The organism is Streptomyces sp. NBC_00249 (assembly GCF_026342355.1).
GTDB lineage: Bacteria > Actinomycetota > Actinomycetes > Streptomycetales > Streptomycetaceae > Streptomyces.
Map to the genome: position 1 here is coordinate 1 of NZ_JAPEMV010000007.1, position 57,340 is coordinate 57,340.

Below are 57,340 nucleotides of genomic sequence, written 5' to 3' on the forward strand. Positions count from 1 at the left end.
GGCGTTCGGGTGAACTATGGTTAAGGAACTCGGCAAAATGCCCCCGTAACTTCGGGAGAAGGGGGGCCATCACTGGTGATCGGACTTGCTCCGTGAGCTGGGGGTGGCCGCAGAGACCAGCGAGAAGCGACTGTTTACTAAAAACACAGGTCCGTGCGAAGCCGTAAGGCGATGTATACGGACTGACGCCTGCCCGGTGCTGGAACGTTAAGGGGACCGGTTAGTGACCTTTCGGGGTTGCGAAGCTGAGAACTTAAGCGCCAGTAAACGGCGGTGGTAACTATAACCATCCTAAGGTAGCGAAATTCCTTGTCGGGTAAGTTCCGACCTGCACGAATGGCGTAACGACTTCTCGACTGTCTCAACCATAGGCCCGGTGAAATTGCACTACGAGTAAAGATGCTCGTTTCGCGCAGCAGGACGGAAAGACCCCGGGACCTTTACTACAGTTTGATATTGGTGTTCGGTTCGGCTTGTGTAGGATAGGTGGGAGACTTTGAAGCAGCCACGCCAGTGGTTGTGGAGTCGCCGTTGAAATACCACTCTGGTCGTGCTGGATGTCTAACCTCGGTCCGTGATCCGGATCAGGGACAGTGTCTGATGGGTAGTTTAACTGGGGCGGTTGCCTCCCAAAGGGTAACGGAGGCGCCCAAAGGTTCCCTCAGCCTGGTTGGCAATCAGGTGTTGAGTGTAAGTGCACAAGGGAGCTTGACTGTGAGACCGACGGGTCGAGCAGGGACGAAAGTCGGGACTAGTGATCCGGCGGTGGCTTGTGGAAGCGCCGTCGCTCAACGGATAAAAGGTACCCCGGGGATAACAGGCTGATCTTCCCCAAGAGTCCATATCGACGGGATGGTTTGGCACCTCGATGTCGGCTCGTCGCATCCTGGGGCTGGAGTCGGTCCCAAGGGTTGGGCTGTTCGCCCATTAAAGCGGTACGCGAGCTGGGTTTAGAACGTCGTGAGACAGTTCGGTCCCTATCCGCTGTGCGCGTAGGAATATTGAGAAGGGCTGTCCCTAGTACGAGAGGACCGGGACGGACGAACCTCTGGTGTGCCAGTTGTCCTGCCAAGGGCATGGCTGGTTGGCTACGTTCGGGAGGGATAACCGCTGAAAGCATCTAAGCGGGAAGCCTGCTTCAAGATGAGTATTCCCACCTCCTTGAGAGGGTAAGGCTCCCAGTAGACGACTGGGTTGATAGGCCAGATGTGGAAGCCCGGTAACGGGTGGAGCTGACTGGTACTAATAGGCCGAGGGCTTGTCCTCAGTTGCTCGCGTCCACTGTGTTAGTTCTGAAGCAACGAACGGTTGCTGGTTTCTAGAGCTAGAACATAACTACAAAGTGTGCTTGTTCGCTCGAAACCGATAGGGTTTCGGTGGTCATAGCGTTAGGGAAACGCCCGGTTACATTCCGAACCCGGAAGCTAAGCCTTTCAGCGCCGATGGTACTGCAGGGGGGACCCTGTGGGAGAGTAGGACGCCGCCGAACAATCTTTCAAAGGACCCTTGGTCCAGCGTTCAACGCTGGACCAAGGGTCCTTTTTTGTTTTGTACCTCTTTACGCCGAAGCGCGGCCATGGGTTGGTTGCGCGAGAATGACTAGCGGTACCCCGAAGACAGGAGTCACACCCATGTCCAACTCTCCCGACGATCGTCCGGAGCGCGAGCCTCGGCGCAACGACGGCGGTGACAGGGGCGGCTACCGCGGGGGCCGTGACGACCGTGGCGGTGACCGTGGTGGCTTCCGCCGCGACGACCGTGGCGGCCGGCCGGCCGGTGGCGGCGGCGGCTTCCGTCGTGACGACCGTGGTGGTCGTCCCGCCGGCGGTGGCGACCGTCCCGCCGGTGGTGGTTTCCGTCGCGATGACCGTGGTGGCGACCGTCCGTCCTTCCCGCGTCGCGATGACCGTGGTGGCGACCGTCCGTCGTACCCGCGTCGTGATGACGACCGTGGTGGGTTCCGTGGCGGTCGTGACGACCGTGGTGGCGACCGTCCCTCGTACCCCCGTCGCGACGACCGTGGTGGCGACCGTCCCACTGGTGGCGGCTTCCGCCGTGACGACCGTGGTGGCGACCGTCCCTCCGGTGGCGGCTTCCGTGGTGGGGACCGTCCGTCCTTCCCGCGTCGCGACGACCGTGGTGGCGACCGTCCCTCCGGTGGTGGCTTCCGCCGCGATGACCGTGGTGGCGACCGTCCGTCGTACCCGCGTCGTGATGACGACCGTGGTGGGTTCCGTGGCGGTCGTGACGACCGTGGTGGGGACCGTCCGTCCTTCCCGCGTCGCGATGACCGTGGTGGCGACCGTCCCTCCGGTGGTGGCTTCCGTGGTGGGGACCGTCCGTCCTTCCCGCGTCGCGACGACCGGGGTGGCGACCGTCCCACTGGTGGTGGCTTCCGCCGCGATGACCGTGGTGGCGACCGTCCGTCGTACCCCCGTCGTGACGATGACCGTGGTGGTTTCCGTGGCGGTCGTGACGACCGTGGCGGGGACCGTCCGTCCTTCCCGCGTCGCGATGACCGTGGTGGCGACCGTCCGTCGTACCCCCGTCGTGATGACGACCGTGGTGGCTTCCGCGGCGGCCGTGACGACCGTGGCGGGGACCGTCCCTCGTACCCCCGTCGTGATGACCGGGGTGGGGACCGTCCCTCCGGTGGCGGCTTCCGTGGTGGGGACCGTCCGTCCTTCCCGCGTCGTGACGACCGTGGTGGCGACCGTCCCGCCGGCGGCGGCTTCCGTCGCGATGACCGTGGTGGCGACCGTCCGTCGTACCCGCGTCGTGATGACGACCGTGGTGGGTTCCGCGGTGGTCGTGACGACCGTGGCGGGGACCGTCCCTCGTACCCGCGTCGCGATGACCGTGGTGGCGACCGTCCCTCCGGTGGCGGCTTCCGCCGTGACGACCGTGGTGGCGACCGTCCGTCGTACCCGCGTCGTGATGACGACCGTGGTGGCTTCCGTGGCGGCCGTGACGACCGTGGTGGGGACCGTCCGTCCTTCCCGCGTCGTGACGACCGGGGTGGCGACCGTGGTGGGTTCCGTGGCGGCCGTGATGACCGTGGTGGCTACCGTGGTCGCGATGACCGTGGCGGCGACCGCGACTTCCGCGCCGACCGTGACCGTGACCCGGTCAAGCGGCTCCCGATCGACGACGACGTCACCGGGCACGAGATCGACGCCGATGTGCGTCAGGAGCTCCTGAGCCTGCCCAAGGGCCTGGCCGAGGAGGTCTCGCGCAACCTGGTCATGGTGGCCCGGCTGATCGACGAGGACCCCGAGCAGGCGTACGCGTACGCCCGTATCGCCCTGCGTCTGGCCTCCCGCGTCGCCGCCGTCCGTGAGGCCGCCGGCTTCGCCGCGTACGCCACGCAGAAGTACAGCGAGGCGCTCGCGGAGTTCCGTGCCGCCAAGCGGATGACCGGTTCCGTCGAGCTGTGGCCCGTCATGGCCGACTGCGAGCGCGGCCTCGGCCGTCCGGAGCGGGCGCTGGCCATGGCCGGTGAGCCCGAGGTGCAGAAGCTGGACAAGGCCGGCCAGGTCGAGATGCGTCTGGTCGCCGCCGGTGCCCGCCGCGACATGGGCGAGCTCGACGCCGCCATCGTCACCCTGCAGAGCCCGGAGCTGGCCTCCAACTCCGTGCAGCCCTGGACCGCGCGCCTGCGGTACGCCTACGCCGACGCCCTGCTGGCCGCCGGTCGTGAGGACGAGGCGCGCGAGTGGTTCGCGAAGACCCTGGAAGCCGACAAGGACGGGGCGACCGACGCCTCCGACCGGCTCGCCGAGATCGACGGCGTGGAGTTCGTGGACGCCGCCGTCGAGGCCGACGTCGAGGATGACGTCGACGCCGACTTCGAGGACGACGAGGACGACGAGGACGACGAGGACGAGGACGACGCGGAGGTGGCCGCCGCCGAGCGCGCCTCCGACCAGGCCGAGTACTACGACGAGGACGACGACGAGTACGAGCCCGTCGACGAGCCCGAGGTCGACGTGACCGACGAGATCGTGGTCATCGAGGACGACGAGCGCGACAAGGCGTAAGCGTCCCGGCAGTGACGAAAGGGCGGTACCCCCTCGGGGGTGCCGCCCTTTCGCATGTCCGGGGGAGGAACTGTCAGTCCAGGCTGCGCAGGACCAGGCCCGTCGCCGGCTTCGGTCCGAACGAGGTGGACTTGCGGGGCATGGTGACGCCCTGGCGGGCCAGGTCCCGGACGACCTCCTCGCGTACGGGGTGCAGCAGGACGGCAGTGCCGCCGTGGCGCTCGGCCATGGCGACGGTGGCGGGGCCGTCGTGGATGTACGCGATGTGCTCCGGGGTGTCCGGGACCTGCCACACGGCGTCGAGCAGGGAGGCGTGCAGCACCGTCGCGTCCAGGCGGCGCCAGGCCTCGGGGCGGTCGTGGCGGACGGTGCGTTCGATGAGGGCCGGGTCCGGGTCGGTGACCAGGTGGAAGGTGCCGTCGCCGGTGAGGAGGAAGGCGTTGCCGCGTTCCGAGGCGTCCGCGAGGGCCTCCAGGGCCAGCGGCAGCGGGCCGGGGACCGGGCGGACCCGGAAGGAGCCCCGGGCGGCGGCCAGGGCGTCCGCGAGCGGCAGCTTGCGCAGCATGCGGTGGATGGCGCGGACCTGGAGCGGGTAGCGGACGGTGTCCACGAGGAGGACCAGGCCGAAGTCCCAGGCGGTGGGGGAGCCGTGCTCCTCCTGGAGGCGCAGGTACGTCGCCCAGCGGTGGTGGCCGTCGGCGATGAGGGCCTGGCGGTGGCCGAGGTCGGCGGTGACGGCTGCCAGCTCGTCGGGGTCGGTGATGGCCCACAGGCTGTGGCAGAAGCCGTCCTCGGTGACCGTAGACAGGAGGGGCCTGCGGGCTGCGGTGGCCTCGACGACCGCCGCCGCGCCCGTGCCCGGACCGTCGCCGCGGTAGGTGAGGAGGAGCGGTTCGAGATTGGCCGAAGTGGCACGCATCAGACCGGCCCGGTCGGTGACCACTTCCGGCATCACGTCCTCGTGGGGCAGCACGATGCCGGCCTCCGCGGTGGACAGGGCGAGGGCCCCGATGACGCCCCGCTGGAGGAGGCCCGCCCGGCGCTGCTCGTAGACGTAGAGCGCGGGCCGGGAGTCGGCGCTGAGGACGCCCTCGGCGAGCCAGTCGCGCAGGGTGCGGGCGGCCTGCTCGTTGCGCGCGGCGGGGGTCTCGGCCTGCGGCAGGATCAGGCGGACGATGTTGTGCGGGTCGGCGGACTCCAGGTAGTCGACACCGTCGGGACGCACGACCACGTCGTACGGCGGAGAGGTGACGGCGGCCAGGCTGCCGACGCGCTCCGGGACATAGCGCAGTCCGTGGAAGGGGATCAGGCGCAGCCCGTGCTCCGCGTTGCCAGGTGTGGTCATTGGTGCATCGTAAAACGCGTCTCGATATGCGGGATGAGCGGGGGAGTGACGGGGCAGTGCAAACTCGGACAAGATCGATCGTAAGAATCGTGGGCAGTGTAGGAACCGTATAGAGGAGTGGCCAGATGACCCGGCAGAGCAGGACCAGGCCCGCGGGCAGCGAGCGGAGTCTGCACCAGGCGTACGACACGGCCCTGCTGGACCTGGACGGGGTGGTGTACGCGGGCGGGCTGGCCATCGCGCACGCGGTGGAGTCCCTCGCCGTGGCCCGCGCCGAGGGGATGCACCTCGCGTACGTCACGAACAACGCCCTGCGGACTCCGGACGCGGTCGCGGAGCACTTGAGCGAGCTCGGGATCCCGGCGGAGGCCGGCGAGGTGATCACCTCCGCGCAGGCGGTGGCGCGGCTGATCGCGGACCAGGTGGAGCCGGGGTCGAAGGTGCTCGTGGTCGGCGGGGAGGGGCTGCGGGTCGCGCTGCGCGAGCGCGGGCTGGTGCCGGTGGACTCCGCCGACGAGGAGGGGCTCGCGGCGGTCGTGCAGGGCTACGGCGGCCCGAGCCTGGCGTGGGAGCGGTTCGCGGAGGCCTCGTACGCGATCAACCGGGGGGTGCCCTGGTACGCGTCCAACACCGACCTGACGATTCCGGGGGCGCGGGGCATCGCGCCCGGCAACGGGGCCGCCGTGGAGGTCGTACGGATCGCCACGGGCGCGGAGCCGCAGGTCGCGGGCAAGCCGCTGCCCCCGATGCACCGGGAGACGGTGCTGCGGACGGGGGCGGAGCGGCCGCTGGTGGTCGGGGACCGGCTGGACACGGACATCGAGGGCGCCTACAACGGCGACGTCGACTCGCTGCTGGTGCTGACCGGGGTGACGGACGGGGCGCAGCTGCTGCGGGCGGAGCCCAAGTACCGGCCGACGTACGTGGACCGGGACCTGCGCGGACTGCTGACCGGGCAGCCGCCGGTGGAGCCGGCGGGCGAGGGCTTCCGCTGCGGGGGCTGGACGGCGCTCGCGGGGGACGAGGAGCTGGAACTGCGCGGCGAGGGCGATCCGCTGGACGGGCTGCGGGCGCTGTGCGCGGCGGCGTGGACGCGGGCCGGGGAGGGTTCCTGCGCGCTGGACGGGGACAAGGCGCTGGCTCTGCTGGGGCTTTAGGGCGTCTTGAGCGTCTTGAGCGTTCTGGGCGTCCTGGCGGTGGGTGCCGGGGTGCGTGCGGGGGTCCGTCCGGGGATCCGGGCTGATCAGAAGGCCGGATCGGGGCCGGATCGGGGGGACCAAAGCGATCCGAGGGTAGGCTAACCTAACTTGGGTGTTGGTTGAGAGTCCTCCCGAACAGAGCGCGGCTTCGCCCGTCGCCCCCCGCACGCGCCACGGCGCCCGCGCGGCCGGTCTGCTGATCGCCCTCGCCGTCTTGGCGCTGGTCGCGGTGGCGAGCATCGCGGTCGGCGCCAAGCCGATGCCGCTCGACCACGTCTGGCACGGCCTTTTCCACTACTCCGGGACCCCCGACGACATCGTCGTACGGGACCTGCGGGTGCCACGGACCGTCCTCGGCGTACTGGTCGGGATCGGGCTCGGCCTCTCCGGCGCGGTGATGCAGGCGCTGACCCGCAACCCGCTGGCCGAGCCCGGCATCCTCGGGGTCAACGCGGGCGCCGCGGCGGCCGTGGTCTCGGCGATCAGCTTCTTCGGGGCCGCGTCCCTGAGCGAGTTCGTGTGGTGGGCCTTCCTGGGCGCCGCCCTCGTCTCCGTCCTCGTCTACGTCCTCGGCGGCAGCCGCAGCGCCACCCCGGTCCGCCTCGCGCTCGCCGGTACGGCCGCCAGCGCGGCCCTGGTCGGCTACATCAACGCCGTGCAGCTGATGGACAGCAAGGCGCTGGACAAGCTGCGCTTCTGGACGGTGGGTTCGCTGGCTTCGGCCAACATGGACACCGTCCGGCAGGTCGCCCCCTTCCTGGTGGTGGGCGCCGTGCTGGCACTGGCGCTGGGTCGGCCGCTCAACGCGATGGCCATGGGCGACGACACCGCGCGGGCGCTCGGCGCGCACCTGACGCGGACCCGGATCGGGGCCATGGCCGCGATCACCCTGCTGTGCGGGGCGGCGACCGCCGCCTGCGGGCCGATCGTCTTCATCGGGCTGATGATCCCGCACCTGGTGCGCGTCGTCACCGGGCCGGACATGCGCTGGGTGCTCGGGTACTCGGCCGTCCTGTCGCCCGTGCTGCTGCTCGGCGCCGACGTGGTCGGACGGGTCGTCACCCGGCCCGCCGAGCTCCAGGTCGGCATCGTCACCGCCCTGATCGGCGGCCCCGTCTTCATCTACCTGGTTCGGCGCAAGAGAATGGCCCAGCTGTGACCGTGACCGACAAGACCCCCGGGACCCCGGCGGCCGAGGCCCCGGCCGGGTCCGGGCTGCGGGCGCTGCGCGGACCCGCCGGCATCTCGCTGCGCGTGGAGCCCCGCGCGCAGCTCACCGGGCTGCTGCTGGCCGTCGCCACGCTGGCGCTGGCCGTGGTGCTGATCGGCACCGGCGACTTCGAGATCGCGCCCTGGGACGTCGTACAGACCCTGCTGGGCAACGGCACTCCCGCCGACGACTTCATCGTCAACGACCTGCGGCTGCCCCGGGTCCTCGTCGCGGTCCTGGTCGGTGCGGCCCTCGGGATGGCCGGGGCGGTCTTCCAGTCCGTCTCGCGCAACCCCCTCGGCTCTCCCGACCTGCTGGGCTTCGGCTACGGCTCGGCGGTGGGCGCGCTCGTCGTGATCACCGTGTTCAAGGGCGGCGCCACCGAGGTCGCGGTCGGCGCGGTGGTCGGCGGTGTGCTGGCCGGCGCCGCCGTCTACCTGCTGGCGTACAAGCAGGGCATCAACGGGTACCGGCTGGTGCTGGTCGGCATCGGGGCCTCGGCGGTCCTGGTCGCGCTGATCCAGTACCTGATCGCCAAGGCGCAGCTCGTCGAGGCCACCCGGGCGATGGTCTGGCTGACCGGTTCGCTGGCCGGGCGGGACTGGGCGCAGGTGTGGCCGCTGCTGGCGACCTGCGCGGTGCTGTTCCCGCTGGTCCTCGGGCAGAGCCGGGCCCTGCGGACGATCGAGATGGGCGACGACGCCGCGTACGCGCTGGGCGTGCGGGTCGAGCGGACCCGGATGCTGCTGATGCTGGCCGCGATCCTGCTGACCACGGCCGCCGCCGCGGCGGCCGGCCCGATCAGCTTCGTCGCCCTGGCCGCGCCCCAGCTGGCCCGCAGGCTGACCCGGTCGCCCGGGACGAACCTGCTGACCGGCGCGCTGATGGGCGCGGTCCTGCTGCTGGCCTCCGACCTGGCCTCGCAGCGCGCCTTCGGTTCGGACCAGCTCCCGGTGGGCGTGGTGACCGGGCTGGTCGGCGGTGTCTACCTGCTCTGGCTGCTCGTCACCGAGCGCAGGGCGGGACGCATATGAGCACGTTCGGCAACACGAGGAGTACGCAAGTGCAGCGGCTGTCCGCGGAGAACGTCACCCTCGGCTACGACCAGCGGGTCATCGCCGAGGGCCTGTCGGTGGAGATCCCCGACAACTCCTTCACGGTGATCGTCGGTCCCAACGCCTGTGGCAAGTCCACCCTGCTGCGGGCCCTGTCGCGGATGCTGAAGCCGTCCGCGGGGCGGGTGCTGCTGGACGGTCAGGCCATCGCGTCGATGCCCGCGAAGAAGGTGGCCAGGACCCTGGGGCTGCTCCCGCAGACCTCGATCGCGCCCGACGGGATCACGGTCGCCGACCTGGTCTCGCGCGGCCGGTACCCGCACCAGGGGCTGCTGCGGCAGTGGTCGCGGGAGGACGAGCGGATCGTCGTCGAGTCGATGACCTCCACCGGGGTCGCGGAACTCGCCGACCGGGCCGTGGACGAACTGTCGGGCGGTCAGCGCCAGCGCGTGTGGATCGCCATGGCGCTGGCCCAGCAGACCCCGCTGCTGCTGCTCGACGAGCCGACGACCTACCTGGACATCCAGCACCAGCTCGACGTGCTCGACCTGTGCGCGGAGCTCCACGAGGAGCAGGGCCGGACCCTGGTGGCGGTGCTGCACGACCTCAACCAGGCGGCCCGGTACGCCAGCCACCTGATCGCCATGCGCGACGGGGTGGTCGTCGCCGAGGGGCCGCCCGCCGAGGTGGTGACCGCCGAGCTGGTGGAGGAGGTGTTCCAGGTGCGCTGCCGGATCATCGACGACCCGGAGACCGGGACGCCGCTGGTGGTCCCGGCCGCCCGGCAGTCCCGTACGAAGGAAGCCGCGCGGGCCGCCGCAGCCGTCTAAAGGAGGCTCTTCAGGCGCAGCAGGTCGCGGAAGCCGGCCTCCAGCCGGACCCGGCCGGAGGCCCAGGCCTTGGCGAACTTCAGCTCGCCCGCGACCAGCGCGACCAGGTCGTCGCCGGTCATCGCGAGCCGGATCTCGGCCTTGGTCCGGGGCGGGCCGGGGGTGACGGAGTCGACGGTGATCCGGCCGCCGTCGAGGCGGCCGGTGAAGGTCTCGTCGAGGTCGGTGACGTGACAGCTCAAGGAGCGGTCGAGGGCGGTCGCGCCGCGCACCTCGCCGTTCGCCCGGGTCAGGTTGTCGGAGAGTCGGTCGAGTGCTTCGCGGCACTCCTGGGTCGTAGCCATGGTGATCACGACCGTACCGCAGAGCCGCGCGTGGCCGCGGCCGCGCTTCGGGGTAGCGTCGGGTCATGACCGACGAAGTGTCCGGGAGCGTTCCGGACGTCCCCGAGGAGCCCCCGGCGCCGCTGGAGCGGGCCCCGGGGGCGCAGCCGCCCGAGCCGGCCGCGGCCGCGCCGCTGGGCCTCGTACGGACCCCCACCGGGCACGCCGGGGTCGACGCGCACCTGGAGCGGCTCGCGGACGCGGACCACCTGGCGGCGGACGGGCACGTCGAGGTGTACGAGGATGTGCACAGGGGACTGCGCGAGGCGCTGAGCGCGCTGGACGCACCACCCGTCCCCGGACCTAACGAAAACAGGAGCTGAACCGAACGTGGCAGGAGTGGCACGCCGCCGCCTGGACGCCGAACTGGTACGCCGCAGCATGGCCCGCTCGCGCGAGCACGCGGCCCAGCTGATCGCCGCGGGCCGGGTGACCGTGGGCGGTGCTACCGCGACCAAGGCGGCCACCCAGGTCGAGACCAGCGCGGCCCTGGTTGTCCTCAAGGACGACAGCGACCCCGACTACGTCTCCCGGGGCGGCCACAAGCTGGCCGGCGCGCTCGCGGCCTTCCAGCCGCGGGGGCTGCGGGTCGAGGGCCGCCGGGCGCTGGACGCGGGCGCCTCGACCGGCGGGTTCACCGACGTACTGCTGCGCGCGGGCGTGGCCCACGTCGTGGCCGTCGACGTCGGCTACGGGCAGCTGGCCTGGTCCCTGCAGAGCGACGACCGGGTCACGGTCAAGGACCGCACGAACGTGCGTGAACTGACGGTCGAGCTGATCGACGGCGTTCCGGCCGACCTGGTGGTCGGCGACCTGTCCTTCATCTCGATCGGGCTGGTGCTGCCGGCCCTGGTGCGGTGCACGGCGCCGGACGCCGACCTGGTGCTGATGGTGAAGCCCCAGTTCGAGGTGGGCAAGGACCGGCTCGGCAGCGGCGGCGTGGTGCGCAGCCCCGAGCTGCGGGCGGAGGCCGTCCGCGAGGTCGCGGCGCAGGCCTGGAAGCTGGGACTGGGCGTGCTCGGGGTCACGGCCAGTCCGCTGCCCGGGCCGTCGGGCAACGTCGAGTACTTTCTGTGGCTCAGGGCGGGGGCACCGGCACTCGACCCGGGGGATGTCGATCGTGCAGTGGCGGAGGGGCCGCAGTGACAGATTCGTCAGCGTCAGAGTCAGCAGCAGCGTCAACAGGTCCGGCGGAGCCGGCGGGTTCGGGGATCCAGGGGGACCCGGCGGGGGTGCGCACCGTCTTCCTGCTCGCGCACACCGGGCGGCCGGCGGCCATCCGCAGCGCCGAGCTGGTCGTCCTCGGCCTGCTGAGGTCCGGGATCGGGGTCCGGGTCCTGGAGCACGAGGCGGTGGACCTGCCGCTGCCGCCCGAGGTGGAACTGGTCGCCGAGTGCACCCCGAAGGTGCTCGACGGGTGCGAGCTGCTGATCGTGCTGGGCGGGGACGGGACCCTGCTGCGCGGGGCGGAGTTCGCGCGCGGTTCCGGGGTGCCGATGCTGGGCGTCAACCTGGGCCGGGTGGGGTTCCTCGCCGAGGCCGAGCGGGACGACCTGGACAAGGTCGTCGACCGGGTCGTGACGAAGGCGTACGAGGTCGAGGAGCGGATGACCCTCGACGTCCTCGTGCGGACCAACGGTGACGTGGTCCACGAGGACTGGGCGCTGAACGAGGCCGCCGTCCAGAAGGTGTCCCCGGAGCGGATGCTGGAGGTGGTCCTGGAGATCGACGGACGCCCGGTGTCCGGCTTCGGCTGCGACGGGATCGTCTGCGCGACGCCGACGGGCTCGACGGCGTACGCCTTCTCCGCGGGCGGGCCGGTGGTCTGGCCGGAGGTGGAGGCGCTGCTGATGGTGCCGATCAGCGCGCACGCGCTGTTCGCGAAGCCGCTGGTGACCTCCCCGGACTCGGTGCTGGCGGTCGAGGTGCAGACCGGCACCCCGCACGGGGTGCTGTGGTGCGACGGGCGGCGGACGCTGGAGCTGCCCGCGGGCGCCCGGGTGGAGGTGCGGCGGGGTTCGGTGCCGGTGCGGCTCGCCCGGCTGCACCACGCTTCCTTCACGGACCGGCTCGTCGCGAAGTTCGCGCTGCCCGTGTCGGGGTGGCGCGGGGCGCCCCACTGAGACCGTAATAGCACATGCGTTCGTAGAACTCCGGCCGGGTGACGTCACATGGCACCCGGGAAACCTCGGTATCGTCGTCCCGTGCTTGAGGAGATGCGGATACGGTCGCTCGGGGTCATCGACGACGCGGTGGTCGAGCTGTCGCCCGGTTTCACCGCGGTGACCGGTGAGACCGGCGCGGGCAAGACGATGGTCGTCACCAGCCTCGGCCTGCTGCTCGGCGGCCGCGCCGACCCCGCCCTGGTGCGGATCGGCGCCAAGGCGGCAGTGGTCGAGGGCCGCCTCGTCATGCCCCCGGACGCGCCCGCCGCGCTCCGGGCCGAGGAAGCCGGGGCCGAGCTCGACGACGGCGCCCTGCTGATCAGCCGGACGGTGTCCGCCGAAGGGCGCTCGCGCGCCCACGTCGGCGGCCGCTCCGTGCCCGTCGGGCTGCTCGCCGAACTCGCCGACGACCTCGTCGCCGTCCACGGGCAGACCGACCAGCAGGGCCTGCTGAGGCCCGCCCGGCAGCGCCAGGCCCTCGACCGGTACGCCGGGGACGCCGTCGCCGTCCCCCTGGAGAAGTACGCGGGCGCCTACCGGCGGCTGCGGGCCGTCGCCGTCGAACTGGACACGATCACCACCCGGGCCCGGGAACGCGCCCAGGAGGCCGACCTGCTGCGCTTCGGACTCGACGAGATCGCCGCCGTCGAACCCCTGCCCGGCGAGGACACCGAACTGGCGGCCGAGGCCGAACGCCTCGGACACGCCGAATCACTGGCCTCGGCGGCGCAGGTCGCGCACGCCGCCCTCGCGGGCAACCCCGAGGACCCGGAAGGCGTCGACGCCAACACCCTCGTCGCCGGAGCCCACCGGGCCCTGGAATCCGTACGCTCCCACGACCCGGCCCTCGGCGCGCTCGCCGAACGGATCGGGGAACTCGGCATCCTGCTCGCCGACGTGGCCGGGGAACTCGCCGGCTACGCCGACGACCTCGACGCCGACCCGCTGCGGCTCGCCGCCGTGGAGGAACGGCGGGCCTCCCTCACCCAGCTCACCCGCAAGTACGGCACCGGCGAGAGCACCGTCGAATCCGTACTGGAATGGGCCCAGCAGGGATCCGCGCGGCTGCTGGAACTCGACGGCGACGACGACCGCATCGCGGAGCTGACCGCCGAACGGGACGCCCTGCGCGCCGAACTCTCCGAGCTCGCACAGGCGCTGACGGACGCCCGGACCGAGGCCGCGCAGCGCTTCGCCTCCGCCGTCACCGAGGAACTCGCCTCCCTGGCCATGCCGCACGCCCGCGTCACCTTCGACATCCGCCAGAACGAGGACGCCGACGGGGTCGACGTCGGCGGCCGCCCCGTCGCCTACGGGCCCTCGGGCGCCGACGAGGTCGAACTGCTGCTGGCCCCGCACCCCGGCGCCCAGCCCCGGCCGATCGCCAAGGGCGCCTCCGGCGGTGAACTCTCCCGGGTCATGCTGGCGGTCGAGGTCGTCTTCGCCGGGTCCGACCCCGTGCCCACGTACCTCTTCGACGAGGTCGACGCGGGCGTCGGCGGCAAGGCCGCCGTCGAGGTCGGACGGCGCCTCGCCAAGCTCGCCAGGACCGCGCAGGTCGTCGTCGTCACCCACCTGCCCCAGGTGGCGGCCTTCGCCGACCGGCAGCTGCTCGTCGAGAAGACCGTCGACGGCTCGGTCACCCGCTCCGGGGTGACCGTGCTGGAGGGCGAGGACCGGGTCCGCGAACTGTCGCGGATGCTGGCGGGCCAGGAGGACTCCCAGACCGCCCGGGCGCACGCCGAGGAACTCCTCGCGGCCGCCCGCGCCGACGCCTGAACCCGCGCCGACGCCTGAACCCGCACGGCGGCCGGGGCCCGGGACGTACGCCGTCCCGGGCCCCCGCGGCGTCCGGACGCGGCGCCGGGGTGACGCCGGGCTAGCCCGTGTGGGTGAGGCTGGGGGGCGGAGTGCGGTATCTCGTACGGGATCCGTACCCGTATGGTCCCGGAACGCGCGTGCGGACTGGCATCCTGGGCGACGTCCCTGACGCCTCACCCTGGAGCTTCGGCCCGTGAGCAGCTCCCCGGTTTCGGTCCCCGCCCCCGTACTCCCGTACGGGCGGCCCCCGCTGCGCACCGTCCAGGTCCTCGGCGGTGCGGGCGCGGGCAGCAGCGCACACGTGCGGTCCCTCGCCACCGGGCTCGCCGCACGGGGCGTACGGGTCACCGTGTGCGCCCCCGTCGCGGCCGAAGGGGAGTACGACTTCACCGGCGCCGGGGCCCGGTTCACCCCCGACGCGGTCAGCGCCCTGCGGGCCGCCTGCGCCGGCGCCGACCTGGTGCACGCGCACGGCGTACGGGCCGGACTGCGGGCCGCGCTGGCGCTGCGCGGACGGGGCCTCGGACGGCGGGTACCGCTCGTGGTGACCTGGCACGGCGGCGCCCCCGAACCGGCGGGCGCGCTCGGGCGGCTGAGCCGGCTGCTGGAGCGGCAGGTGGCGCGGGCCGCCGCCGTCGTCCTCGGCGCCTCCTCCGACCAGGTCGACCTGGCACGGCGGCGCGGGGCGCGGGACGCCCGGCTCGCCGCCCCCGCCGTGCCGCCGGCCGCGGAAGTCGCCGATGCCGGGAAGACCCGGGCCGAACTGGGGGCGGTCGAACGGCCGTTGGTCGTCGCCGTCGGGAGCCTCGTCGCGCGGCGCGGGTACTCCGTCCTGCTCGACGCGGCGCGGGCCTGGCGGGTCATGGAACCGCTGCCCCTGCTGGTCATCGCGGGAGAGGGGCCGCTACGGCCCGAACTGGCGCGGCGCATCGAGGCCGAAGGCCTCCCGGTGCGGCTGCTCGGCCGCCGCCGGGACGCCGACCGGCTGCTGGCCGCGGCGGACGTGGCCGTACTGCCGAGCCGCTGGGAGGGCCGGTCGCTGCTCGCGCAGGAAGCCCTGCGGGCCGGGGTGGCACTGGTGGCCACGGAGGTCGGTGCGGTACCGGAACTGGTCGGCGACGCCGCCGTACTCGTCCCGTACGGGGACCCCGGGGCCCTCGCGGGCGCGGTGGCCGCGCTGCTGGAGGATCCCGCGCGACGGGCGGAGCTCGGCGAGGCGGGGCGGACCCAGGCCGCGACGTGGCCGTCGGAGGACGACACGGTGGCGCAGGTCCTCGCGGTGTACGACGAACTGATGGACCGCCTCCACCGCCGTTAGCCTGGCCGGCCGGTACCGAGGCCCCCACCCCCGGCACGACCGCCCGCCTGCGGGCCCGCTGCCGGGGACCAGCCCCCGGACCCCCCCGCGCCTCAATCGCCGGCGGGGCTGAAAGACCCTGGGGCTCCGCCCCCGGACCCCGCGCCTCAAACGCCGGCGGGGCTGGATGGATCCAGCCCCGCCGGCGTTTGAGGCGGGAACGGTGGAAGGGCGGGTAGGGGACCCCGCCCCGCGCAGCGGGCAACGGTCCGCAGACAACAGACGGGCAGCAGCCATCAGAACCGGCCCTGCCCCGCCACCGCCGGTCGGAGTCCGGCGCGTCGGGAAATGGGTGCCGCGCGTCAAGAAGGAATCGCGTGGCGGCGGGCGCGGAGGGCGAGGCTCAGGGAGAGGACCGTTTCGGGGTCGTCGAGGTCGGTGCCGAGGAGTTCCGCGATGCGGGCCAGGCGGTTGTACAGGGTCTGGCGGTTCAGGTGCAGCTCGCGCGCGGTCTCCGCCTTGCGGCCCGCGTGGGCCAGGTACGTCTCCAGGGTCGGCAGGAGCGGCGGCCGCGAGGTGGTGTCGTGCGTGCGCAGCGCGCCGATCGCGCGGTCCACGAAGGCCGCCAGGTCGGGGTGCTCCCGTAGCCGCCACAGCAGCAGGTCGATGTCCAGGCGGCGCGCGTCGTACCAGGGCCGGGCCGGCAGGCCGTGGGCCGCGGTGGCGGTCTCGGCGGCGTGCCGCAGCCCCGCCGACGCGGCCGCCCAGCTGCCGCAGACGCCGACGACGACGGCCGGCGGCGCCCCGGCCCGGTCCAGGCCGGCCCGTTCGACGCCCGCGCGCAGCGCGGCCGCGACCCGGTCGGCGACGCCGGTGCGTTCGGAGTCGGCGCGCAGCGAGACCAGGAGCGGTACGCGACCCTCGACGGGGCGGACGCCGAGCAGTACGGGGACGCCGACCGAGGAGAGTTCCTCCAGGACGGCGCGGGCCAGCACGGCCCAGTTGCCGGAGGCCCCCAGGTCGGTGGAGAGCCGCATCACGATCGGCAGCAGCGGCCCGGCGCCGGGCCGGAAGCCCAGGACCCGTGCCTGCGCCGGGGCGTCCTCCGCGGAGATCCGGCCTTCGGCCAGGTCCGTCAGGAAGTCGCCCCGGCCGCGCGCGGCCAGTTCCTCTTCCTGCCGCGCCTGCATGAGGACCACGGCCAGTACTCCGGCGGTGCGTTCGGCCGCCATCCGGTGCACCGGCAGCAGCGGGGCGGAGACCCCGAGCAGGACGACGCGGGCCCGGACGGAGCCGGTGCCGTGGCCCCCGCCGGGTACGTCGACCACGACCGCGTTCCCGGAGGGTTCGGCGGGGCGCTGGCCGCGCAGGCCTTCCCACACCTGGAGGGGGTCGGCCGCGGCTTCGCCGGAGACGGGGCCGGCGGCGTACAGGAGCTGGCCGTCGGGGGTTTCCAGGAAGACGGGGTTGGCGGTGAAGTCGGCCAGGATGCGCAGCACCTGCGGGATCCCGCCGCCGCCCAGCAGGGCTTCCGTGCAGCGCCGGTGGACTTCCTCGGCGCGCTGGAGCAGCGCGTAGTGGTGGTTGACGATCTCGGTGTGGATCTCCTCCGTGACGGTCACGAAGGGGACTTCCCGGTGGAGCTGGACCAGGGGGAGTCCGGCGGCCCGCGCGGTCTCCACGATGGTCGCCGGGAGCCGGGTGAAGCGCGGGCCGAGCTCGACGACCAGCGCGGCGATGCCCCGGTCCGCGAGGCGGCGTACGAAGGCCCGCTGTTCGGCGGGCCGGGTGCCGAGGCCGAGGCCGGTGGTCAGGAGGAGTTCACCGCCCTTGAGCAGGGAGGCGATGTTCGGGACCTCGCCCGCGTGCACCCAGCGGACGGTCCGTCCCAGCCGGTCGGCGCAGGCCACGACCTCCGGGAGTCCGCCGCGCAGTCCCGGCAGCTCCAGTGCCCGCTGAACCGTGATTCCGCCCTGGTTGTCCATATCGCGGACGGTACCGGCAGCCTTGTTCCGCGCACATCACCGGGCGGTTACAAGCGGGCCGCTCCGCCTGTTCGGCCCGACAAGTCGTCGGCTCTGCAAGGAGATTATCGGACCGCGTGCCGATTGTGGTGTGCGTCACCCGGGTCCAGAGTGGCGGCCTCCGACAGGAACCCCGACGGGAACCCCGACAGGAACAGAGGACGTCATGAGCAGAGCCGGCGCCACGCCACCACCCTCGTCCCCGGGCACGCCGCCCGTCCAGCGCCTCAAGGCCAACTCGGTCGGCCTGGTCGGCGTGGTGTTCATGGCCGTGGCCACCGCCGCGCCGATCACCGCGATGACCGGCAACCTCCCCATCGCGGTCGGCTTCGGCAACGGCACCGGCGCCCCCGCCGGCTACCTCTTCGCGACGGTCGTCCTGACCGTCTTCGCCGTCGGCTACGTCGCCATGGCCAAGCGGATCACCGCCGCCGGCGCCTTCTACGGGTACATCTCGCACGGCCTCGGCAGGATCGCCGGGATGGCCTCCGGGATGCTCGCGGTCCTCGCGTACATCGTCTTCGAGGCGTCCATCGTCGGAGTGTTCTCCTACTTCGCGAAGACCACCGTCCACGACCAGCTCGGCGTCGACCTCCCCTGGATCGTGTACGCCGCGGCGATGATCGCCGTCACCGCCGCCCTCGCCCACTTCGACATCAACCTCACCGCGAAGGCCCTCGGCGTGATGCTCGTCGCCGAGATCGCCGTCCTGTTCGCCGTCGCCACCGCCGTACTGATCGCGGGCGGCGGCCCCGACGGGATCCCGCTGGAGCCGGTGAACCCGAAGCACGCCTTCACCGGCACCTCGGCCGGGCTCGGCCTCTTCTTCGCCTTCTGGTCCTGGGTCGGCTTCGAGTCCACCGCCATGTACGGGGAGGAGTCCCGCGACCCGAAGCGGGTCATCCCCAAGGCCACCTTGATCTCCGTCGTCGGCGTCGGCCTCTTCTACATCTACGTCTCCTGGATGACCATCGCCGGCAACGGCCTGTCGGCTTCGGTCGAGCTGTCGGCCTCCACGAGCCCCCTCGACCTGTTCTTCGTCCCCACCCGGACCTTCATCGGGCCGTGGGCCGTCGACGCCTTCCAGTGGCTGCTGCTCACCGGCTCCTTCGCCTGCGGCATGGCCTTCCACCAGTGCGCCGCCCGCTACCTGTACGCCATCGGCCGCGAGGGCTTCCTCTCCCCGAAGCTCGGCCGCACCCACCCCCGGCACGGCTCCCCGTACGTGGCCTCGGTGGCGCAGACCGCGATCGCCACCCTCCTCGTCGCCGGTTTCTGGCTCACCGGCCAGGACCCGTACCTGCACCTGTACACCCTGCTCGCGATCCTCGGCACGATGGCGATCCTCATCGTGCAGACCCTGTGCTCCTTCGCCGTCATCGGCTACTTCCGCCGCAACCACCCCGAGGACCGGCACTGGTTCAGGACCTTCACCGCGCCGCTGCTCGGCGGGATCGCGATGGCCGCCGTCGTGGTCCTGCTGGTGCTGAACATGGAGACCGCGGCCGGGGCCGCCGCCGGATCCCTCTTCTTCAAGCTGATCCCGTGGATCGTCGGCACGGTCTTCTTCGGGGGCCTGGCGCTGGGGCTCTGGCTCAAGGTGAAGGCACCCGAACGCTACGAGATCATCGGCCGCGTCGTCCTGGAGGACGCCGCCGAACGCACCGACGACCCGGCCGCCGCCGACACCGGCGCCGACCCCGGCCAGACCCCCACCGACCCGGCCGCCGCGACCGTCTGAGGAGTTCCGCCATGGCCCGCACTCCCCTCATGCACTCCCTGCGGCAGCTCGCCGCCGAACACGCCGCCGCCCGCCGCCTCGGCATGCCCGCCGCCGAGGTACGCGGCTCCACCCGCCGCGAACTCCTCGGCCGGGCCGCCGCCCTCGGCCTCACCGCCGCCCTCGCCCCCGCCGCGGCCGCCCACGCCACCGAGGCCGCGCCCACCCCCGCGAAGAAGCCCACCGGGCCCGCCCGGGTCGCCGTCGTAGGGGCCGGCATAGCCGGGCTGACCGCCGCCCTCACCCTCCAGGACGCGGGCGTCCCCTGCACCCTCTACGAGGCCAACCCGGCCCGGGTCGGCGGGCGGATGTGGACCCAGCGCGACCACTGGGCGTACGGGCAGACCTCCGAGATCGGCGGCGAGCTGATCGACACCAGCCACAAGAAGATCCTGGCGCTCTGCCGCCGCTTCGACCTGCCCGTCGAGGACTTCCTCGGCGGCGGCCCCAACGGGGCCGAGGAAGTCCTCTGGTTCAACGGGGAGTACTACTCCCGCACCCAGGCCGACGAGGACTTCAAGGCCGTCTACCAGGCCCTGCGCCGCGACCTCCAGGAAGCCGGCGAGGTCACCTGGAACACCACCACCCCCGCCGGCACCGCCCTCGACGACATGACCCTCTACGAGTGGATCGAGACCCGCGTCCCCGGCGGACACGGCTCGCGGCTCGGCCGCTTCATCGACGTCGCCTACAACGTCGAGTACGGCGCCGACACCGACCGGCAGTCCGCCCTGGCCCTGGTCCTGCTGATGGGCTACCAGCCCAACCCCGGACACTTCAACGTCTGGGGCCTGTCCAACGAGCGCTACCACATCGTCGGCGGCAACGACCGGCTCCCCAACGCCGTCGCCGCCGCCCTGGCCCCCGGCACGCTCGTCATGGGCCGCTCCCTGACGGCCGTACGGGCCAACGCCGACGGCACCCAGACCCTCACCTTCGACGACGCGGGAGCCGTCCGCACCGCCGTCGCCGACCACACCGTCCTGTGCCTGCCCCTGCCGGTCCTGCAGAACCTGGACACCTCGCAGGCCGGCTTCGACCCGCGCATGAGGAACCTGCTGCGCGACGCCCGGATGGGCCACTGCACCAAGCTCAACATGCAGTTCACCTCCCGCCCCTGGCGCGGCACCGGCCCCTGGCCGGGCGTCTCCGCCGGGGACTGCTTCACCGACTCCGACGTCCAGCAGACCTGGGACACCACCAAGGTCCGCCCCGGCACCGGCGGCATCCTCCTCCAGTACGGCGGCGGCACCCTGGCCGGCTCCCTCACCCCGGCCACCCCCTTCGCCACCGAGACCGACCCGTACGTCCGCGCCCTCGCCGGCCGCATGCTCACCGGCATCGACGCCTTCTACCCCGGCACCAAGGCCGCCTGGACGGGCAAGGCCCAGCTCTCCGCCTGGCACCGCAACCCGTACTCCCTGGGCGCGTACTCGTACTGGCCCACCGGCTACCTGCACCGCTACGCCGGATACGAGGGCACCGCCCAGGGCGGCGTCCACATCGGCGGCGAGCACTGCAGCTACGACTTCCAGGGCTTCATGGAAGGCGGCGCCACCGAGGGCGAGCGGGCGGCGCGGGAGGTGGTCGCCGCCCTGGTCTGAGCCCTCAGGCGGGCTGGATGTTGTGGTTGAAGCGGAACACGTTGTCCGGGTCGTACTGCCGCTTCAGGGCGGCCAGGCGCGCCATGTTGTCGGCGCCCAGGCCCGCGACGACGCGCTCCGTGCCCTCGTGCCCGGTGAAGTTGAGGTAGACCGCGCCGGTGCTCCACGGCTGGACGTCGGCGCGGACGTCCTTGACCCACTGGCGGCACCGCTCGTCGTCGGCCGGGTCCTCCCAGATCCCGAACGGGTGCACCGCCCAGGGAGCGTCCCGGTACGGCACCGGGTAGTCGCCGGGAGGCGAGGCGATCGCGCCGCCCAGCGGCCAGACCAGGTGCTGGGTGCCCGTCGGCACGGGCATCGAGCCGGCGCGGGCGCAGAACACGTCCACGAAGGCGTCGGGCACCCCGGTGAGGTACTCCGCCGACCAGTAGTTCCGCATCCCCGGCGGGTCGTCGATCATGCACTGCAGCTCGGCGTACGGGATGGCGGTGACGATCTCGGCCTCGTGGGGGATGGCCAGCAGCGGCTCGGCGAGCCGGCGCATCTCCTCCTCCGGGCCCGCGTAGGTCAGCAGCGCCCCGGCGAGCAGCGTGCCCACCAGGTGCGGCGGGACGAACTCCTCCGGCGGGCCGGTCAGGTAGATGGCCGCGCCGCCCGCCGCGTCGGGCGCGCCCTCGATGACCTCCCGGTACGTGCGCACCACCTCGGGCCCGCGCTCCGGCAGGTACAGCAGGAACGCGATCGACATGTGGGGGAGGTCGTGCAGGCGCAGCGTCAGCGAGGTGGCCACGCCGAAGTTCCCGCCGCCGCCGTGCAGCCCCCAGAACAGCTCGGGATGGTCCTCGGCCGTCACGTGGAGCAGCTCGCCCTGCGCCGTCACCAGGTCCACGCCGAGCAGGTTGTCCACGGCCAGCCCGAACCTGCGGTCCAGCCAGCCGGAGCCGCCGCCCAGGACGAAACCGCCGACCCCGGTGGTGGAGGCCCGGCCGCCGGTGGTGGCCAGGGCGTACGGCTCGCAGGCCCGGTCCAGGTGGCTCATCGTCGCCCCGCCGCCGATGTGCGCGGCCTTCGCGGCCGGATGGACCGTCACCTCGTGCATCCGGCGCAGGTCCACGACCAGGCCGCCGTCGTTCAGCGACATCCCGGCGACGCTGTGCCCGCCGCCGCGCACCGCGATCGGCAGGTCCAGCTCCCGGCCGAACCGGACCGCGGTGACCACGTCGGCGGCGCTCTCGCACTGGGCGATCACCGCGGGCTTGCGGTCGATCATCGCGTTGAACAGGACGCGGGCCTCGTCGTACCCGGGGTCCTCCGGGGCGAAGACCGCACCGGCCAGATCCTCGCGGAGCGCGGTCAGTGCCGTGCCCGCCTTCGAGAGGGGAGCCATGGCCACCCCGCCTTCCGGACATCCCGAGAGGGGCGTAGGACCCTTCCAGCGTAGGCGGGCCGGGCCGGGCATGCCCGCCGGCCCGCCTAGGCCGTCTCGGCGTCAGCCCCCGTACGCCCCGCTCGCCGTCAGGCGCAGCGCGGTGTCGATGAGCGGGACGTGGCTGAAGGCCTGCGGGAAGTTGCCGACCTGGCGCTGGAGCTTGGGGTCCCACTCCTCCGCGAGCAGGCCCAGGTCGTTGCGCAGCGACAGCAGCTTCTCGAAGAGCCGGCGGGCCTCGTCGACCCGGCCGATCATCGCGAGGTCGTCGGCCATCCAGAACGAGCACGCGAGGAAGGCCCCCTCGTCCCCCGCCAGCCCGTCCACACCGCACTCCTCGCCGGCCGTCGGGTAGCGCAGGATGAAGCCGTCCGGGGTGGACAGCTCCCGCTGGATGGCCTCGATGGTGCCGATGACGCGCTTGTCGTCGGGCGGCAGGAAGCCCATCTGCGGGATCAGCAGCAGCGAGGCGTCCAGCTCCTGCGAACCGTAGGACTGGGTGAAGGTGTTGCGTTCCGGGTCGTAGCCCTTCTCGCAGACGTCCGCGTGGATCTCGTCGCGCAGCTCCCGCCAGCGCTCCAGCGGACCGTCGGCGTCCCCGCTCTCGATCAGCTTGATCGTGCGGTCCACCGCCACCCACGCCATCACCTTCGAGTGCACGAAGTGGCGGCGCGGGCCGCGCACCTCCCAGATGCCCTCGTCCGGCTCGTTCCAGTGCGTCTCCAGGTAGCGGATCAGCTTGAGCTGGAGGAGCGAGGCGTAGTCGTTGCGGGCCAGGCCCGTCATGTGGCCCAGGTGCAGGGCCTCGGTGACCTCGCCGTACACGTCCAGCTGGAGCTGGTGCGCGGCGCCGTTGCCGACGCGCACCGGGCCCGAGTTCTCGTAGCCCGGCAGCCAGTCCAGCTCGGTCTCGCCGAGCTCCCGCTCGCCCGCGATCCCGTACATGATCTGCAGGTTCTCCGGGTCGCCGGCGACCGCGCGCAGCAGCCACTCGCGCCAGGCCCGGGCCTCCTCGCGGTAGCCGGTGCGCAGCAGCGAGGACAGGGTGATGGCGGCGTCGCGGAGCCAGGTGTAGCGGTAGTCCCAGTTGCGGACCCCGCCGATCTCCTCCGGGAGGGAGGTCGTCGGCGCGGCGACGATCCCGCCCGTGGGGGCGTACGTCAGGGCCTTGAGGGTGATCAGGGAGCGGATCACGGCCTCGCGGTAGGGCCCGTGGTACGTGCAGTGGTCGACCCACTCCCGCCAGAAGTCGGTGGTGGCCTCGAGTGCCACCTCGGCGTCGGGACACTCCGGGGCGCCCTTGTGGGAGGGCTGCCAGCTGATGGCGAAGGCCACCCGGTCGCCCGGCGCGACGGTGAAGTCCGAGTAGGTCGTCAGGTCCTTGCCGTACGTCTGCGCGCAGGTGTCCAGCCACACCGAGTCGGGGCCGGCGACGGCCACCGTGCGGTTGTCCACCTTGTGCACCCACGGCGTGATCCGTCCGTAGCTGAAGCGCATCCGCAGGGCGGAGCGCATCGGGACGCGCCCGCTGACCCCCTCCACGATGCGGATCAGCTGCGGAGCGTGGTCCTCACGCGGTGGCATGAAGTCGATGACGCGGACGGTCCCGCGCGGGGTGTCCCACTCCGACTCCAGCACCAGCGAATCGCCCCGGTAGCGCCGGCGGGCGGCCCGTGGGGCCTCGGTACCCGGCGCGAAGGCCGGGCCGATGCGCCAGAACCCGTGTTCCTCGGTGCCCAGAAGGCTCGCGAAGACGGCATGGGAGTCGAAACGTGGGAGGCACAGCCAGTCCACCGCCCCGTCCCGGCAGACCAGCGCCGCGGTCTGCATGTCCCCGATCAGTGCGTAATCCTCGATGCGCCCGGACACGTTGCTCTCCAGTCGAACGGCCACGTCCGCCCCGAAGGGCGCTTGCATTGCGCGGTTGCGCGGTCTCCTGTGCGCAGGGATCCCCGCGTCGAGCCCATGTTCCCGGAAGAGGCGTTGTTACGCCGTTTGCCGGACTGTTCTGGACTGCTCGGCGACGATGTGCAGCGATATCCGAGCAGGATATGACGGCACCCTAGTGATCTCCTTAAGTCTTGGGACAATGTGACTCGGCCGAACGGGTGACCTGGGGGAACGCTCTCCACGCACCCTCCGGCAGTCATCAGGTGAGGCGGCCGCGCCGCGCGCCCGGAGGCGGACCGTCCCGGGCGCTGATAGGCTGGTACCCCGTGGACCGGTGGTCTGCCTGTGCGAATCAGGAGCCCCGAAACCGCAGCTTCGGCGCCCCCTGAGACCCTTCCGGATCTCCGCGGAACGGCGCCGGACGCACCTCACCTCGCGACCACGGGAGCCCCCTCTTGGCGATGCCGCCCAAATCCATGACGACCAAGCACATCTTCGTCACCGGGGGTGTCGCTTCGTCCCTCGGCAAGGGGCTGACGGCCTCCAGCCTGGGTGCGCTGCTGAAGGCGCGCGGCCTGCGGGTCACGATGCAGAAGCTCGACCCCTACCTGAACGTCGACCCCGGCACGATGAACCCCTTCCAGCACGGCGAGGTGTTCGTCACCAACGACGGCGCCGAGACCGACCTGGACATCGGTCACTACGAGCGCTTCCTCGACGTCGACCTCGACGGCTCGGCCAACGTCACCACCGGCCAGGTCTACTCGCAGGTCATCGCCAAGGAGCGGCGCGGCGAGTACCTCGGTGACACCGTGCAGGTCATCCCGCACATCACCAACGAGATCAAGCACCGCATCCGCCGCATGGCGACCGAGGACGTCGACGTCGTCATCACCGAGGTCGGCGGCACCGTCGGCGACATCGAGTCGCTGCCGTTCCTGGAGACCGTCCGCCAGGTCCGCCACGAGGTCGGCCGCGACAACGTCTTCGTCGTGCACATCTCGCTGCTGCCCTACATCGGCCCCTCCGGCGAGCTGAAGACCAAGCCCACCCAGCACTCGGTCGCGGCCCTGCGCAACATCGGCATCCAGCCCGACGCGATCGTGCTGCGCGCCGACCGTGACGTCCCCACCTCCATCAAGCGCAAGATCTCGCTGATGTGCGACGTGGACGAGGCGGCCGTGGTGGCGGCGATCGACGCCAAGTCGATCTACGACATCCCGAAGGTGCTGCACACCGAGGGCCTGGACGCGTACGTCGTCCGCAAGCTCGACCTGCCCTTCCGCGACGTCGACTGGACGGTGTGGGAGGACCTGCTGGACCGGGTCCACAACCCCGACCACGAGGTCAAGGTCGCGCTCGTCGGCAAGTACATCGACCTGCCCGACGCCTACCTGTCGGTGACCGAGGCGCTGCGCGCCGGCGGCTTCGCCAACAAGGCCCGCGTCCAGATCAAGTGGGTCACCTCCGACGACTGCAAGACCCCGGCGGGCGCCGCGGAGGTGCTCGGCGACGTGGACGCGATCTGCGTCCCCGGCGGCTTCGGCGACCGCGGTGTCAACGGCAAGGTCGGCGCGATCACCTACGCCCGCGAGAACAAGATCCCGCTGCTCGGCCTGTGCCTGGGCCTGCAGTGCGTGGTCATCGAGGCCGCGCGCAACCTCGCGGGCATCGAGGACGCGAACTCCACCGAGTTCGACGCCTCCACCCCGCACCCGGTGATCTCCACGATGGAGGAGCAGCTGGCCTTCGTCGAGGGCGCGGGCGACCTGGGCGGCACCATGCGCCTGGGCATGTACCCGGCGAAGCTCGCCGAGGGTTCGATCGTGCGCGAGGTCTACGGCGACCAGGCGTACGTCGACGAGCGCCACCGCCACCGCTACGAGGTCAACAACGCCTACCGCGGTGAACTGGAGAAGAAGGCCGGTCTGGTCTTCTCCGGCACCTCCCCGGACAACAAGCTCGTCGAGTACGTCGAGTACCCGCGCGAGGTCCACCCCTACCTGGTGGCCACCCAGGCCCACCCGGAGCTCCGCTCCCGCCCGACCCGGCCGCACCCGCTGTTCGCGGGCCTGGTCAAGGCCGCGGTGGAGCGCCAGCAGCAGCAGGGCTGACGCTCGGTAACGTAGACAGCCGGGGTACGGAGATCCGTACCCCGGCTGTCGCGCGTTGTGGAGGCAATTCGGCATGGGCATCGCCATCAAGGACACGTCGGAGACCTGGGAGACGCTGTCGACCCGGCGGCCCTTCCAGGGGGCGAAGACGGCCGTGGACTCCGACGAGGTACGGATGCCGGACGGCTCGGTGACCCGCCGCGACTACCAGGTCCACCCCGGCTCGGTGTGCGTGCTCGCGCTGGACGAGGCCGGACGGGTCCTGGTCCTGAGCCAGTACCGGCACCCGGTCCGGCGGCGGCTGTGGGAGCTCCCGGCCGGGCTGCTGGACGTCCCCGGGGAGAACCCGCTGCACGGGGCGCAGCGCGAGCTGTACGAGGAAGCCCACGTCAAGGCCGAGGACTGGCGGGTGCTCGCCGACTTCTACGCCTCGCCCGGCGGCTCCGACGAAGCCATCCGGATCTTCCTCGCGCGGGGGGTCGCGCACGCGGAGGGGGAGCGCTACGAGGACGCGGCGTCGGAGGAGGCCGACATGCAGCTGGAGTGGGTACCGCTCGCGGACCTGGTCCGCGGGGTCCTGGCGGGCGAACTCGGGAACCCGGGGCTGGTCACGGGGGTCCTCGCGCTCTCCGCGGCCCTGGCCTCCGAAGCGGGCCTCGACACCCTCCGCCCGGCCCTCGCCCCCTGGCCGGCCCGCCCGTACGAGTCGTAGCCCCACCGCTGGCTGCGGCGGGGCCGTAGTCCGTGTGCGGGCCGGTTGCCGGGGGCCAGCCCCCGGACCCCCGCTCCTCAATCGCCGGAGGGGCTGGATTTTGGCCGGCGTAGCCGTTCGTGTGCGGCTTTGCTGCCCGGAGGGCACTCCCAGCCTCGCCGGCGTTTGAGGCGCGGGCGCGGAGCGCCGTGTTGTGAGGCGCGCTCGGCGCGAAAGGTGCACCCACGGGCCCGGGCGTAGTCCGGTCCGCCGGACGCCGCCCCCAGCCTCGCCGGCGTTTGAGGCGGGAACGGTGGAAGGGTGGGTAGGGGACACCGCCCGCGCAGCGGTAACGGTCTGCAGGCGAAGGGCGGGCAGCGGCCATCCGGACCGGCCCCGCCCGGCCGCCGCCGGTCGGAGGCCGGCGCAGCGGGGCGAAGCCCGGGAAGCGCGCCAGGGCCGAGCCGCGCGAGGGGCGCGTTGAAAAACGTACGGTCCGCTGATCCGATCGGGCGATCTATGGGCCGCGCTCCACACGGACCGTCGCTCAGCGTGAACTACGCTCGGCAACCCGAAGGCAGGGAGAGGAGCGGATCCGTGACGGATTTCGTCGGGCGGCGGCGTGAGCTCAAGGAGCTGCGCGAGGACATCGCACGGACCGGGCTCGACACCCTTTCGGGCCGTAAGGCCAAGGCGCCCCGCGCACGGGTGCTGCTCGTCGCGGGGCGGCCCGGCTCCGGCCGGACGGCGCTCGCGGAGGCGTTCGTACGGGAGGTCGCGGGAGACTATCCCGACGGGCTGCTGCGGGTGCGGCTCACCGCACCCGGCGGGGAGCCCGTCGCCACCGAGCGGGCGGTGCGGACCCTGCTGGAGGGGCTCGGGCAGCCGACCCCGCCCGGCGCGGGTGAGGACGACCTGAGCGCCGCCCTGCGGGACGCGCTCGTCGGGCGGCGGGTGATCCTGCTCGTCGACGACGCCGCCGACCCGCACCAGGTCGACGCCCTGCTCCCGGACACCCCCGAGTGCCTGGTCGTCGTCACGGCCGAGGGCCCGCTCACGGGGATCCCGGACGTCCGCCCCTGCACCCTGGGCGGGCTCGACACCCACTCGGCCGTCGCGATGCTCAGCCGCCTCATCGGCGACACCCGCGTCGCGGTGGACCCGCGCGCCGCCGAGAGCCTGGCCGAGGAGTGCGGCGGGCAGCCGGCCGCGCTCGCCCTCGCCGGGGGCTGGCTCGCCGCCCACCCCAAGGCGGCCGTCGCCGACGTGGCCAAGCAGCTGCACGACATGCCCCCCGGCATCACCGGCCCGCTGGGCCGGACCTTCCGGCTGGTCTACGAGTCCCTCCCGCAGCCCGCCCAGCGCACCCTGCGGCTGCTGCCGCTCGCCCCGGCGGGGATCCTCGACTCGCACACCGCTTCGGCGCTCGCGGGATGCTCGGTGGCCGCGGCCCAGTCCACGCTGGAGGACTTCGCCGGGCTGGGCCTCGTACGTACCGCCCGCGACGGCCTGTTCCTCCTGCCCGGCTGCCTCGCGCCGATGCTCCAGGCCCTGCTGGAGGCCAAGGAGCGGCCCGCCGAGGTGCAGCTGGCGCGGGCCAGGATGCTGGAGCGGACCGTCCGGCTGCTGACCTCCTGCCGGGCCATGACGGAGGACGCCGAGGGGGACGAGGAGAGCGGCGACCGGCTGCGGGAGCGGCTGGACGGCATGCCGCGCGCCCTGCGCTTCCCCGACCGGCGGGCCGCCGCGACCTGGCTGGACACCCGGCTGCCGGCGCTCACCGCCTCGGCCGCCGTGGCGGTGGCGGACGGCGGGCTGGACACCCTGGCGCGCAGGCTGGTCGCCGCGCTGGTGCGGGCGCTGGCCGGGCACCGGGGCACCGCGGCCGCCGCCCCCGAGCTGTACGGGCTGCACCGGCTGGTCCTGGACGTGGCCGAGCGGCGGGACCTGCACCGCGAGCAGGCCGCCGCGCTGCTGAACCTGGCCGATCTGGACGCCGAGACCGGCCGCACGCAGGAGGCGCTGGAGCGTTACCGGGCCGCGCTGGTCGCGGGAAAGGCGGCGAAGGACCCGTACGCGACGGGCCGCGCGATGGAATCCGTAGGCGGCGCGTACATGGAGCTGGCGGACTGGCCGCGGGCCTCCGACTGGTTCGGCCGGGCGCTGTCCCAGGCCCTCGCGCGCGGGGAGCGTGCGGACGAGGCCAGGCTGTACGGGCGGCTCGGCAACGTGCACACCTACGCGGGCCGCTACGGGGAGGCCCTGCGCAGCTGGCGCGCGGCCGCCGCGGGCTACCGCAGGCTGGCCGATGTCCCGGGCCAGGCAAAGGCGTTGAGCGAGATGGCCCGGGTCCAGGAGTACGCCGGCCGGCCCGAGGAATCGCTGCACACCTGCCGCGAGGCGATCGAGCTCGCGCGCCGGGCCGGGGACCTGCGCCTTCAGGCCGCCCTGCAGGTGCGACTTGCCGACACGCTGGACCGTCTGGGTGACCCGGCGGCCGCCCGGCTGCACCGTTCGGCAGCCGACAGATTGCTGGGAGACGACCCCGCAGCCTGCGAAATCCGCAGTGGTTCGGACTGAGATTATTCGTTTGCAAGGCTAGACAGCGACTCATCCTTCATTAGACTGGCTTCACCACGTCATCCCGTGGTGCATCCCGTTGCGCGTTCTTGTGGGCGGGTATGTATGGAAGTGCCCCGTAATATCCCCTGAGCCAAGGACCGTGATCGACGATGAAGGTCGGCATCCCCCGCGAGGTCAAGAACAACGAGTTCCGGGTCGCCATCACGCCCGCCGGCGTGCATGAGCTGGTCCGTAACGGCCACCAGGTCTTCATCGAGCAGAACGCCGGTGTGGGCTCCTCGATCACGGACGCCGAGTACGTCTCGGCCGGCGCCGAGATCCTCGGCACCGCCGACGAGGTCTGGGCGACCGCTGACCTGCTGCTGAAGGTCAAGGAGCCGATCGCGGAGGAGTACCACCGCCTCCGCAAGGACCAGACCCTCTTCACCTACCTGCACCTGGCGGCCTCCCGCGAGTGCACGGACGCCCTGCTGGAGTCCGGCACCACCGCCATCGCGTACGAGACGGTCGAGCTCGCCAACCGCGCGCTGCCGCTGCTCGCCCCGATGTCCGAGGTCGCGGGCCGTCTGGCCCCGCAGGTCGGCGCCTACCACCTGATGCGCTCGGCCGGCGGCCGCGGCGTCCTCCCGGGCGGTGTCCCCGGCACCCACGCCGGCGAGTGCGTGGTCATCGGCGGCGGCGTCTCCGGCTGGAACGCCGCGCAGATCGCCATCGGCATGGGCTTCCACGTGACCCTGCTCGACCGCGACATCAACAAGCTCCGTGAGGCCGACAAGATCTTCGGCACGAAGATCAAGACGATCGTCTCCAACGCCTACGAGCTGGAGAAGGCCGTCGTCGAGGCCGACCTCGTCATCGGCGCGGTGCTGATCCCGGGTGCGAAGGCCCCGAAGCTGGTCACCAACGAGCTCGTCGCCAAGATGAAGCCCGGAAGTGTCCTTGTCGACATTGCGATCGACCAGGGCGGCTGCTTCGAGGACTCCCGTCCGACCACCCACGCCGAGCCGACCTTCCAGGTCCACAACTCGGTCTTCTACTGCGTCGCCAACATGCCGGGCGCGGTGCCGAACACCTCCACCTACGCGCTGACGAACGCGACCCTGCCCTACATCGTGCAGCTCGCGAACCTCGGCTGGGTCGAGGCGCTGCGTCGTGACCCGGCGCTCGGTCTGGGCCTCAACACCCATGACGGCCAGGTCGTTTACGGTCCGGTCGCCGAGGCCCACGGCCTGCAGACCCTCGAGCTGAGCACGCTGCTCGGCTGAGTCGTCAACGACTGACGTCAATCTCACGTATCCGGCCGGACCTTGCCCGCAAGGTCCGGCCGGAGGCGTTTGCGGGGCGGCCCGGGACCCCGCTCAACTCGCCTCGAACGTAACCCTTTAACCCTTTCGCACACCCGCGAAACTTCGCGGCGACAGCTCGCACGCCCTTGACAGAGTGGTGTTCGGTTGCCGACACATCGTGCCGGGTCCGGCGGATTGTGTTGCCGCTGGGCGGTGACACGCCATAGAGTCGCCAACCGTCGGCATGGTGCAACGCTGACCTATCGATAAGTGTCCTGGTCACGTCCGAGGAGGTAAGACGACTTGTGAATGAGTCGACATTTGCTCCTGGGGGTGGTCGAGCAGGGACGCCTGAGCGAGGTCAAGGACCCGCCGGGCTCGAAGCTGTCGGCTCCGTCGCAGTCCGCACCTTCGCAAACCACCAGCACATGACGACGCCCCAAAAGAGCATGGACGGCCTAGACGTGAACTCCAGGGCCGGCGACCTGAGCGGCGAAAAGCCCACTGGTTTCGCCGACTACGACAACGTGCCCGAAGGGCACTTCTACGACCCCGACGCGGAGTACGAACCGGACCCCGAGTACGCGGCCACCCTCGCCCCCGACGCTGCCCGCCAGCGCCGCGAGCGGATCGGCCCGACCGGACGCCCGCTCCCGTACTTCCCGATCCCGGGTCCGCTGACCGACCACGGTCCGGCGAAGATCATCGCGATGTGCAACCAGAAGGGCGGCGTGGGCAAGACCACGTCGACCATCAACCTGGGTGCCGCGCTCGCCGAGTACGGGCGCCGCGTGCTGCTCGTCGACTTCGACCCGCAGGGCGCGCTGTCCGTGGGCCTCGGCGTGAACCCGATGGAACTCGACCTGACGGTCTACAACCTGCTCATGGAGCGGGGCATGTCGGCCGACGAGGTGCTGCTCAAGACCGCGGTCCCCAACATGGACCTGCTGCCGAGCAACATCGACCTGTCCGCCGCCGAAGTGCAGTTGGTCAGCGAGGTCGCGCGCGAGTCGACGCTCCAGCGGGCGCTGAAGCCGCTGATGGCCGACTACGACTACATCGTGATCGACTGTCAGCCCTCGCTCGGCCTGCTGACCGTGAACGCCCTGACGGCGGCTCACAAGGTCATCGTCCCGCTGGAATGCGAGTTCTTCGCACTGCGCGGGGTGGCCCTGCTGACCGAGACCATCGAGAAGGTGCAGGAGCGGCTCAACCCCGAGCTGGAGCTCGACGGCATCCTCGCCACGATGTACGACTCCCGCACGGTGCACAGCCGCGAAGTGCTGGCGCGGGTCGTCGAGGCCTTCGACGACCACGTCTACCACACGGTCATCGGCCGGACGGTGCGCTTCCCGGAGACCACGGTCGCCGGCGAGCCGATCACCACGTACGCGTCCAACTCCGTCGGCGCCGCCGCCTACCGCCAGCTGGCCAGGGAGGTGCTCGCCCGGTGTCCCGCCGAGTGAGTCTGCCCGGAGCCGACGAACTGTTCCGTACGACCGGGGGGACGGCCCTCCAGTCGTCCTCGCCCCGGCGGGGCGCCGACGAGGCGCCGGCCGGCGGTACGGAGCACACGGCCGCCCCGGCGGACAGCACGGCGCGGACCACGGGCGACGGCCGCGGCCGGGAGGCGGCGGGCGAGCCCGCGGTGGGCGCGCAGCGCAGGCCGCAGGAAGGTTCTGCCACCGCCGCCGGGGCTTCCTCGCCCCGGTCCGGCAAGGGGCAGGGCCGGGGCGCGAACCGGCGGCCCAGCGGGCGCGAACGGCACGACGAGAAGATCACGGTCTACGTCTCCGCGGAGGAGCTCATGGACCTCGAGCACGCCCGGCTGGTGCTCCGCGGGGAGCACGGCCTCGCCGTCGACCGGGGCCGCATCGTCCGCGAGGCGGTGGCGGTGGTCCTCGCGGACCTGGAGTCCCGCGGCGACGCGAGCATCCTGGTCCGCCGCCTGCGCGGGCGCTAGCCGCGCCTTCTTCACGCGCCCGCTGCACCGGACTCCGTCCGGCGAGCCCTGGGCGGGGCGGGCCCGGCCGGGGCCATCGGGTCACCTGCGGGTGCTGTGCTGCTGCGCGGAGCGTTCCCCTACCCGCCCTTCCTCCGTTCCCGCCCTCAGCCGCCGGGCGCGGCTACGGACACGGCGCTCCGCGCCCGCGCCTCAAACGCCGGCGGGGCTGGATTTTCCGGCCCCGCGCAGCGGCACCCGCGCGGCCGCCCGGGTAGGGCCCAGAGACGGCCTAGGCTGCCAGTGGCCGCTCGGCCGAGATTCCGTACCACCCTGGACCGCGATGCCCCCGAACGAAGACGCCGCCCGCCCGGCCCGCCGGAGCCTGGGACGAGGCCCAGGGGTGGGCCAGGAGGCCGCTGAGGCGCCCGCTGCGGCCCGCGAGCCGGCCGGGAGCGGGCAGGAGGCCGGGACGGCCCCTCAGGCCCCTGGCGGGCCGACTGGGGTCACCGCAGGGCCCGCCGCAGCACCGGACCCGTCCGCCGGTACCCCGCCCCCCGCCGGAGGGGACGGGCGGTTCACGTTGCGGTTGGAGAACTTCGAGGGGCCCTTCGACCTGCTGCTCCAGTTGATCTCGCGGCACAAGCTCGACGTCACCGAGGTCGCGCTGTCCAAGGTCACCGACGAGTTCATGGCCCACATCCGGGCCATGGGCCCCGACTGGGACCTCGACCAGACCACCGAGTTCCTCGTGGTGGCCGCGACGCTGCTCGACCTGAAGGCCGCCCGGCTGCTGCCCACCGCCGAGGTCGAGGACGAGGCCGACCTCGCCCTGCTGGAGGCGCGGGACGTGCTCTTCGCGCGGCTGCTCGCGTACAAGGCGTTCAAGCAGGTCGCCGAGCTCTTCGGGCTCCGCGCCGAGCAGGAGGGCCGGCGCTACCCCCGTACCGTCGGCCTGGAGCCCCACCACGCCGACCTGCTGCCCGAGGTGGTCATCAGCATCGGCGCGGAAGGTTTCGCCCGCCTCGCCGCGCGGGCCATGCAGCCCCGGGCAGCGCCCCAGGTCTACGTGGACCACATCCACGCCCCGCTCGTCAGCGTGCGCGAGCAGGCCGGGCTGGTCGTACGCCTGCTCAAGGCGCGCGGCGAGGCCACCTTCCAGGAGCTGACCGAGGACGCCCCGGACACCCTCACCGTCGTCGCCCGCTTCCTGGCGCTCCTGGAGCTCTACCGGGAGAAGGCGGTGGTCCTGGACCAGGAGCGGGCCCTGGAGACGCTCACGGTGCGCTGGAGCGGCGGGGACGGGGACGGGATGCCGAAGGTGACGGACGAGTTCGACCAGGTCGTGGAGGCAGGCGAATGACGCAGGCGCGGACGCTGGAACTGAAGGGCGCCCTGGAGGCCGTCCTGATGGTGGTCGACGAGCCCGCGACGGTGGAGCACCTCGCCAAGGTGCTGGAGCGCACCCCGCGCGAGGTCGCCGGGGCCCTCGCCGAGCTCGCCGACGAGTACACGGCCCAGCGCCGCGGCTTCGAGCTGCGGGTGGTCGCCGGGGGCTGGCGGTTCTACACCCGGCCCGAGTACGCGCAGGCCGTCGAGGCCTTCGTCCTGGACGGCCAGCACGCCCGGCTCACCCAGGCGGCGCTGGAGACCCTGGCGGTCGTCGCGTACCGCCAGCCGGTCAGCCGTTCGCGGGTCTCGGCGGTCCGCGGAGTCAACTGCGACGGGGTCATGCGGACCCTCCTGCAGAGGGGTCTGGTGGCCGAGGCGGGGACGGAACCCGAAACAGGTGCGATCCTGTACAGGACGACGAACTACTTTCTGGAGCGTATGGGCCTACGAGGCCTGGACGAGCTCCCGGAGCTCGCGCCCTTCCTCCCCGAGGCGGACGCGATCGAAGCCGAGACGCAAGAAGGTGTGCCGTCGTTCGATCCGGACGCACCCGATGCCCCGGACACGTACGTAGACGACGACAAGACGACGGAACTTTGATGCGAAGCAGCGGCAACGGCAACGGTGGCGGCAACAGGAACAGCGGCGGCGGTGGCGGCGGACGCGGTAACTCCCGCGGCGGCAGCTCCTCCGGCGGCGGCGGTGGCTACCGCGGCGGCGGCTCCGGCGGTGGCAGCGGCTCGGGCGGCGGCTACCGCGGCGGCTCCGGCGGCGGTGGCGGCTCGCGCGGCGGCTCCGGCGGCGGCGCCCGCGGCGGCAGCTCCTCCGGCGGCGGCTACCGCTCCGGCGGCGGCTCCTCCAGCGGTGGCGGCTACCAGGGCGGCGGCTACCAGGGCGGCGGCTCCGACCGTGACCGCGAGCCCGCGCCCCGCATCCGCAACCCGCGCCCCGAGGAGCGTCGCTACGACGTGGGCCCCGAGGGCGAGCGCAACGGCCGCGGCGGAGCCAAGGCGGGCGGCGGCGGTGCCCGTGGCGCGGGCGACGGCAACCGTGGCGGCGGTGCCCGCGGCGCCGCGGCGCGCGGTGGCGCCAAGGGCGGCCCCAAGACCTCCAGGACCCCCGGCATCGGCGGGGCGGGCGGCCCCCGCATCGGCCCCGGCAGCCGCAGCGGCCAGTCCAAGCCGCGCGAGCTGGAGGCGCGGATCGAGGAGCGCGTGCGCGACCGGTACGCCGACAAGCCCGTGATCAAGACCCCGAAGACCTTCCCGGGTGCCGAGGAGGAGGGCGAGCGCCTGCAGAAGGTGCTGGCCCGTGCCGGCATGGGCTCGCGCCGCGCGTGCGAGGAGCTCATCGAGCAGGCCCGCGTCGAGGTCAACGGCGAGATCGTCCTGGAGCAGGGCAAGCGCGTGAAGCCCTCGGACGAGATCAAGGTGGACGGCCTGACCGTCGCCACCCAGTCGTACCTGTTCTTCGCGCTGAACAAGCCGGCCGGCGTCGTCTCCACCATGGAGGACCCGGACGGCCGCCAGTGCCTGGGCGACTACGTCACCAACCGTGAGACGCGTCTCTTCCACGTCGGCCGCCTCGACACCGAGACCGAGGGCATCATCCTCCTCACCAACCACGGTGAGCTGGCCCACCGCCTCACGCACCCGAAGTACGGCGTGAAGAAGACGTACGTCGCCGCGATCACCGGCCCGCTGCCCCGCGACATCGGCAAGCGCCTCAAGGACGGCATCGAGCTGGAGGACGGCTACGCCCGCGCCGACCACTTCCGCGTCGTCGACCAGCTCGGCAAGAACTACCTGGTCGAGGTGACCCTCCACGAGGGCCGCAAGCACATCGTGCGCCGCATGCTGGCCGAGGCGGGCTTCCCCGTCGAGAAGCTGGTGCGGACCTCCTTCGGCCCGATCGAGCTCGGCGACCAGAAGTCCGGCTGGCTGCGCCGCCTGACGAACACCGAGGTCGGCATGCTCATGCGCGAGGTCGGCCTGTAGTCCCCGGCCCCCCCGGCCCTTCCCGGGCCACCCGCAGTACCCCAGAAAGCCCGCGGTGCCTCCGGCGCCGCGGGCTTTCCCCTTGTCCGGCGGCCCCGCCCCTGTTTATAGTCAAGCTGACTATTAAAGGGACGGGGGCCGTCATGGGCTGGAGTACGAGCTGGACCGAGATCCTCGGTTTCGCCACGGGAGCCGTGTGCGTCTGGCTGGTGGCCCGCCAGCACATCGCGAACTGGCCGGTCGGCATCGCCAACAACGTCTTCTTCATCGTGCTGTTCACCCAGGCCGGCCTCTACGCCGACGCCGGGCTCCAGATCGTCTTCATCGCCCTCGCCGCGTACGGCTGGTGGTCCTGGACCCACGGGGGTGGACCAGGCACCGCCGAGGCCCTGCCGGTGCGCCGCACCACGCGCGCCGAATGGGCCTGGCTGCTCGTGGCGGGGGCGGTGGGGGTCGTCGCCCTCACCCTGCTGCTGGGCCGGGTCACCGACTCCACCGTCCCCTTCTGGGACGCCCTCACCACCGGGCTCTCCCTCACCGCCACCTACGGGCAGTGCCGCAAGCTCCTGGAGTCCTGGTGGCTGTGGATCGCCGCCGACCTCGTTTACGTCCCGCTGTACGCCTACAAGGGCCTGTACCTCACCGCGGTCCTCTACCTCGCCTTCCTCGCCCTGTGCGTGGCCGGCCTGGCCAACTGGCGGCGTACGCTCCCCGCCGCCGGCGCCCGTACGGCCCTCGGAGCGACGGCATGACCGGGGACAGGGGCGGCAAGCGCTACGGGCACGGGCTGGTGCTCGGCAAGTTCTACCCGCCGCACGCCGGGCACCACCACCTGGTGCGCACCGCCCAGGACCAGTGCGAACGGCTGACCGTGCTGGTGTGCGCCGCCTCCGTGGAGTCGGTGCCGCTCGCCGACCGGGTCGCCTGGATGCGCGAGGAGCACCCCGGGGCGCAGGTCGTCGGAGCCGTCGACGACGTCCCCGTGGACCTCCACGACCCCGCGGTCTGGGAGGCGCACATGGCGATCTTCCGGCGGGCGGTGGGCCGGCGCGTGGACGCCGTCTTCACCTCCGAGGAGTACGGAGGCGAACTCGCCCGGCGCTTCGGCGCCGAGGAGGTCTGCGTGGACCGGGCCCGCACCCTCTTCCCCGTGTCCGGGACCGCCGTCCGCGCGGACCCGGCCGCCTGCTGGGAGTTCCTGGGGCCCGCCGTACGGGCCGCCCTGACCCGGCGGGTCGTCGTCCTCGGCGCCGAGTCCACCGGCACCACCACCCTGTCGCGCGAGCTGGCCGCCCACTACCGGCGGCGCGGGGGCGTCTGGGCGAAGACGGGCTGGGTCGCCGAGTACGGGCGCGAGTACAGCGAGGAGAAGCTCGCCGCGGCCCGCGCCGCCGAGCCCTCGGCCTCCTGGGCGGACGTGGCCTTCACCTCGGGGGAGTTCCCGGTGATCGCCCGCCGCCAGGACGCGGCCGAGGAGCGGGCCGCCCGGCTGGGCTCGCCGGTGCTGTTCTGCGACACCGACTCCTTCGCGACCGGCATCTGGCACGAGCGGTACACGGGGAGCCGCAACCGGGAGGTGGAGAAGATCGCCCGGCGGACCCGGCGGGACCTGTACCTGCTGACCGACGACACCGACGTGCCCTTCGAGGACGACGGACTGCGCGACCAGCCGCAGCTCAGACCCTGGATGACCGCCCGCTTCCGACGGGAACTCGCCGCCACCGGCAGGCGTTTCCTGCTCGTGAGCGGGGCCCGGCGCACCCGGCTGGAGACGGCCGTCGCCGCCGTCGACGGCCTGCTGGCCGAGGGCTGGCAGTTCGCGGCGCCGCTCCCGGAGCGGCGATGAGCCGCGCCGCGGCCGGGGGCTACGACCCGCACGCCTTCGAGCCGTTCGCGGTGACCGCCGACCTCGCCGTCCTCACCGTGCGCGGCGGCGCCCTGCACGTCCTGCTGATCCGGCGCGGGCAGGACCCGTACACCGGCGCCTGGGCCCTGCCCGGCGGCTTCGTCCTGCCCCGGGAGTCCGCCGAGACGGCGGCCCGCCGGGAACTCGCCGAGGAGACCGGCCTGGCGCCCGGCCTGGTCGCCGGCCTGCACCTGGAACAGCTGCGCACCTACAGCGAACCGGACCGGGACCCCCGGATGCGGGTGGTTTCGGTGGCCTTCACCGCGCTCGTCCCGGACATGCCCGAACCGGCGGCCGGGGGCGGCGGCGACGCCGACGGGGCCCGCTGGGTCCCCGTGGGGGAGGCCGGGCGGCTGGCCTTCGACCACTCCGTGATCCTGGCCGACGCCCGCGAGCGGGTCGGCGCGAAGCTGGAGTACAGCTGCCTGGCCACCGCCTTCTGCCCGCCCCAGTTCACCCTCGGCGAGCTCCAGGCCGTCTACGAGACCGTCTGGGACACCGCCCTGGACCGGCCCAACTTCCGCCGCAAGGTCCTCGCCACCCCCGGGTTCGTCGAAGCCGTACCCGGGGCCGCCCGGCTGACCGGCGGCCGCGGCAAACCCGCCGCGCTCTACCGGGCCGGACCGGCGACCGCCCTCCACCCGCCCCTGCTCCGTCCGCCCCTGCTCCGCCCCTCGGAAGGATCCGTACGATGACCACCACCACCAAGCGAGCGGCGACGGGCGCCCTGATCGGCCTGGCCCTCGGGGACGCCCTCGGCTTCCCCACCGAGTTCAACGACGTCCCCGCGATCCTCGCCAAGACCGGCCCCTGGCGGGAGATGAAACTGCCCCGCCCGGCGATCGTCACCGACGACACCCAGATGACCCTGGCCCTGGCGCGCGGGATACGCACCGCCGCCCAGCGCGGCCCCCTCGCCCCACTGCGCCTGACCCGGCCGGTCCGCGAGGAGTTCGTCGACTGGTACCACTCCCCGGAGAACAACCGCGCCCCCGGCAACACCTGCCTGCGGGCCTGCCACCTGCTGGACCGGCCCGAGCGGGACTGGCACGACGCCAGCCAGACCGCCTCCAAGGGCTGCGGAGCCAACATGCGCGTGGTGCCGGTCGGCCTCGTCCCCGGCTGGAGCGACGAGCAGCGCGCGGGCGCCGCCCAGCTCCAGTCGGCCCTGACCCACGGCCACCCCACCGCCCTGGCCGCCTCCGACCTGACGGCGCGGGCCGTCCGCCTCCTGGCGCGGGGCACCGAGGTCACCGGCCTCGTCGGGCAGCTGCGCTCGTACGCCCTGGAGAACCGCACCCGCTACCACGAGCTCTGGCTCGGCGACCTCTGGCAGCGCACCGGCTGCGACGCGAGCCCGGAGTCCTACATCGCCCGGGGCTGGGACGAATGCCTGACCGCCCTGGACCGGCTCGCGGCCGCCCTGCGCACCCCGTCCCCGGAGACCGACCCCTGCCTGGCCACCGGCGACGGCTGGATCGCCGAAGAGGCCCTGGCCACCGCCCTGCACTGCTTCCTGCTCTTCCCCGACGAGCCGCTGCTCGCCCTGCGCCGCGCGGCCTGCACCGCCGGCGACTCCGACTCGATCGCCTGCCTGGCCGGCGCCTTCGCGGGCGCCCACCTCGGCGCGGACGCCTGGCCCCGCGACTGGGAGGGCCGCATCGAGTACCGCGCGGAACTCCTCACCTTCGGCGCCCTCTGGGACGAGAACTAGACCGGCTCGGCCGGACTAGCGCGCCGAGGCCCGGCGGGTGCGCAGCAGGAAGTCCTCGACGCGGGCGTGGTCCGGCTCCGCGGGGAGGGGGCTCGCGGTCAACGCCGCGTCCGCCTCATCCGTGAGCCGGGTCATCCAGGCGTCCGCCTCCGCCCAGGACACCTCACCGCGCCGCACCGCCAGGAGGCGGTCGCGGTCCGGGCCGACGTCGACCGTCAGGACGCCCGTGCGCAGCAGGTCGCGGCAGGAGCCGAGCAGCCGCAGCAGGTGCATCGCGTGCTTCCAGCGCGGGGCGCCGTGCAGCCGGACGTCCGCGAGGAGCTTGCCGTGCTGGCCGGCCGCGTAGCGGGTGAAGGTGGTGTGGGCCCGGCGGGAGAGGAAGGCGCCGCGCAGGGACAGGAGTTCCTCCCCGGCCGGGGAGACCCGCTCCACCAGGGGGGAGTGCAGGCACTCCAGGATGTTGGGGTTGGCGCGCAGGGCCAGTTCGCAGAAGCGCTCCAGCTCCCAGGAGAACTCCTCGTCCCGGGGCCCCTCGACATGTGTCGGCGGCTTCTCGAACCGCCAGAACAGGGGCGTCGGGGCGAGGAAGACACCGCGCCGGTCGGTGTCGCTCGCCTCCGTCGCCAGGCCGAAGGCACGGGAGCCCGTCACGCAGGAGTAGATCGTGTGGTCCCGCACCAGGGTGAGATCGTCCATCCCGGGAGCCTAGGCAAGCACGCTCCGGTCAGGCGAGCGAGATTCCGCCGTCCGCGGCCACGATGATCTTCTTCTCGGGCAGCGGGCGGGTGGCCGGGCCCTTGGCGACCGCGCCGTCCGCCACCTTGAAGGTGCTGCCGTGGCAGGGGCAGTCGATGGTGCCGTCCGCGACCTTGTCCACCAGGCACCCCTGGTGCGTGCACACCGCGGAGAAGCAGCGGAAGGAACCGGCCGTCGGCTGGGTCACCACCAGCTTCTGGTCCTTGAGGACCGTCCCGCCGCCCACCGGCACCTCCGAGGACTTGATCAGGACCTCGGCCCCCGCCGCGGGGGACTCGGCGGAGGAACCCGACGAGGACTGCGGGGCGGGGGAGCCGGCCGGCTGCTCGGGGGCGGCGGGCTTCTTCGCCTCGCCGTCGTCGCCGCCGCACGCGGCGAGGGTGCCGCCGGCCAGGGCGACGGCTCCCGCCGCCAGTACCGTGCGCCGGGCGGCGCTGCGCGGGGTGTCGCTCGTAGGGGTCGACTCAGTCATGGACGCTCCTTGCTCGGTCGCCAGGATGGCGAGGAGCATCCTGGCGTGTGGCGGGCCCCAGGTGAAGCCCGCCACACCGGTTCACCCGGCCGGCTGCCAGGGGGTCAGGTCCACGAGGCCGCCGGGGGTGCGTACGACCTCCCACACGCGCACCACCGCGTCCCGGTTCAACGGCCCGTACACGTGCGGGTAGCGGCCGTCCGGATCGCCCGCCTCCCGGCGGACCTCCGCCGTCAGGGCCGCCTCGTCCAGTTCCACGGCGAGCAGGGTGCCGGGCGTGTCCCGGTAGTGGGCCGAGGCGATGGCCAGCACGGTCGGGCGGTCCGCCGAGCAGTGGGTGAAGCCCTCGGACTCCAGGGAGGCGGGGGCATACGGGCGCTCGGGCGCGGCGCTCCAGTCGGCGAGCGGGACGATGTGGAAGATCATGCCCGTGGTTCTACCGCAGGGCGCGGCGGGAGGTCCGCACCAAGTGGCGGCATGCCCCGATATGGGTGACATTGTGCGTGTCTCGAAGCCGGGTACGGCGCTGCCTGCGCGGCCCGGTCCCTCTTCGAAAGGCATCACCATGGCGGGAAATGACCTCGGCTCCCTTCTCGGCAGTCTGCTCGGCGGTGGCGGTCAAGGCGGCCAGGGCGGTGGCGCGGGCAACATCCTCGGCGCGCTGCTCGGGGCCCTCGGAGGCGGAGGCGGAGGCCAGGGCGCGGGCGGGGGCGCGGGCGGGGGCGGCAACCCCCTCGGCGGGCTGCTGGACATGCTGACCAAGTCCGGCCTCGCCGACCAGGCCCAGTCCTGGATCGGCACCGGCGAGAACCAGGCGGTCAGCGGCGCGGAGATCGCCCAGGCCCTCCCGGACGAGGCCCTCCAGAAGGCCGCCGCGCAGGCGGGCGTCAGCCCCGAGCAGGCCGCCGACCAGATCGCCGAGGTACTGCCCACCGCCGTCGACAAGCTGAGTCCGCAAGGCCAGCTCCCGACCGGTTCGCTCGCGGACATCATCAAGCAGCAGAACCTCTAGCCCTCCGTGAGGGCCCGGCAGCCGTCCCACGGGACGGGCGCCGGGCCCTCACGGTGTGCACGGTGGCTACCCTGAGTCAGGCCCTGCCGTCACGCGATCACCCTGGAGCACCCCGTGAGAACCGCCGTCGTCATCGGAACCGGACTGATCGGCACCTCCGCGGCGCTCGCCCTGACCGCCCGCGGGATCACCGTCCACCTCGTCGACCACGACCAGGCGCAGGCCCGTACGGCCGCCGCCATGGGCGCCGGCACCGACGAGGCCCCCGAGGGCCAGGTCGACCTCGCGATCGTCGCCGTCCCCCCGGCCCACGTCGCCGCGGCCCTGGCCGACGCCATCGGGCGCGGGACGGCCCGCGCGTACGTGGACGTGGCCAGCGTCAAGGGCGGCCCGCGCCGGGAGCTCGCGGCGCTCGGCGCGGACGTCAGCGCCTACATCGGCACCCACCCCATGGCGGGCAAGGAGCGCTCCGGCCCCCTGGCCGCGACCGCGGACCTCTTCGAGGGCCGCCCCTGGGTGCTGACCCCGACCCGGGACACCGACCACGAGGTGCTGAACCTGGCGCTGGAGCTGGTCGCCCTGTGCCGGGCCGTCCCCGTCGTGATGGACGCCGACGCGCACGACCGGGCGGTGGCGCTGGTCTCCCACACCCCGCAGCTCGTCTCCAGCATGGTCGCCGCCCGCCTGGAGGAGGCCGACGAGACGGCCGTCCGGCTGTGCGGGCAGGGCATCCGCGACGTCACCCGCATCGCCGCCTCCGACCCCCGCATGTGGGTGGAGATCCTCTCCGCCAACCCGGGCCCCGTCGCCGACGTCCTCGCCGGGATCGCCGCCGACCTGGCGGAGACCGTGGAAGCCCTGCGCGGCCTCCAGTCCGCCGACGAGGCCGAGCGCCGCGGCGGCGCCGAGGGCATCGAGGACGTCCTGCGGCGCGGCAACGCGGGCCGCGTCCGGGTCCCCGGCAAGCACGGCGCGGCGCCCATGGCCTACGAGACGGTCGGGGTGTTCATCAGCGACAAGCCCGGCGAGCTCGCCCGGATCTTCGCCGACGCCGGCCGGGCCGGGGTCAACATCGAGGACGTCCGCATCGAGCACGCGACGGGCCAGCAGGCCGGCCTGGTCCAGCTCATGGTCGAGCCGAGGGCCGTCGCCGGCCTGACCGCCGACCTGCGCGAACGCGGCTGGGCCCTGCGCCAGCAGTAGCGCGGAGCCGGAGGGTGCCGGGGGCCGGTAACCTGGGGAGGGGCGCATTTGGCGCGCCCGGACACGTACGCGCAACCAGGAAGGTGCCCGCACCGTGGAAACCGCAGCTCCGTCCGCCGTGATCGTCGCCATCGACGGTCCCTCCGGCACGGGCAAGTCCAGCACCTCCAAGGCCGTGGCCGCCAAGCTCGGGCTGCGCTACCTGGACACCGGTGCCCAGTACCGGGCCATCACCTGGTGGATGATCACCAACGGCGTCGACACCGACGACCCGCAGGCCATCGCCCTCGCCGCCGGCAAGCCCGCGCTCGTGTCCGGCACCGACCCCGCCGCCCCCACCATCACCGTCGACGGCCTGGACGCCTCCGGCCCGATCCGCACCCAGGAGGTCACCTCCAAGGTCAGCGCCGTCAGCGCCGTCCCCGAGGTGCGCACCCTGATCACCGAGCTCCAGCGCTCCATCGCCGCCGAGGCGGCCGCGGAGGCCGAGGGCATCGTCGTCGAGGGCCGGGACATCGGCACCACCGTCCTGCCCGACGCCGACCTCAAGGTCTTCCTGACCGCCTCTGCCGAGGCCCGCGCCGCCCGCCGCAACGGCGAACTGCGCGGCAAGGAGACCGCGGACCTCGCGGCCACCAAGGAAGCCCTGATCAAGCGGGACGCCGCCGACTCCGGCCGCAAGACCTCCCCCCTGGCCAAGGCGGGCGACGCCGTCGAGGTCGACACCACCGAGCTCACCCTCGACCAGGTGATCGAGTGCGTCGTGACCCTGGTGGAAGAGAAGCGGGCGGGGCGCAAGTGAGTGAAACGCCCTCCCTCAAGGGTGCGGCGGTCGGCAGACGCATCGGCATAGGCCTCATGTACGGGCTGTGGAAGCCGCGCGTGCTGGGGGCCTGGAAGGTCCCCGCCTCCGGCCCCGTCATCCTGGCCGTGAACCACTCCCACAACATCGACGGCCCCATGGTCATGGGCACCGCGCCGCGGCCACTGCACTTCCTGATCAAGAAGGAGGCCTACGTCGGCCCCCTCGGCCCCTTCCTGGAGGGGATCGGGCAGGTGAAGGTGGACCGGACCGGCACCGACCGGACCGCGATCACCCGCGCCCTCGCCGTTCTCGAGGAAGGCGGCGCCCTCGGGATCTTCCCGGAGGGCACCCGGGGCGAGGGGGACTTCGCGTCCCTGCGCGCCGGACTGGCCTACTTCGCGGTCCGCAGCGGCGCCCCCATAGTGCCCGTCGCGGTCCTCGGCAGCACCGAGGCCGAGGGACGGCTCGTCAAGGGGCTGCCGCCGCTGCGCAGCCGCGTCGACGTCGTCTTCGGCTCCGCCTTCGACGCCGGGGACGGCACGGGCCGCCGTACGAAGACCGCGCTCGACCAGGCCACCGTACGCATCCAGGACCGGCTGACCGCCCACCTGGCCGACGCCAAGCGCCTCACCGGGCGCTGAGCGAGACTTGACCCTAGTAGTGGAACCGCGCTGCGCGGGTGCCACCGATCACCACGAACGACGAGGAACGGACTTCATGAACGACCAGCACGACCACGGAGCACTTGGCGACGCCGAGTACGCGGAGTTCATGGAGCTCGCCGCGGAGGAAGGCTTCGACGTCGAGGACGTCGAAGGCGCGATCGAGGAGGCGGGCCACGGCCCGCTGCCCGTGCTCGCCGTCGTCGGCCGCCCGAACGTCGGCAAGTCGACCCTGGTGAACCGCATCATCGGCCGCCGCGAGGCCGTCGTCGAGGACAAGCCCGGCGTCACCCGCGACCGCGTCACCTACGAGGCCGAATGGGCCGGGCGCCGCTTCAAGGTCGTCGACACCGGCGGCTGGGAGCAGGACGTCCTCGGCATCGACGCCTCCGTCGCCGCCCAGGCCGAGTACGCCATCGAGGCCGCCGACGCGGTCGTCTTCGTCGTCGACGCCAAGGTCGGCGCCACCGACACCGACGAGGCCGTCGTCAGGCTGCTGCGCCGGGCCGGCAAGCCCGTCGTCCTGTGCGCCAACAAGGTCGACGGCCAGAGCGGCGAGGCCGACGCGGCCTCCCTGTGGTCGCTGGGCCTCGGCCAGCCGCACCCGGTCTCCTCGCTGCACGGCCGCGGTACGGGCGACATGCTCGACGCCGTGCTGGAGGCGCTGCCGGAGGCCCCCGAGCAGACCTTCGGGGGCGCCGCCCCCGGCGGCCCGCGCCGGATCGCGCTGATCGGCCGCCCGAACGTCGGCAAGTCCTCGCTCCTGAACAAGGTGGCGCGGGAGGACCGCGTCGTCGTCAACGAGCTGGCCGGCACCACCCGTGACCCGGTCGACGAGCTGATCGAGCTCGGCGGCATCACCTGGAAGTTCGTCGACACCGCGGGCATCCGCAAGAAGGTGCACCTCCAGCAGGGCGCCGACTACTACGCCTCCCTGCGCACGGCCGCCGCCGTCGAGAAGGCGGAGGTCGCGGTCATCCTGATCGACACGACCGAGAACATCTCCGTCCAGGACCAGCGCATCATCACGATGGCCGTCGAGGCCGGCCGTGCCATCGTCGTCGCCTACAACAAGTGGGACGAGCTCGACGAGGAGCGCCGCTACTACCTCGAACGCGAGATCGAGACCGAGATGCAGCAGGTCGCCTGGGCCCCCCGGGTGAACGTCTCGGCGCTCACCGGCCGCCACATGGAGAAGCTGGTCCCGGCGATCGAGACCGCGCTCGCGGGCTGGGAGACGCGCGTCCCCACCGGCCGGCTGAACGCCTTCCTCGGCGAGGTCGTCGCGGCGCACCCGCACCCGATCCGCGGCGGCAAGCAGCCCCGCATCCTGTTCGGTACCCAGGCGGGCAGCAAGCCGCCGCGGTTCGTCCTCTTCGCGTCCGGCTTCCTGGAGGCCGGCTACCGGCGCTTCATCGAGCGCCGTCTGCGCGAGGAGTTCGGCTTCGAGGGCACCCCGATCCACATCTCGGTCCGGGTGCGCGAGAAGCGCGGCGCGCAGTACAAGAAGAAGAAGTAGCGGCGGGCCGCCGGGGTCAGTAGCCCCGGCGCGGAGCGGGCGGCAGGGCCGCCGGGATGTGCTGCATCCCGGTCTGGTGCTGCCGCCCGCCGCCGTATCCGGGGGCGCCGGCGTACGCGTACGAGGGCTGCTGGACGGGGACCGGGAGCGGCGCGGGGCTGTAGGCGGGCGCCGGCTGCCAGGAGTCGCCCTGCTGCCACGCGGAACCGGTCCAGCCGCTGCCGTACGAGCTGAGGTAGGACCCGGAGCCGCTGTACGAGCTGCCGTACGAGAAGGCCGTGAAGCCGAGGTCCTCCTCGCCCGTACGATCGCCCGGCAGGGCCCGGAAGGCGCGCAGGTACTCGGAGTACAGCGTGTCGTAGATCGGGGTGTGCGAAGCGGCCGGAGCGATGTCCCGGTCCCGTGCGGGGCGCATCGGGGGGACGCTGCTCGGATAGGACGGGGCGCGGGAGGGGTCGTATGAATGCACGTATCAGCCAACGAACCCAACGCCTTGCGGATGCGGGGTGACGGGGCGGAAAACGCAGATCGCCGGGGGTGCGCGGGACGGACCGCGCACCCCCGGCGCATGCCGCCGACCCCCTCGTGAGGGGCGGACGGCAGTCTCCGGTGGGAGGAGAGGAAGGGACCGGGCGGGCGGCGCTCAGGCGCCCGGGGTACCGGCCAGGGGCATCGAGGCGGCGACGAGCTTGCCGTTGACGGCCGCCTTGTCGAGGGCGTCGCGCAGCAGGTCCTCGCGGGGCTGCTGGCCGATGGAGCCGACCGGCGCGGCGTAGATCAGCACGCGCTGCGTCTTGTTGACGGCGGCGCGCCAGCCGTCGGTGACGCTCAGCGCCTGGTGCGCCTGCCACCAGGCCACCTGCGGGCCGCCCTCGGTGCCGGGCTGGAGCACCGCGTGCAGCTGGCCGCCCGCGAGCAGGACCGACCACCCGGAGAGGCCGCCGGGCAGCTCCTTGGTGTCGGTGCACGGCTTGAAGCCCTGCTCGATGAGGAGGGGCAGGAAGTCGTCGCCGGGGCCGGTGGTGCCGGGGCGGGCGATCGGCGCGGTGGGCTCGACGACCAGCGCGGGGTGCAGGTCGCCGTCGATCAGGACCAGGCCGCTGGTGATGCCCAGGACGGCCTGGCCGCCGGGGACCGACTGCGGGACCTCGCCGGGGGAGGGGACGGGGGCGGGGCTGTCCCCGGTGATGCTGCGGACCGCGCCCTGGAGCTGCTCCTCGGAGACGTTGACGACCTGTGAGGGGATGCAGCCGGCGTGGGCGAAGGCGAGGACCGCGGTCTCCTCGCCGACGAACAGCACCGTGCTCGTGGGGTCGGTCTCGGGGTCGCCGGGGGTGCGGCAGGAGGTGCAGTCGTAACTGCGCGGGGCGTCGTCGCCGGTGAGCAGCCTGTCGGCTTCTTCGTCACCGATCTCGGCACGTACCTCAAGACTGACGTCGAGCATGCGCGGCACGGGGTGGCTCCTCATTCGTGCGGAGGCCGGGGGGTTCCCGGCTCGCCGGGCTCAACGGCGGAGCGGCGGCCGGGGTCACGCCGTTTGAGGGAACGGAATCGAACCGGCCACCCGGAAGAGTGAACGGCCCGACCGGAGCTTCGTTTTGGTGCCAACTGTTGGCTGGTTGTGCGCAGTTGGTGGTCGGTGCTGGCCGTTTCGGGGAGGGGGGTGGCGCGGCCGTCCGGGTGGGGCGGGGGAGGGCGCCGCGTGGCGGGCCGGGCGGGCGGTGGCGGCTGCGTAGCGTGACCCGATGCCCGAACCCCGTCTCCTGCGCCGGGACCGGTGGGCCGCCGCCGTGGCCGCCGGTGCGCTGGCATTCGTCCTCCCGTGGGGCGCCGACGCGACGGCCGCGGCCGCCGCGCCGCCCCCGCCGGCCCCCGGACCGGCCGGGGCGGCACACCCCGGCTCGGCCGGAACCCTCGGAGACGGGCCGGGGGACTGCGGGCCGGGCGGGGAATGGCCGTGGGACTGCGTGGCCGACTGCGAGAGCGGCGGCCGGTGGGCGGTCAACACCGGCAACGGCTTCTACGGGGGCCTGCAGTTCTGGCAGCCGACCTGGGAGGAACACGGGGGCCTCGCGTACGCGGCGCGGGCCGACCTCGCCACCCGGGACCAGCAGATCAGGGTCGCGGAGGGGCTGCTCGGCACGCAGGGGTGGGAGGCGTGGCCGGTGTGCGCGAAGCGGTACGGGCTGGCGGGGCGGGCGCACGTGGTGCGGGCCGGGGACACGCTGGACGGGATCGCGAGGCGGCACCGGGTGGAGGGCGGCTGGCGCGCGCTGTACGAAGCGAACCGGACCCTGATCGGTCCCCGCCCCGACAGCCTCCCCCTGGGCCTCCTCCTCACCCTCCCGCCGAAGCCGCCGCCCGCCCCTGCACCCACGCCTCCGCCGCCGTCGCCCCCTGCGGCCCAGCCGCCCTCCGCCCCCGCGGCCCGTCCCCCGTCGGCCTCGGCCCCTGCCCCTGCCCCTGCGGCGCCGACTCCCGGGAGCCCGGCCTCTACGGCCCCGCCCACACCGCCGCGCTGACCCGCGCCCCGGGGCTGCCGCTGCGCGGAGCCGTCCCCTACCCGCCCTTCCACCGTTCCCCGGGCCCTGCCCGGACCCGCGCCTCAAACGCCGGCGGGGCTGGATCTATCCAGCCTCGCCGGCGTTTGAGGCGCAGGGGTTCGGGGGCCGGGCCCCGTCGGCGGCTGCGGCGTGGGGGGTGGTCCATGAGCCGGCCAGGCTACCGGCAGACTGCGGGGATGCTCGATACCTCCGCACGACTGCTGCGCCTGCTGTCCCTGTTGCAGGCCCACCGCGAATGGACCGGCGCCGACCTCGCCGACCGGCTCGGAGTCACCGCGCGTACCGTGCGGCGGGACGTGGACCGGCTGCGGGAGCTCGGGTACCCCGTGAACGCCAGTCCCGGGACCGGCGGCGGGTACCAGCTGGGGGCCGGGGCCGAGCTGCCGCCGCTGCTGCTCGACGACGACGAGGCCGTCGCCGTGGCGGTGGGGCTGCGTACGGCCGCGGGCAACGGCGTCGAGGGGATCGGGGAGGCGTCCGTACGGGCGTTGGCCAAGCTGGAGCAGGTCCTGCCCTCGCGGCTGCGCGGCCGCGTCGCCGCGCTCAACGAGTTCACCGTGCCCATGCTGCGCGGCCCGCGCGACACCGTCGACCCGTCCGTGCTGACGGAGCTCGCCGCCGTGTGCCGGGACCGCGAGCGGCTGCGCTTCGGCTACCGCGACCACGGCGGTTCCGTCAGCCGCCGCACCGTCGAGCCGCACCGGCTGGTGTGCACCGAGCGGCGCTGGTACCTCGTCGCCTGGGACCTCGACCGCGAGGACTGGCGGACCTTCCGGGCCGACCGGATCGAGCCCCGCCCGCCGCACGGCCCGCGCTTCACGCCGCGCCCGGCGCCCGCCGAGGACCTGGCCGCGTACGTCTCCCAGGGCGTGTCGCAGCACGTGTACGCGGCCCGGGCGCTGGTGCGGCTGCGGATGTCCGCCGAGGACGCGGCGCGGGTCGTGGGCCCCTCCGACGGGGTGCTGGAGCCGGTCGACGCGCACAGCTGCCTGCTGCGCACCGGGGCGGTCAGCCTCAAGGTCCTGGTGATTCACATCATGCTGCTCGGCTGTGAGTTCGAGGTCGTGGAGCCGCCCGAGCTGACCGACCGGATCCGCGCCGCGCGGGACCTTCTCGGCCGCGCCCTGGAGTAGCCGGCAGCAGTCGGTTCCGGCAATCCGGAGGGGAATTCGGCGGCTCTCCACGGGAATTCGAAAGGGATCCGAGCCGGGCGTGTCGCAGGGGAGGAAACGGTTCTGGAAACAATGCCGGGCCGAAGTGCCGGGGGATGCCCCGCTGTCGACAACCCGTGACACAAGCGTGACCCGGTACGGAGGAACCTCCCGGCGCTTCGCTGACGGTCCGGACATATCAACGGCGAAGACGGACATATCAACAACGGCGAAGGCGGGCCGGTTCGGTGAACCGGCCCGCCTTCGCCGCGCGGGGTGGGGATGTGCGTACCGACCCCGTCGCTCCGGGCTCAGCCGCCGGTCGCCGGGCGGGCCGAGGCCCCCCGCGCGGCGGCCCGCTCGGTGTGCGCCGGGCGGCGGCTCCCGGCCGGGGTGACCGGGGTGCGCTCGGAGCGGATGATGTGCGGCCGGGGCGCCGGGTGCCCGGCGGGCCGCGGCGCGGGGGAGTGCCCGGCGGGGACGTGCGGGGCGGCCGGGGCGGGCGCCGGGGCCCCCGCCTCGGTGGTGGCGGCGCGCCCGGGCTGCCACTTGCCGCCCGCGGACAGCAGCGGGGTGAGCGCGGCGGCGACCGGCTCGGAGACGCGGCCCTCCTCCAGGCGGCGGCGCCACAGCTCGCGCAGCTGGAAGACGTACGCCTCGGCGCGGGCGATGGCCGGCTCGAACCAGGGCAGCGCCAGCATGATCAGCAGGCCTGCGGTCCAGCCGAGCAGGACGTCGGAGACCCAGTGGGTGCCGAGGTAGACGGTGGTGGCGCCGACGCTCAGCGAGACCACCGCGGACAGTACGGACAGCACCCGGCGGGTGACGGTGGTGGAGGCCAGGTAGGCCAGGATCCCCCAGGTCACGACGGCGTTGGCGGTGTGGCCCGAAGGGAATATATCGCCGCCCGCGAAGAGCTCGGCGGAGCCGATCTCGGTGGCGTAGTGCGGACCGAGCCGGCCGAGGCCGAGCTTGACGGAGCCGACGGTGATGTTGAGCAGCAGCAGGGCCACGCCGAGGGTGATCAGCGGGCGCAGGGTGTGCTGGCGCCAGGATCGCCAGCCGAGCCAGGCCGCGACCATCACCGCGGTGGGTCCGCGCTGGCCGAGTACGACCAGGTAGTCGAGGAAGGCGTGCAGCTGTGGCCACTGCTCGTAGGGCCGGAAGAACATGATCTGCCAGTCCAGCCGGACGAGCCAGGACGTCGTCAGGACGGCGACGACGATCGCGAGGTAGAACGCGAGGGTCGAGGCGAGGAGCACGACGCGGTGCCGGCTCATCTGCGGCGTTTGCAGATGAGCCGGACGCTCTGGTTCCCGGTCCAGCCGGGCGAACACCGGCTCCAGACGGGTCAGCATTTGGTCAGTACGCACTCAATCGACGTTACCGCGCGTCGAAGCGCGGCCCGGTCGAATCGCGGGCTTTGTGATGACCATGTGATGTGGAGTGCGTCTCACGGGGACTTTAATTCCCGTGATTTCGCCCCTTGTTGGAACTTCTCGGATTCAACTCCGGGAGCACTGGCCAGGCAATTATCCGCACACTTACCCGGTTCTTATTGTCGCCGCTCAATTCCTTTGCTCAATCATGGATTGGAATGATCCATTCCGTGATCACGGGGGACCGGAGCCGTTCAGCCAGAACGCCCCGTACACCGCCGAGGCCAGCGCCACCGCCCCCACCAGCACCGCGGCCCGCCCCGGCCGCCACCGCGCCAGACCCACCGCCGGAGGCAGCAGCAGCGGGAAGGCCGGCAGCAGCAGCCGGGGCTTGGAGCCGAAATACCCCGAGGCGCACAGCGCCAGCGCCACCACGATCCCGCAGTACACGAGCAGCGCGGCCGGCTGCCGCTGCCGCACGCACAGCCGGTACAGCCACAGCACCCCCGCCACCCCGGCGATCAGGGCGATCCCGGCGAGGAAGGCCGAGGACGCCAGCCGCGCCCCCACGAACCGGGCGAAGGCCCAGCCGCCGTCGAAGCCGTTGCCCCAGCCCGCCTGCACGTCCAGGTACCCCAGCAGCCCGCCGCCCGTGCGCTGCCCCACCCACAGCACGTACGCCGCCGCGCCCATCGGGGCCAGCAGCGCACCGGCCGCCGCCCGCCAGGACCGCTCCCCGCGCCGCCAGGCCAGCGCGGCCGCCACCCACACCGCCGCGACGACGGCGGCCCCGACCGGGCGGGTCAGCCCCGCCCCGGCCGCGAGCAGCCCCGCCGCGATCCAGCGCCCGCGCAGCGCGCAGTACACCGCCCAGGCGGCCAGCGCGGTGAACAGCGACTCGCTGTACGCCATCGACTGCACGACCCCCACCGGCAGCGCCGCCCACAGCGCCGCCGCCAGCACCCCGGCCCGCCGCCCGTGCAGCAGGTCGGCCACCGCGAAGATCCCCCAGGCGGCGGCGAGCCCCGCCACCACCGAGACCACCAGCCCCGCCGAGCCGTACGAGAGGCCCGTGGGCGCCGCCACCAGCCGCTCCAGCCAGGGCAGCAGCGGGAAGAAGGCCAGGTTGGAGTGGACGGCCCCGCTCGGCAGGACCACCTCGTAGCCGTACCCCCCGGCGGCGATCCGGGCGTACCAGAGCGAGTCCCAGCGGGCCGACAGAAGGGTGTGCGGGCTGCTGCCGGCCGCCGCGCACCACAGCGCGAGCACGGCCAGGCCGAGCAGCCGGACCGCCGCGAAGGCGGCGAGCGCGGGCGCGGCCCGGCGCAGGCCCCGGAGCAGGCGCCGGCCAAGATCGTTCACGGATGCGTCGTCGACGGGCACAGTTGTCACGGGCACGAGTATCGACTCCGCGCCCACCCGGACGAGAACCAGAACCACGGGCCGTGAGCACGCGTGTACGCGGGGGGAGCACACAAGCGGAACGAGTGGCACACACCACACGGAGGCCGCCGCCGGGATGAGAGCTTGACCACGTGTCGGACACACGAACTCGCGTACGCTGACCCTTCACTCGCGTGTCGATGCCGGACCCCGTAGGACGCCGCACAGCGCACCACCTCGCGGCGCCGTACGACGCTGGTCCGCCGAGTGCGAGGGATCACCTGGGAGGTACATGCATGTCGGGGACGAACACGGCCGACGACAGGAACCCTTCCCCCTGGCAGCGGATCAGCGCGGCCTCCGGCGGGGCGAACCGCTGGGTCGTCCTGGCCGTCCTGTGCGTCAGCCTGGTGCTCGTCGCGCTCGACGCGACGATCCTGCACGTGGCCGTCCCCTCCGTCACCGAGGACCTGCGCCCCGGCGCGGTCGAGCTGCTGTGGATCGTCGACGCCTACCCGCTGGTGTGCGCCGCGCTCCTGATCCTCTTCGGCACCCTCGGCGACCGGGTCGGCCGCCGCCGGATCCTGCTCCTCGGCTACGGCCTCTTCGGCGCGGCCTCCGCGCTGGCCGCGCTCGCCGACAACGCCCAGGTACTGATCGCCGCGCGCGCCCTGCTCGGCGTCGGCGGGGCGATGATCATGCCCGCCACCCTGTCGATCCTGCGCCAGGTCTTCCCCGACCGCCGCGAACGGGCCCTGGCGATCGGCATCTGGACCGCCGTCGCCGCCATCGGTGCGGCCAGCGGCCCCGTCCTCGGCGGCTTCCTCGTCCAGCACTTCTGGTGGGGGTCGGTCTTCCTCATCAACATCCCGCTGATGGCGCTGATCCTTCCCCTCGGCCGCTGGCTGCTGCCCGAGTCCAAGGGCTGCTCCGACGGGCCCTGGGACGTGCTCGGCGCGCTGACGGCCGCCGCCGGCGTCCTCGGCACGGTGCTCGGCATCAAGCGGATCGGCGCGGAGCGCCAGCTCCTCGATGCCGAGGCGCTGGTCCCGCTGCTGCTCGGCGTGGGCCTGCTGGCGCTCTTCGTACGCCGCCAGAAGCGGCGCGAGCACCCGCTCATCGACATGCGGATGTTCTCCCGGGCCGCCTTCTCCACCTCCGTCGGCTGCATCGTGCTCGCCATGCTGGCGCTGGTCGGCCTGGAGCTGATCGCCGTCCAGTACCTCCAGCTGGTGCTGCACCTGAGCCCGCTGGAGACCGGCCTGCGGCTGCTGCCGCTCACCTTCGCCGCGATGGCCGCCGGAGCCACCGGCTCGTACACCCTCCAGCGCGTCGGCCCGCGCACGATGGTCTCGCTGGGCTTCGTGCTGACCGCCTTCGCCGTGGTGCTGCTGACCCTCATGGGCCAGCACGACCGGCCCGTCCTGCTCACCGCGGCCTTCGTCCTGCTGGGCTTCGGGCTCCAGACCACCCTGTTCGCCGCCTACGAGTCCATGCTGAGCGAGGCCCCGGCGGACACCGCCGGCGGCGCGGCCTCCATAGGCGAGACCTCCTACCAGCTCGGCGCGGGCATGGGCATCGCCCTGCTCGGCAGCGTGATGAACGCCGCCTACGCGCCCGGCCTCCTCGACGTCCCCGGGGTCTCCGCCCAGGACTCGGCGGGCGCCGCGCACTCGCTGGGCGAGGCCTACCAGATCGCCGCCCAGCTCGGCGGCCCGGCGGGAGAGTCCCTCTACGCCGCCGCCCGGCACTCCTTCGTCCACGGCCTGCACGTGACCCTGCTGGTCAGCGCGGGCCTGCTGCTGGCGGGCGCCGCCATGGCGCTGATGCTGCCGCGCACCATGGACGTCGCCGAGCGGCCCGCGCACGACGAGGGCGGGCTCCCGCGGACCGCCGAGGTCCCGGACGCGGAGGGCGCCGTGCACCTTCCCGCGCAGCCCAAGGGCCCGGCCGCCGCGCCCGCCGCCGGCGCGCGCATCCCCGGCCCGGCCCACGGCGACCGCGACCGGGCCGGCCGCACGGCCTGACCGGGGCCGCCGCGGCCGCGCGGCGCGAGGCGCGCGGTGTGCGGCGCGTCACGGCGCGGCGGAAAACCGGGGGTGGACCCGGGGCGGGCCCGGCGACAAACTTGCACCGCTAGGTTTCGCCCCACGTGCCTGCCGGGAGGCCCCTCTTGTCCGCGCCCAAGACCCCCTTCGCCCCCACCGACCCGCTCGGTCTCGACGAGCTGCTCGGCCCCGAGGACCTCGCCGTCCGCGACACCGTCCGCGCCTGGGCCGCCGACCGGGTCCTGCCGCACATCGCGCAGTGGTACGAGGACGGCGAGCTGCCCGGCATCCGCGAGCTGGCCCGCGAGCTCGGCTCCATCGGCGCGCTCGGCATGTCCCTGACCGGCTACGGATGCGCGGGCGCGAGCGCCGTCCAGTACGGCCTGGCCTGCCTGGAGCTGGAGGCCGCCGACTCCGGGATCCGCTCGCTGGTCTCCGTACAGGGCTCGCTGGCCATGTACGCGATCTGGAAGTACGGCTCCGAGGAGCAGAAGCAGCGCTGGCTGCCCGGGATGGCGGCCGGAGAGCTGATCGGCTGCTTCGGGCTGACCGAGCCCGACGTGGGCTCCGACCCGGCCGCGATGCGCACCTACGCCAAGCGGGACGGCACCGACTGGGTGCTCAACGGCCGCAAGATGTGGATCACCAACGGCTCGGTGGCGGCCGTCGCGGTGGTCTGGGCGCAGACCGACGAGGGCATCCGCGGCTTCGCCGTCCCCACCGACGCGCCCGGCTTCTCGGCGCCGGAGATCAAGCACAAGTGGTCGCTGCGCGCCTCGGTGACGAGCGAGCTGGTCATGGACGACGTGAGGCTGCCCGCGGACGCGGTGCTCCCGGGCGTCACGGGGCTCAAGGGACCGCTGGGCTGTCTCAGCCACGCGCGGTACGGGATCATCTGGGGGTCCATGGGCGCGGCGCGCGCCAGCTTCGAGTCCGCGCTGGACTACTCGAGGACACGGGAGCAGTTCGGCAGGCCGATCGGCGGCTTCCAGCTCACCCAGGCCAAGCTCGCCGACATGGCGCTGGAACTCCACAAGGGCATCCTGCTCGCCCACCACCTGGGCCGGCGGATGGACGCGGGCACCCTGCGGCCGGAGCAGATCAGCTTCGGGAAGCTCAACAACGTCCGCGAGGCCATCGACATCTGCCGTACCGCGCGGACGATCCTCGGGGCCAACGGGATCTCCCTGGAGTACCCCGTCATGCGGCACGCCACCAACCTCGAATCGGTCCTCACCTACGAGGGCACCGTCGAGATGCACCAGCTGGTGCTGGGCAAGGCGCTCACCGGGTTGGACGCGTTCCGGTAGGCCGGTGAGGGTCCCCCAGCTACCGCTGGGAGGTGCCCCCGGGCTCAGCTCTGGTTGAAGAAGTCGCGGGAACGGCCGCCCGCCTCACCGCTGACGATCTGGGTGTCGGCCGGGGTCAGGAGGAAGACCCTGGTCGCCACCCGCTCGATCGAACCGCGCAGCCCGAAGGTCAGGCCGGCCGCGAAGTCGACCACGCGCTTGGCGTCGCCCGGGTCCATCGAGGACAGGTTCACGATGACCGGGACGCCCTCGCGGAACAGTTCGCCGATGCCGCGGGCGTCACGGAAGCCGTCCGGGGTGACCGTCGCGATCCGCCGGCCGTGATCGACCGCGGACTCCGAGGCCACCTTGACGCGCGGGTCGGTGACCCACTGGTCGCCCGGGCCCGAGACCGAGCCCTGCTGGCGCTCGACCGCCTCCGCGTAGTCGTCGTCGTAGTACCGCTCGTCGTCGCTGTCCTCCACGAGACCCAACCAGGCACTCGCCTTGCGTACCGAACCCATGGACGCCTCCTTTCACCGTGGCCAGTCTGTCTTTTCTCCGCTGCCCCTATGGTCGTCCATGATGCTGACAACGCGCCAAGTGGATAGTCGCCGCGCAGGGGTTTCGTGACGGGACTGGTGCAGAACATCCGTTGCACGGTCAAGGTTCCAGGCGGCTGCCGCTGCTGTCTGAGTGAAAATACGACCGCTGCCGCCGTCCGGGTGATCGGCTGGGGCGTACGAGTGAACGACCAGGCTGGATACGATGCCCCCGAAACGCGCGGATCACACACGGGGGAAGCGGATTGTTCGGCATCGTCAGACCTTGCACGCACCGGCTCGGCGAGCGGTTCAAGAGCGAGTGGATGGCCCATCTCTGCGGACTCTGCCTGGCACTTAGGGGTGACCACGGCCAGTTCGCGAGGATCGTCACCAACTACGACGGGCTGCTCGTCTCCGTCCTGACGGAGGCTCAGTCGGGACCGCTGTCCGGCGCCCGCCGCACGGCCGGCCCCTGCCCGCTGCGCGGGATGCGGACCGCCCCGGTGGCCAACGGCGAGGGCGCCCGGCTCGCGGCGGCCGTCTCGCTGGTCCTGGCCTCCGCGAAGGTACGCGACCACGTGGCCGACCGGGACGGGCTGTTGGCCCGCGCGCCGATCGCCCTCGCCGCGCGCAAGGTGGCCCGGGGCTGGGACCGGGCCGGAGCCCGCACCGGCGCCGCGCTCGGTTTCGACACGGCGGTCCTCGTGGACGCCGTGGACCGGCAGGGCGGCATCGAGACCCTGGCCGGGATCGGCACGCCGGTGCTCGTGGTCACCGAGCCCACCGAGACCGCGACGGCGGCCGCCTTCGCCCATACCGCGGTCCTCGCGGGACGGCCAGGCAACGCCGCGCCGCTGG

47 protein-coding genes, 2 rRNA genes and 2 pseudogenes (1 of these 51 cut by a window edge) are annotated in these 57,340 nt (G+C 72.9%); 38 read left to right on the forward strand and 13 right to left on the reverse strand.

The genetic code is table 11. From position 1 onward, the window contains the following. From OOK31_RS27335 to OOK31_RS27350, 4 genes and pseudogenes are all read left to right on the forward strand, one after another. Positions 1-1,266 (forward strand): 23S ribosomal RNA (locus OOK31_RS27335); the annotation flags it as partial. A 106-nt stretch (positions 1,267-1,372) separates the two neighbouring features. After that, positions 1,373-1,489 (forward strand): 5S ribosomal RNA (rrf, locus tag OOK31_RS27340). A gap of 181 nt (positions 1,490-1,670) precedes the next feature. Then, positions 1,671-2,951, forward strand: a pseudogene (locus OOK31_RS27345) (hypothetical protein); the annotation flags it as partial. 246 nt (positions 2,952-3,197) lie between these two features. Beyond that, positions 3,198-4,040: a tetratricopeptide repeat protein gene (locus OOK31_RS27350; protein WP_267090432.1), complete on the forward strand. Its 843-nt coding sequence runs from the start codon at positions 3,198-3,200 to the stop codon at positions 4,038-4,040. Between the two features lie 73 nt (positions 4,041-4,113). Here OOK31_RS27350 and OOK31_RS27355 read toward each other — a convergent pair whose 3' ends face one another. After that, positions 4,114-5,385 carry a DUF1015 domain-containing protein gene (locus OOK31_RS27355; protein ID WP_267090034.1) on the reverse strand — a complete coding sequence of 424 codons (1,272 nt, stop codon included), beginning with the start codon at positions 5,383-5,385 and terminating at the stop codon, positions 4,114-4,116. A 125-nt stretch (positions 5,386-5,510) separates the two neighbouring features. On the opposite strand from OOK31_RS27355, the gene OOK31_RS27360 reads away from it, so the two are divergent. From OOK31_RS27360 to OOK31_RS27375, 4 genes are all read left to right on the forward strand, one after another. Beyond that, complete coding sequence (locus OOK31_RS27360) at positions 5,511-6,542, forward strand: HAD-IIA family hydrolase (protein WP_267090035.1); 1,032 nt, start codon at positions 5,511-5,513, stop codon at positions 6,540-6,542. A 154-nt stretch (positions 6,543-6,696) separates the two neighbouring features. After that, positions 6,697-7,743: an iron ABC transporter permease gene (locus tag OOK31_RS27365; protein ID WP_267090036.1), complete on the forward strand. Its 1,047-nt coding sequence runs from the start codon at positions 6,697-6,699 to the stop codon at positions 7,741-7,743. 2 nt (positions 7,744-7,745) lie between these two features. Further along, a complete protein-coding gene (locus OOK31_RS27370; protein ID WP_267090433.1) occupies positions 7,746-8,828 on the forward strand; it encodes an iron chelate uptake ABC transporter family permease subunit in 1,083 nt (360 codons plus the stop codon). Continuing rightward, positions 8,825-9,679: an ABC transporter ATP-binding protein gene (locus tag OOK31_RS27375; RefSeq protein WP_267090037.1), complete on the forward strand. Its 855-nt coding sequence runs from the start codon at positions 8,825-8,827 to the stop codon at positions 9,677-9,679. Before OOK31_RS27370 ends, OOK31_RS27375 begins: the two co-directional genes overlap by 4 nt. Here OOK31_RS27375 and OOK31_RS27380 read toward each other — a convergent pair. Next, positions 9,676-10,023: an SCP2 sterol-binding domain-containing protein gene (locus tag OOK31_RS27380; RefSeq protein WP_267090038.1), complete on the reverse strand. Its 348-nt coding sequence runs from the start codon at positions 10,021-10,023 to the stop codon at positions 9,676-9,678. The genes OOK31_RS27375 and OOK31_RS27380 overlap by 4 nt on opposite strands. A gap of 65 nt (positions 10,024-10,088) precedes the next feature. On the opposite strand from OOK31_RS27380, the gene OOK31_RS27385 reads away from it, so the two are divergent. The 5 genes from OOK31_RS27385 (at position 10,089) to OOK31_RS27405 (ending at position 15,366) form a co-directional block, all read left to right on the forward strand. After that, positions 10,089-10,385: a hypothetical protein gene (locus OOK31_RS27385; protein WP_267090039.1), complete on the forward strand. Its 297-nt coding sequence runs from the start codon at positions 10,089-10,091 to the stop codon at positions 10,383-10,385. A 7-nt stretch (positions 10,386-10,392) separates the two neighbouring features. Further along, the gene (locus OOK31_RS27390; protein WP_267090040.1) at positions 10,393-11,208 is read left to right on the forward strand and encodes a TlyA family RNA methyltransferase; all 816 of its coding nucleotides are present in this window, start codon (positions 10,393-10,395) and stop codon (positions 11,206-11,208) included. A gap of 86 nt (positions 11,209-11,294) precedes the next feature. After that, entirely contained in the window at positions 11,295-12,185 is an 891-nt protein-coding gene (locus OOK31_RS27395; protein WP_323188256.1) for an NAD kinase, read from the forward strand. A gap of 93 nt (positions 12,186-12,278) precedes the next feature. Then, positions 12,279-14,006: a DNA repair protein RecN gene (gene recN / locus OOK31_RS27400; protein ID WP_267090435.1), complete on the forward strand. Its 1,728-nt coding sequence runs from the start codon at positions 12,279-12,281 to the stop codon at positions 14,004-14,006. Between the two features lie 235 nt (positions 14,007-14,241). After that, positions 14,242-15,366: a glycosyltransferase family 4 protein gene (locus OOK31_RS27405; protein ID WP_267090041.1), complete on the forward strand. Its 1,125-nt coding sequence runs from the start codon at positions 14,242-14,244 to the stop codon at positions 15,364-15,366. A 341-nt stretch (positions 15,367-15,707) separates the two neighbouring features. Here OOK31_RS27405 and OOK31_RS27410 read toward each other — a convergent pair whose 3' ends face one another. Then, entirely contained in the window at positions 15,708-17,330 is a 1,623-nt protein-coding gene (locus OOK31_RS27410) for a PucR family transcriptional regulator (protein WP_267090042.1), read from the reverse strand. A 205-nt stretch (positions 17,331-17,535) separates the two neighbouring features. On the opposite strand from OOK31_RS27410, the gene OOK31_RS27415 reads away from it, so the two are divergent. Both OOK31_RS27415 and OOK31_RS27420 read left to right on the forward strand, forming a co-directional pair. Beyond that, positions 17,536-19,110, forward strand: coding sequence for an APC family permease (locus OOK31_RS27415; protein WP_267090043.1), 1,575 nt, complete (start codon positions 17,536-17,538; stop codon positions 19,108-19,110). An 11-nt stretch (positions 19,111-19,121) separates the two neighbouring features. Next, positions 19,122-20,753, forward strand: coding sequence for an NAD(P)/FAD-dependent oxidoreductase (locus OOK31_RS27420; protein WP_267090044.1), 1,632 nt, complete (start codon positions 19,122-19,124; stop codon positions 20,751-20,753). Between the two features lie 4 nt (positions 20,754-20,757). Here the strand turns inward: OOK31_RS27420 and OOK31_RS27425 are convergent, their stop codons facing one another. Beyond that, positions 20,758-22,140, reverse strand: a complete 1,383-nt coding sequence (locus OOK31_RS27425) for an FAD-binding oxidoreductase (protein ID WP_267090045.1) — start codon at positions 22,138-22,140, stop codon at positions 20,758-20,760. Positions 22,141-22,242: 102 nt separating this feature from the next. Continuing rightward, the gene (locus tag OOK31_RS27430) at positions 22,243-24,048 is read right to left on the reverse strand and encodes a glycoside hydrolase family 15 protein (protein ID WP_267090436.1); all 1,806 of its coding nucleotides are present in this window, start codon (positions 24,046-24,048) and stop codon (positions 22,243-22,245) included. Positions 24,049-24,530: 482 nt separating this feature from the next. Between OOK31_RS27430 and OOK31_RS27435 the strand changes: the two genes are divergently transcribed. From OOK31_RS27435 to OOK31_RS27495, 13 genes are all read left to right on the forward strand, one after another. Next, on the forward strand, positions 24,531-26,183 hold the full coding sequence (locus OOK31_RS27435; RefSeq protein WP_267090046.1) for a CTP synthase: 1,653 nt from the start codon (positions 24,531-24,533) through the stop codon (positions 26,181-26,183). A 79-nt stretch (positions 26,184-26,262) separates the two neighbouring features. After that, positions 26,263-26,895: an NUDIX hydrolase gene (locus OOK31_RS27440; protein ID WP_267090437.1), complete on the forward strand. Its 633-nt coding sequence runs from the start codon at positions 26,263-26,265 to the stop codon at positions 26,893-26,895. Positions 26,896-27,393: 498 nt separating this feature from the next. Continuing rightward, the gene (locus OOK31_RS27445) at positions 27,394-29,454 is read left to right on the forward strand and encodes an AAA family ATPase (RefSeq protein ID WP_267090047.1); all 2,061 of its coding nucleotides are present in this window, start codon (positions 27,394-27,396) and stop codon (positions 29,452-29,454) included. A 152-nt stretch (positions 29,455-29,606) separates the two neighbouring features. Next, positions 29,607-30,722: an alanine dehydrogenase gene (gene ald, locus OOK31_RS27450; RefSeq protein ID WP_267090048.1), complete on the forward strand. Its 1,116-nt coding sequence runs from the start codon at positions 29,607-29,609 to the stop codon at positions 30,720-30,722. 449 nt (positions 30,723-31,171) lie between these two features. Then, positions 31,172-32,209, forward strand: a complete 1,038-nt coding sequence (locus OOK31_RS27455) for a ParA family protein (RefSeq protein WP_267090049.1) — start codon at positions 31,172-31,174, stop codon at positions 32,207-32,209. Beyond that, entirely contained in the window at positions 32,194-32,706 is a 513-nt protein-coding gene (locus tag OOK31_RS27460; protein ID WP_267090050.1) for a hypothetical protein, read from the forward strand. The genes OOK31_RS27455 and OOK31_RS27460 overlap by 16 nt, the downstream gene beginning before the upstream one ends. 322 nt (positions 32,707-33,028) lie before the next feature. After that, a complete protein-coding gene (locus OOK31_RS27465) occupies positions 33,029-34,048 on the forward strand; it encodes a ScpA family protein (protein ID WP_267090051.1) in 1,020 nt (339 codons plus the stop codon). Further along, the gene (gene scpB / locus OOK31_RS27470; protein ID WP_267090052.1) at positions 34,045-34,677 is read left to right on the forward strand and encodes an SMC-Scp complex subunit ScpB; all 633 of its coding nucleotides are present in this window, start codon (positions 34,045-34,047) and stop codon (positions 34,675-34,677) included. The genes OOK31_RS27465 and scpB overlap by 4 nt, the downstream gene beginning before the upstream one ends. Continuing rightward, positions 34,677-36,074 (forward strand): pseudouridine synthase, encoded by a 1,398-nt coding sequence (locus OOK31_RS27475; protein ID WP_267090053.1) that lies wholly within the window; start codon positions 34,677-34,679, stop codon positions 36,072-36,074. The genes scpB and OOK31_RS27475 overlap by 1 nt, the downstream gene beginning before the upstream one ends. 143 nt (positions 36,075-36,217) lie before the next feature. Continuing rightward, complete coding sequence (gene pnuC / locus OOK31_RS27480) at positions 36,218-36,826, forward strand: nicotinamide riboside transporter PnuC (protein ID WP_267090054.1); 609 nt, start codon at positions 36,218-36,220, stop codon at positions 36,824-36,826. After that, a complete protein-coding gene (locus OOK31_RS27485; RefSeq protein ID WP_267090055.1) occupies positions 36,823-37,920 on the forward strand; it encodes an AAA family ATPase in 1,098 nt (365 codons plus the stop codon). Before pnuC ends, OOK31_RS27485 begins: the two co-directional genes overlap by 4 nt. Continuing rightward, positions 37,917-38,675: an NUDIX domain-containing protein gene (locus OOK31_RS27490; RefSeq protein WP_267090056.1), complete on the forward strand. Its 759-nt coding sequence runs from the start codon at positions 37,917-37,919 to the stop codon at positions 38,673-38,675. Before OOK31_RS27485 ends, OOK31_RS27490 begins: the two co-directional genes overlap by 4 nt. Then, entirely contained in the window at positions 38,672-39,694 is a 1,023-nt protein-coding gene (locus OOK31_RS27495) for an ADP-ribosylglycohydrolase family protein (protein ID WP_267090057.1), read from the forward strand. Before OOK31_RS27490 ends, OOK31_RS27495 begins: the two co-directional genes overlap by 4 nt. Before the next feature lie 15 nt (positions 39,695-39,709). On the opposite strand, the gene OOK31_RS27500 is transcribed toward OOK31_RS27495, so the two are convergent. The 3 genes from OOK31_RS27500 to OOK31_RS27510 form a co-directional block, all read right to left on the reverse strand. Continuing rightward, complete coding sequence (locus OOK31_RS27500; protein WP_267090058.1) at positions 39,710-40,390, reverse strand: nucleotidyltransferase domain-containing protein; 681 nt, start codon at positions 40,388-40,390, stop codon at positions 39,710-39,712. Positions 40,391-40,418: 28 nt separating this feature from the next. Next, positions 40,419-40,922, reverse strand: coding sequence for a Rieske (2Fe-2S) protein (locus OOK31_RS27505; protein ID WP_267090059.1), 504 nt, complete (start codon positions 40,920-40,922; stop codon positions 40,419-40,421). Positions 40,923-41,003: 81 nt separating this feature from the next. Continuing rightward, a complete protein-coding gene (locus OOK31_RS27510) occupies positions 41,004-41,348 on the reverse strand; it encodes a DUF952 domain-containing protein (protein WP_267090060.1) in 345 nt (114 codons plus the stop codon). A 139-nt stretch (positions 41,349-41,487) separates the two neighbouring features. Between OOK31_RS27510 and OOK31_RS27515 the strand changes: the two genes are divergently transcribed. The 5 genes from OOK31_RS27515 (at position 41,488) to der (ending at position 46,123) form a co-directional block, all read left to right on the forward strand. Further along, positions 41,488-41,934, forward strand: a complete 447-nt coding sequence (locus OOK31_RS27515) for a YidB family protein (protein ID WP_267090061.1) — start codon at positions 41,488-41,490, stop codon at positions 41,932-41,934. A gap of 114 nt (positions 41,935-42,048) precedes the next feature. Next, the gene (locus OOK31_RS27520; RefSeq protein ID WP_267090062.1) at positions 42,049-43,137 is read left to right on the forward strand and encodes a prephenate dehydrogenase; all 1,089 of its coding nucleotides are present in this window, start codon (positions 42,049-42,051) and stop codon (positions 43,135-43,137) included. A gap of 94 nt (positions 43,138-43,231) precedes the next feature. Beyond that, positions 43,232-43,939, forward strand: coding sequence for a (d)CMP kinase (gene cmk / locus OOK31_RS27525; protein ID WP_267090063.1), 708 nt, complete (start codon positions 43,232-43,234; stop codon positions 43,937-43,939). A 56-nt stretch (positions 43,940-43,995) separates the two neighbouring features. Beyond that, complete coding sequence (locus tag OOK31_RS27530) at positions 43,996-44,583, forward strand: 1-acyl-sn-glycerol-3-phosphate acyltransferase (RefSeq protein ID WP_267090438.1); 588 nt, start codon at positions 43,996-43,998, stop codon at positions 44,581-44,583. Positions 44,584-44,659: 76 nt separating this feature from the next. After that, on the forward strand, positions 44,660-46,123 hold the full coding sequence (gene der / locus OOK31_RS27535; protein ID WP_267090064.1) for a ribosome biogenesis GTPase Der: 1,464 nt from the start codon (positions 44,660-44,662) through the stop codon (positions 46,121-46,123). Positions 46,124-46,139: 16 nt separating this feature from the next. Here the strand turns inward: der and OOK31_RS27540 are convergent, their stop codons facing one another. Together OOK31_RS27540 and OOK31_RS27545 are read right to left on the reverse strand one after the other, a co-directional pair. Further along, the gene (locus tag OOK31_RS27540) at positions 46,140-46,538 is read right to left on the reverse strand and encodes a hypothetical protein (RefSeq protein ID WP_267090065.1); all 399 of its coding nucleotides are present in this window, start codon (positions 46,536-46,538) and stop codon (positions 46,140-46,142) included. 228 nt (positions 46,539-46,766) lie between these two features. Further along, on the reverse strand, positions 46,767-47,576 hold the full coding sequence (locus OOK31_RS27545; protein WP_267090066.1) for a hypothetical protein: 810 nt from the start codon (positions 47,574-47,576) through the stop codon (positions 46,767-46,769). A gap of 292 nt (positions 47,577-47,868) precedes the next feature. Between OOK31_RS27545 and OOK31_RS39435 the strand changes: the two are divergent. After that, a pseudogene (locus OOK31_RS39435) lies at positions 47,869-48,471 on the forward strand (transglycosylase family protein); the annotation flags it as partial. 392 nt (positions 48,472-48,863) lie between these two features. Continuing rightward, a complete protein-coding gene (locus OOK31_RS27560) occupies positions 48,864-49,820 on the forward strand; it encodes a YafY family protein (RefSeq protein ID WP_267090067.1) in 957 nt (318 codons plus the stop codon). Between the two features lie 329 nt (positions 49,821-50,149). On the opposite strand, the gene OOK31_RS27565 is transcribed toward OOK31_RS27560, so the two are convergent. After that, the gene (locus OOK31_RS27565) at positions 50,150-51,211 is read right to left on the reverse strand and encodes a phosphatase PAP2 family protein (protein WP_267090068.1); all 1,062 of its coding nucleotides are present in this window, start codon (positions 51,209-51,211) and stop codon (positions 50,150-50,152) included. A 240-nt stretch (positions 51,212-51,451) separates the two neighbouring features. Next, on the reverse strand, positions 51,452-52,600 hold the full coding sequence (locus OOK31_RS27570; protein ID WP_267090440.1) for a glycosyltransferase family 39 protein: 1,149 nt from the start codon (positions 52,598-52,600) through the stop codon (positions 51,452-51,454). 296 nt (positions 52,601-52,896) lie between these two features. Between OOK31_RS27570 and OOK31_RS27575 the strand changes: the two genes are divergently transcribed. After that, entirely contained in the window at positions 52,897-54,627 is a 1,731-nt protein-coding gene (locus tag OOK31_RS27575) for an MFS transporter (protein WP_267090069.1), read from the forward strand. 146 nt (positions 54,628-54,773) lie between these two features. Continuing rightward, positions 54,774-55,958, forward strand: coding sequence for an acyl-CoA dehydrogenase family protein (locus tag OOK31_RS27580; RefSeq protein ID WP_267090070.1), 1,185 nt, complete (start codon positions 54,774-54,776; stop codon positions 55,956-55,958). 44 nt (positions 55,959-56,002) lie between these two features. Here OOK31_RS27580 and OOK31_RS27585 read toward each other — a convergent pair whose 3' ends face one another. Beyond that, positions 56,003-56,461, reverse strand: coding sequence for a cell division protein SepF (locus tag OOK31_RS27585; RefSeq protein ID WP_267090071.1), 459 nt, complete (start codon positions 56,459-56,461; stop codon positions 56,003-56,005). A 284-nt stretch (positions 56,462-56,745) separates the two neighbouring features. Between OOK31_RS27585 and OOK31_RS27590 the strand changes: the two genes are divergently transcribed. After that, a protein-coding gene (locus OOK31_RS27590) for a DUF5685 family protein (protein ID WP_267090072.1) crosses the window boundary here: on the forward strand, positions 56,746-57,340 show its 5' portion. Its footprint extends 701 nt past the window's final position; the window shows 595 of its 1,296 coding nt (coding positions 1-595); the start codon lies at positions 56,746-56,748; its stop codon lies beyond the right edge, outside the window.

What these genes read in the sequence shown, in the direction of transcription:
- OOK31_RS27355 (WP_267090034.1), bottom strand. Translation starts at nt 5,385, where the DNA reads ATGACCACACCTGGCAACGCGGAGCACGGGCTGCGCCTGATCCCCTTC.
- OOK31_RS27360 (WP_267090035.1), top strand. Translation starts at nt 5,511, where the DNA reads ATGACCCGGCAGAGCAGGACCAGGCCCGCGGGCAGCGAGCGGAGTCTG.
- OOK31_RS27375 (WP_267090037.1), top strand. Translation starts at nt 8,825, where the DNA reads ATGAGCACGTTCGGCAACACGAGGAGTACGCAAGTGCAGCGGCTGTCC.
- OOK31_RS27380 (WP_267090038.1), bottom strand. Translation starts at nt 10,023, where the DNA reads ATGGCTACGACCCAGGAGTGCCGCGAAGCACTCGACCGACTCTCCGAC.
- OOK31_RS27385 (WP_267090039.1), top strand. Translation starts at nt 10,089, where the DNA reads ATGACCGACGAAGTGTCCGGGAGCGTTCCGGACGTCCCCGAGGAGCCC.
- recN (WP_267090435.1), top strand. Translation starts at nt 12,279, where the DNA reads ATGCGGATACGGTCGCTCGGGGTCATCGACGACGCGGTGGTCGAGCTG.
- OOK31_RS27410 (WP_267090042.1), bottom strand. Translation starts at nt 17,330, where the DNA reads ATGGACAACCAGGGCGGAATCACGGTTCAGCGGGCACTGGAGCTGCCG.
- OOK31_RS27415 (WP_267090043.1), top strand. Translation starts at nt 17,536, where the DNA reads ATGAGCAGAGCCGGCGCCACGCCACCACCCTCGTCCCCGGGCACGCCG.
- OOK31_RS27420 (WP_267090044.1), top strand. Translation starts at nt 19,122, where the DNA reads ATGGCCCGCACTCCCCTCATGCACTCCCTGCGGCAGCTCGCCGCCGAA.
- OOK31_RS27425 (WP_267090045.1), bottom strand. Translation starts at nt 22,140, where the DNA reads ATGGCTCCCCTCTCGAAGGCGGGCACGGCACTGACCGCGCTCCGCGAG.
- OOK31_RS27435 (WP_267090046.1), top strand. Translation starts at nt 24,531, where the DNA reads ATGCCGCCCAAATCCATGACGACCAAGCACATCTTCGTCACCGGGGGT.
- OOK31_RS27445 (WP_267090047.1), top strand. Translation starts at nt 27,394, where the DNA reads ATGGGCCGCGCTCCACACGGACCGTCGCTCAGCGTGAACTACGCTCGG.
- ald (WP_267090048.1), top strand. Translation starts at nt 29,607, where the DNA reads ATGAAGGTCGGCATCCCCCGCGAGGTCAAGAACAACGAGTTCCGGGTC.
- OOK31_RS27455 (WP_267090049.1), top strand. Translation starts at nt 31,172, where the DNA reads ATGACGACGCCCCAAAAGAGCATGGACGGCCTAGACGTGAACTCCAGG.
- OOK31_RS27465 (WP_267090051.1), top strand. Translation starts at nt 33,029, where the DNA reads ATGCCCCCGAACGAAGACGCCGCCCGCCCGGCCCGCCGGAGCCTGGGA.
- scpB (WP_267090052.1), top strand. Translation starts at nt 34,045, where the DNA reads ATGACGCAGGCGCGGACGCTGGAACTGAAGGGCGCCCTGGAGGCCGTC.
- OOK31_RS27475 (WP_267090053.1), top strand. Translation starts at nt 34,677, where the DNA reads ATGCGAAGCAGCGGCAACGGCAACGGTGGCGGCAACAGGAACAGCGGC.
- pnuC (WP_267090054.1), top strand. Translation starts at nt 36,218, where the DNA reads ATGGGCTGGAGTACGAGCTGGACCGAGATCCTCGGTTTCGCCACGGGA.
- OOK31_RS27485 (WP_267090055.1), top strand. Translation starts at nt 36,823, where the DNA reads ATGACCGGGGACAGGGGCGGCAAGCGCTACGGGCACGGGCTGGTGCTC.
- OOK31_RS27490 (WP_267090056.1), top strand. Translation starts at nt 37,917, where the DNA reads ATGAGCCGCGCCGCGGCCGGGGGCTACGACCCGCACGCCTTCGAGCCG.
- OOK31_RS27495 (WP_267090057.1), top strand. Translation starts at nt 38,672, where the DNA reads ATGACCACCACCACCAAGCGAGCGGCGACGGGCGCCCTGATCGGCCTG.
- OOK31_RS27500 (WP_267090058.1), bottom strand. Translation starts at nt 40,390, where the DNA reads ATGGACGATCTCACCCTGGTGCGGGACCACACGATCTACTCCTGCGTG.
- OOK31_RS27505 (WP_267090059.1), bottom strand. Translation starts at nt 40,922, where the DNA reads ATGACTGAGTCGACCCCTACGAGCGACACCCCGCGCAGCGCCGCCCGG.
- OOK31_RS27510 (WP_267090060.1), bottom strand. Translation starts at nt 41,348, where the DNA reads ATGATCTTCCACATCGTCCCGCTCGCCGACTGGAGCGCCGCGCCCGAG.
- OOK31_RS27515 (WP_267090061.1), top strand. Translation starts at nt 41,488, where the DNA reads ATGGCGGGAAATGACCTCGGCTCCCTTCTCGGCAGTCTGCTCGGCGGT.
- OOK31_RS27530 (WP_267090438.1), top strand. Translation starts at nt 43,996, where the DNA reads ATGTACGGGCTGTGGAAGCCGCGCGTGCTGGGGGCCTGGAAGGTCCCC.
- der (WP_267090064.1), top strand. Translation starts at nt 44,660, where the DNA reads ATGAACGACCAGCACGACCACGGAGCACTTGGCGACGCCGAGTACGCG.
- OOK31_RS27540 (WP_267090065.1), bottom strand. Translation starts at nt 46,538, where the DNA reads ATGCGCCCCGCACGGGACCGGGACATCGCTCCGGCCGCTTCGCACACC.
- OOK31_RS27560 (WP_267090067.1), top strand. Translation starts at nt 48,864, where the DNA reads ATGCTCGATACCTCCGCACGACTGCTGCGCCTGCTGTCCCTGTTGCAG.
- OOK31_RS27575 (WP_267090069.1), top strand. Translation starts at nt 52,897, where the DNA reads ATGTCGGGGACGAACACGGCCGACGACAGGAACCCTTCCCCCTGGCAG.
- OOK31_RS27585 (WP_267090071.1), bottom strand. Translation starts at nt 56,461, where the DNA reads ATGGGTTCGGTACGCAAGGCGAGTGCCTGGTTGGGTCTCGTGGAGGAC.